The sequence below is a fragment of the Sunxiuqinia sp. A32 genome (assembly GCF_052690465.1).
Map to the genome: position 1 here is coordinate 57,672 of NZ_JBQYLI010000003.1, position 57,671 is coordinate 115,342.

The following is a 57,671-nucleotide window of genomic DNA, read 5'->3' on the forward strand; positions in this document are numbered from 1 at the left end:
TCACAGCTTTATTATAATCCTCAACGGTCATGTGTTTTAATAGAATTCCTCTAATAAGACGACCGAAAGACTATTTTGTTACAGCTAAAAGTTGAGCAAGTGTATTTTTTGAGTGAGAAATTTTAATTGCCTGAAGTAAGGTTTTGTCAATTTCTTTAATAATTGGAAAGAAGCCTTCTTCCCCGATAATATTTCTGGCGATATATGCCTTAATCTGAGTCTCGATAATTTTTCCGGAAACATCAAGGCCTTTCTGATCTGCTGCAATGCCTTTTGTTGCAGCATACTTGGTAAACTCCTGAAGGATATTTTTGCTTTCCAGATAGCTACTAAATTCTGCTGCAGTCTTAAGTTTATTCAGCGCTTTCCGATTTTTATCAGTGTAATCAAAAGCGAAATGATATACCAGTGCTTTTTGAACTATTTTAGAATAATAGTCTGAATATCCGGTTGTATCTGCTGGCACAAAATAATCAGGCATAATACCTCCGCCACCAAATACGGTTCTTCCTGATTTAGTCACATATTTTAATGAATCGGCAAATTGAATACTGTCAGCTGCCTGAAATTCACCCTGGATAGCACGATTCATAATATCATGATAGTACTGATCAACACCTTCATCGTACGGTTTTTGAATGCATCGACCACTTGGAGTATAATAGCGCGCAACAGTCAATCGAAGTGCAGAACCATCAGTAAATGGAATTTGTTCCTGAACCAATCCTTTCCCGAAAGAACGTCGTCCAACTACAATGCCGCGATCATTGTCCTGAATAGCACCTGCAAATATCTCACTCGCCGAAGCTGAATATTCATCAATTAGTACAATCACCGATTTATCTAAACAACTGCCCTTTTCATTAGCGGTATAAGTTTTTCGAGCTTGTGAATGACCTTCCGTGTAAACTATCAATTCTCCTTCACCTAAAAATTCATTCACCATTCGAATCACTTGCATCAGGTACCCTCCAGGATTTCCACGCAAATCAATGATAATCTTTTGTGCACCTTTGCCATTCAGTTTATTTAGAGCCTGTAAAAACTCATCATAAGTGTGTTCTGCAAATCGTCCGATCTTCACAAAACCAGTTTCCTGATCAATCATATAACTTACATCTACACTGTATATTGGAATATCGCCCCTCACGATTTCATAATCAAGGAACTCCTTCATCCCATTTCTTTTAATTCCAACATTAACTTTCGTTCCTTTTTCTCCTCTAAGTAAGCTAAGTACTGTTTCGTTTTTAACTCCAATTCCTGCAATTACAGAATCATTGACGGAAACAATGCGATCACCAGGTAAAATTCCCAATTTCTGAGAAGGACCGCCCGAGATCACATCAATCACCTGAACAGTATCATTATGTATAGAAAACTGAACTCCAATTCCTCCAAAGTTACCTTGCATTTCTTCCGTAACTTCCTGCATATCGGTAGCAGCAATATATGTGGTATGAGGATCCAGATTTTTCAATAATTCAGGAATAGCTTCTTCAACCAACACGCTGGATGAGATCGAGTCAACATAAGCATTTGCAACCAGATCAACGATCGTCGATAATTTATTGGTCTGATTTGAACTGAAATTCTGGAATGCAGGCCGTTGTTCGTTGCTCAGATTATTCCCCAATAAAATGCCAATTACCACTGAAATGGCAATTAATATCGGTAAGTAAATGTTTATTTTTTTATTCATGACTAGTCCTCTGTTTCTACTTGAATTACTTCAATATTTGCTCGTTTTAACAATTCAATACCATCTTCGAGTCGATAATTGTCAGTAAATACCACTCGTTTTATTCCAGCTTGAATAATTAATTTAGCACATTCTAAACAAGGTGATGAAGTTACGTACATGGTACCGCCATCACTGCTGTTATTCGACTTGGCAACCTTGGAGATTGCATTTGCTTCGGCATGTAAAACGTACGGTTTTGTTTTATTGTTTTCGTCTTCACATATATTTTCAAATCCAGATGGAGTTCCATTATAACCATCCGATATAATCATCTGATCCTTGACCAAAATAGCGCCAACCTGCCTTCTCTTACAATATGAATTCTGCGCCCAAATCATGGCCATTTTCAAATATCGTTGATCCAATAATCGTTGTTTTTTTTCCATCCTATTTGTTTTGAAAAACCAAAAGTAATAAATGATCAGTCTTAAACGGCAAAATGCATTACAAAAAAACGTTCATCCCTTTTAGAAATGAACGCAGTACATATGTTTTATACAATTCCTCTAAACGAAAATATACTTACCGACGATGGTCAATAAATCTTTAGACTTGATTGGTTTTGCAAGATAATCATCGCATCCGGCTTCCAGTGCTTTCTCTCGATCATCAGACATCGCAAATGCAGTTTGAGCAATGATTGGTAATTCAGGTTTTATATCTTTAATAATCTTTGTTGCTTCGTAACCATTCATTTCTGGCATCTGCAAATCCATCAGAATTAAATCGATACCATCTTCATTTAAAAATATATCGACAGCTTCCTTTCCATTCTTCGCCCAAAATATTTTTGCACGAACCTTACTTAACACAGCACTCAAGTATAAATAATTGGATTCAACGTCTTCAGCAATTAATATTTTTGATCCCGTATTTTCTGACATTTTCTTAATTATTGTAACTAATGAACATACCAAATATATTGAAAGTTTGATATATAAACTATTTTTCGACTTTCTTTTTGAATTATTATTTTGTTCGATAGAACCTGATTTAGAATGAGATATTTACGTAAAAAAGCCTGGCAAATATCCCAGGCTGCGCGAACAGAAGTATTCTTATTCGAATTAATTGATTGATGCAAATGTAAATAATATTCGAATCAACTGTTCTATCTTTCTATTAAAATCTATGAACTACCCCATATTTTGCTAAAATCTGCAGTAAACTCACATGAACATATAAAATATGACGGTTAAAACTTTTTTAACCCAACTGTAAAGTGGCGCATAATTGGTGCTTCATATTCAATTGTATATCCATGCTTAACCTGATCTCGTCGATCAAAAATATTCTTTAAGCCTGCAGCCACTACATCCATATGATTGTTTGTGTAGGTTCGTCGAGGGATAGCCAAACGCAGAAATTCCAAAGTCGGATACCTATTTAAATGGGTGGCAGGATCTCTGTCTGCCAGTAATGTGCCAATCTCAACCCCGCGAATGCCAGCTTCCAGATATAACTCAATTGCCAGCGTTTGTGCCACGAACTCCTCAACCGGAACATGCGGAAAAAACCGCTTTGCATCAACAAATATCGCATGTCCCCCAATTGGCTTTTGAATTGGAATTCCATAGTCGATCAATTGCTCACCTAAATAATGAACCTGCTTAATGCGGGTTTCCAAATATTCCGACTCAGTCACCTCATCCAACCCAACCGACATAGCATTCATATCGCGTCCGGCCATGCCACCGTAGGTAACAAAGCCTTCATACATGATATTAAAAACGGTTGCCTTTTCATACCATTCGGCTCGGTTCATTGCCAAAATACCACCCATGTTTACAATACCATCCTTCTTACTGCTCATCGTCATTCCATCGGCACAACTATACATCTCACGAACAATCTCTTTAATTGTCTTTTCCTGATAACCTTTCTCACGCTGTTGAATAAACCAGGCATTTTCAGCAAATCGAGCCGAATCAAAAACCAACGGAACATCATATATATCAGCAAGTTCTTTGACCTTTCGAATATTCTCCATTGACACAGGCTGACCACCTGAACTATTGCATGTGATTGTCAAAACAATTAGCGGCACCTGTTCCCTTGGATAGGTTTCAAGAACTAACTTCAACTGATTGATATCGACATTCCCTTTAAACGGGAAATCATTCTCTGTATCAAAAGCCTGACTTACGGTACAGTCCAGAGCTTTGGCTTTTCTAAATTCAATGTGCCCTTTTGTGGTGTCGAAATGCGAATTGCCAGGCACCACATCACCTTCTTTTACCAACACGGAGAACAACACATTTTCTGCTGCTCTTCCTTGGTGAACAGGTAACATGTACTCAAAGCCAAACAAGTCTTTTACTTTTTCTTTCAAGTTAAAGAAAGATGATGATCCGGCATAACTTTCATCTCCGGTCATCATGGCTCCCCACTGCCGATCACTCATTGCTCCAGTTCCACTATCTGTAAGCAAATCAATATATACTTGAGAACTTTTTAGGTTGAATAGATTGTAACGGGCTTCTCGAATCCATTTTTCACGTTCTTCACGTGTACTTCTATAGATGGGCTCAACCATCTTAATTTTATAATTTTCTGCAAAAGGAATTTTCATCTCCAATCATTTTACGATTAATAAATCTGTTTACTAAAAATGTAAATGATTAGAAACGAAAAGAGTCGCGGTTTTTGATATTGATATATCGGTTATAAAAGGAAGGTTGTATGTAAAAGTAAAGCCACATAAGCTTGCATTTTATGCAACAAAGCTAGTGCCTTTTACGCATAAAAAATCTAAAATATATCAGGTTTTAAATAACCCTACAAATCCAGAAACCACTGAATCGATGCAAATCCAAAAGGCACTATGGATTCTGAATGCCCTTTGCCTGTAATAGGAACCATGACAACCGCGTCAGTACCTTCTTGTAAAAAAGCTTCATACATCTGGCTCGTGATATTAAAAGGAACAGTCATATCTGCGGTTCCATGCATCAATATGGTAGGAGTTTCAACATTCCAACTCTCAACGCTATTCTCAGCAAAAGCAGCCCGTACCGATTCATATGCCGGATCAGTCAACGATCCAGATCGATAACCTGAAGTTATTAAATCAGGAATACTGGTTGTTAATGATGAATTGATCTCCTGTGGAGTATGTTCGCCATCAAATAAATCGGGAATATCCAATGCATATGGTTCATTGAAAATATCATTGATATTTATGCCCGAACCAAACTGATCATATTCATTATAAGAATTGACGATATAGGCCAGAAAGTAAGGCTGTTCATACGTTTCACCGGAAACTATTTGTGTGCTGATACTACCTATATCGTATGGACCAGCCCCACAAGAACTTCCAACCAAATTAAATAATCCAAGACCATTCATCTCAATTTCACGCTGGAGTTGAAGCGTCGCCCAACCTCCTTGTGAATACCCAATCAGATACAAATCATTATTCAACGTAATATCGAAAATATTTTCCTGGGCAAATTCGACTGTTGCATTTAACACATCCTTCAATGCCCTCACTGTTAAATCTTTAATTAGGTATGGGTGTACTTCATTCTCTGAGGCACCAAAACCCGGATAATCCGGAACTACCACAATATACCCCATAGAGGCAATGCTTTCCAATAGCAGGAACAACTGATCCCCCAAATTTTTCGTCGGAGCTTTATCATACAGTACATTGGTTCCATTCTGAAAACAAAGCACCGGATAGGAACCGGCTTTTTCAGGAAAACAAACCAATGCTGATGCCTGAATTTTTTTAGTATCCAATTTGGTCTGATAGGTCATCTTATTAACTTCCACACTATACTTCAAATTCGCTCCCAATTCTTCGGCTTCCGGATAAAGAAGGGCCGCCTGACTATACATCGTTTGCAAAATTGGCAATTGAAGAGAGGTAAGTTTCGAACTATTTACATAGTAATCGTACACCGGCTCTTCCAAGCCAACAATCCCGTCATCTTTTGAACAGGAAAAGATTGCCAATAACAATAAAACCAGTAATGAGTATTTTTGGATTGAGAATTTCATCATGTATAAATTAAAGTAGACTACAAAGATAACTGGAACATTTAACTTTTAGTATGAATTAAAACCGAGTTCTTTAGCTGAATCCCTTAAAAAATCTCGGGTATAATAATCCTCATCAACAATCTGGTCATTAAAAATCAAAATATCCAGATCAATACAACGAGGACCAAATTTCGGTGCAGAACGATCTCTTCCCAATTTGTCCTCCAAATCTTTAAGGTATCTATTCAACTCTTCTTTTCCCAGCTTAGTTTTTATTTTAACCGCTCCATTGGTAAATTCCGCTTGATTCTCAATTCCAATAGGTTTGGTTTTTTTCATTTCAGACAATTGAATCAACTCAACATCGTTTCCAAGCAACTCGATTGTACGGGAAATGTTTTTTTCAGATTCGATATTTGAGCCGATGGCTACAATGGCAGTATTCATCTTCTTGCTTCCATTTCAAATGAAACCGACTCAGCAAAACGAAGGGCATGCGGTTTATCAACTTCCACTTTGGCCCAACTTACCCGCTCATCTTCCATGACCATGTCCAATAAATTTTTTGTAAGCACTTCGAGCAATTTAAAGCGACCATCCTGCACAAAAGCAATGACCTTTTTGGTAATCAATTTATAATCATAAATGTCTTTAGGCTCATCTTCCTCCAATGCATCCGTTGGAATATCTGCTTCAATTTTAAGGTTAATAATTACATCTTGCTTATTGACCAACTCTTCGGGGTTAAAGCCAATATATGTCCGTAACAATAGATTCTTAACGCGAATTCGTGCCATGTTCGTTTATTATTGATTTTTACCTAAATTTTCTCCACCGTCAGCAAATAATAACTGACCAGTCATATATTCATTATCCAGTATGTAATCCAAATTTCGCAGGATTGGTTCCACTCCACCCGGCCTTTTCATCGGTATTTGTTCGGCTAAATCCCACAGGTAATTTTCATCCTTATCCTCCGGAGGCAATATAGCACCAGGAGCAATTGCATTGATGCGAATATCAGGAGCAAATTCCAAAGCCGCCATTTTAGTTAATTCCCAAAGAACTTTTTTTGACAATGAATACGCAGCATAATTGGATTTATTACTTGTGATACGAGTATCAACTAAATTCACCACTACTCCTTCTTGTACCATCTTCGCAAAATCCCGAATTAGCAGAAACGGAGCTTGAAAATTAACTGCCATTTGTTCATTTAACAAATTAAAGTCCGTGTTTTTCAAATATGCAGATTCAAATACAGATGCATTATTAATCAACAAGTCAAGATGCCCCATTTTATCAAGCACTTCCTTTACCAAGTTCTCAACCTCCAACCTATTGGCAAGGTTTGCCTGAAAAAGCTGAAAATCACCATCAGGAAAACATTTCATCAATTCCTCCCTGAGCATGTTAGCTGGCTCTGCCGATGAATTGTAATGGATCGCAACATCCCATCCTTTTTGAGCTAAATGTTTAGCCATTTCCTTTCCCAATCGTTTTGCCGCACCTGTTATTAAAACCGTTTTTTTCATCTCAAAAAGTTACCATTTTATGTCAGAAATGACAACAGCACAGTACCTAATTTGTTTGTTGCTATTGAATTATTCAGTTTGTCCAACTAGAAACTATGTTAAAAAATAGTTTTAAGAAGATACCTGTTCAAATTTGAAACTAAATTGCCAGAATCCCGAAAAAACTAATAGAAACAATGTTCATTAATATATTAAGCTATGGAAGAGAAAATCATAACAATCGCATTGTTGCCTTATTCCAAAGCTGAAGTCTTGCGGTCGATGTTAGAGGCAAAAGGGATAAGTTGTTCACTTGAACATGTCAATCTGATTCAGGGAGCAGTTGCAACAGGCGTTAAAGTTCAGATTAACGCCAAAGATGTCCAAAAAGCTTTTCCTATTCTGGATAAGCTGCTCGGCAAACTTGAGAAAAATCCAATTAAAACAGAAAACATCATTCTAATTCCTGTTGATTTTTCTTCTTATTCACTCAAGGCAGCTGAAGTTGCTATTGAGATTTGCCAAAAACTGGAAGCCAGCCTGGTTTTTTACCATGTCATTTCACAACCAGATTATTTCACCATTCCATATTCTGATGTTATCCCGTTTGATGCCGGTTTATACAATCATTTAAAAGAACGAGAGGGAATTGTTCAGGAAGAATTTAAGATGTTTTTGAGAAAATTATCTGAAAAAACCGGTGAGAAAATCTGGAAAAGTTTGAAAATTGATCAGATTGTGAAAATGGGTTATCCCGAAGAAGATATTCTAAATTACACCGATGCCCACCCGCCGCGGTTAATAGTTATGGGAATTAGAGGCTTCGGGCAAGACGCGATTATGGGAAGTACAACTGCAGGAGTAATTTACAAAGCCAATGTTCCTGTATTAGTTCTTCCAGAGGACACTCCCGATATAAAGTTAAGCTCTGTAAAGAGTATAGTTTACGCCACTAACTTCGATGACAATGATTTCTTATCTATCAACAAATTACTTGGCTTGCTAAAGCCATTTGACACAGAAGTAACCTGCCTGCATATCGGCGTACAAAATGACAAAGAGTGGGATAAAGCAAAACTTAAAAGCATGAGTAACGCTTTAAAGAAAAACTATAAAGAGGCCAAGTTGAATTTTAAGATTGTAGAAGGAGAAGATGTATTATCAGCATTGGAAACTTACATTGAGAAAAACAAGGTTGATATTTTAGCTTTAACCACCCATAAACGAAACATGATCACTCGAATTTTCAATCCGAGTATTGCAAAAAAAATGGTGTTCCATTTAAAAACACCGCTATTTGTTTTCCATGCCTAACTCATGAAAAAGAGCAAAAAAACCGGGACTTGATCCCGGTTTTCTGTTATTTGAATGTCATTAATTTGCTCAGATATTTACCAATAATATCAAACTCCAAATTAATCACTGTTCCCACTTCAAAGGTGTGAAAATTGGTTTCATTATAGGTATAAGGAATAATGGCAACCTGAAATGAGTTATCTTTTGAATTCACCACCGTCAGGCTAACACCATTTACTGTAACCGATCCCTTTTCAACAGTCATGTAACCCTGCTGTGCTTTTTCTTTATCAAAGTTATATTCGAAGGTAAAATACCAACTACCATCAGCTTCCTCCACCTTAGTGCAAGTTGCAGTTTGATCCACGTGCCCTTGCACAATGTGACCATCCAAACGGCCATTCATCATCATGCTACGCTCCAGATTAACTTTTGAACCTACTTCCCAGTATCCTAAGTTGGTTTTCGAAAGCGTTTCCTTGATAGCAGTTACCACGTAAGTCTTAGCTTCTTTATCAACTTTAACGACAGTCAGGCAAACCCCATTATGGGACAGACTTTGATCCACTTTCAGTTCATCTACAAACGAACAAGTCAGGGTGAAATGATAATTCTCCTGCTCTTTTTCAATGGCTTTTACCACGCCAAATTCTTCAACTATTCCTGAAAACATGATGCTTAATTTTTAATTTGCTGCGAATTTACCTATTTCCACGGAAATGGGGAAATGATCACCATATCTAAATATTATTCGTAAACAATTCTATAGCGCCGTTCACTCTCTTTAAAAATCTGACAATTACGAGAATAAAGCTGGAGGCTACTATTTTTCATCCAAACATGGCTAACTGAAATACGATTAGGAAATGATAAAAATGACATCATTTGATCTTGTAAAATTTGTTTTTCATTTGAGCCATCAATGATATATAAGATTTCATTATCTGAAATTTGATATGCGTTTTCCTTATCAAAAAATCTTAAGCCTAATATTACCTCCTTAATTGCACTTGGATGGAACTTCTTTACCCTTTCCTCAGGGTATGCATCTCCAGACAAAATATCGGCTTTTAAACTAAAGATATAACGCCATTCACTCTCATGTTTCCAGATTTTCTTTTTTTGAGTCGACCATCTTAGAAACCTGACATATAAATCTTTTGTTTCTTTTATATCATCCAAGGAGAAAAAATCTAAATCCTCTTCTTCTAGATATTCTATTTCAAATGGATCTCCCAAATTATTTCTTAAACTTTGACAATCAAATTTAAGTGCGTATCCTTCTTGATTTGAGTAATATCCCCAAAGAGTATCAAGGATAACGTCTTTTGGGTTATTTAAACAAACAATCCCTAAAAAGCTTGGTAAGTAATATGACATAAATAAATCCCAATTATGCTTTTTATCAACAAAATGGTGAAAAATTTGACGAAAATCAGGATTAACAATCGATTCGATATTCTCTTTGGCAAACGAATCAATATTCCATAACTGTGGCGGACAATCGAAAGGATCATTAAATTTATCAAATCTTGAAGCCCAAAGATACGAGTTCAATAAAGCGTCTACGTTATAAGTAGAAATTTGATAAAACTTAACAAGTTCGTCTGGCATTTTTACACCTTCTGAATATTTAATCCTAAATGAAATATCCCTTTCCTCCTCATTCACTTCACACAAATGAATTCTTTGATTAGGACGTCCTTTCTGAGATATATACGGCAATGAATTTGATTGGTACATTATCTTATTTTTTATTTTCTTCTCTTAATCTTTTAGCTTTTGCATAAATCTCTCCAAATAAGTTTTCATTTTCATCTAGCATTACCGTCAAAAAATCATCAAGATGTTCATTCCCTGCATATTGCTGATCAGGAACAAGTTCTTTCATACAGACGTCAACTTTACGATTAATATGTTCTAAAAAATGAGCAATCTTTGCCTGATTTCTTATAATTTGAACTAACAAATCCCTGTTTTCGTTAAAGATTTCAAATTGGTTCATGACTTTTAAATTAATTGATTTATAGAACTAAATTTACTAACAAAAAATAACTTTGCTTCCTGCCCCTGCAAATCACAAATACCACATAATCAACACATAAAAACCACCTAAAAATCAAAAAAGGGTACAAGTCAAAGCCTATACCCTTCCATTCTTCTTATTCTGTAAAGCTATTTGCTAAACTTCGCTTTTTTAATCTCCTCCTTGATGAGTTTTCCCGGTGTGAAGATTACTTTAAGGTTTTTGATTTTGTTGGTGTGAAAATCCTTTTCATCTTCAACTCCATCACTACTAAAACCAATACGAAGAGTTCCCAGTTCGCCCAGGCTAACCGAGTTCCCTTCCAACAAATCCTTTGGAATCCGTTCAACCAAGTTCGTAATGACATTGCTAATATCTCCCCTGCTTAAAGAGGAAATGTCTGCGATATCTGTACTTAGTGAACTAATGGTTTTAGTCCCTTTTTTCACTGGTGAAGCATAAAGCTTTTTAGGCGCGGTTGGATCGCTTGGATTCCCGCGCTCAACTAATTTGTATGTTAACATTTTTAGGGTGAAATTAACTGTTAATAATATGATAATTAAGGGCAATTTAAAACATTACTTTCAATAAGACAATTTTAATTTATGAGGAAATCGACGGAATAAGAGTTTATTATAAACTTGCATCTAGACACAAAATTATTTTCTTCTATATGAAAATATTTTTTCTCCTAGTAGAAAATTTATTTGTAACTAAAATGAAACAATATATGGATATGATCAGAAACTAAGTTGATCATAATAACCAGGCAATCCAGATTTTTTCAACGTGCCTGCGATGTAGGCATGCAAGCTTTCTTTTATACTTGATTGGATAAATGGGTATCGGTTTTTGGTTCCAAATGTTAGATGCACATACATCTGGGAAAATGATTGTCCCATGGTGCTATATTTATTTTGTTTCAGGCTTTCAGCCTGTTCATATGATATTTGATCCAATCTTTGGGGCGTTGCCCCAAGTTTTGTTATTGAAGTCTTACAGGCTTATCCAGAATTCGACCTCTATCTGATTATACAAATAGATTATGAATAGTATATTACATTGCCTGCAAACAATCAAATCCTGATGTAAGCCTTAATTTACTTTAAGAAACTGCTTGCGATACCCTTTCTTATCCGTCTCCAATTGAAGGAAATAAGTACCACTGGCCAACTGACTTACATTTATTTTATTGGAAGGTAATTCTTTAAATTGTTCAATGATCTTCCCGTTTACATCACTGATAGCAACCGATTGTATTTTCTCTGATTGATCAAGTGAAATGTAAAGCTCGTTCGTTACCGGATTTGGATAGATCGTAATTTCAGCATCTTCATAAACCGGAGCTCCCGAAATTACAGTGCTATTCTTACTGATCAGCCAACGATCGGGATCAAATTCAATTGAATCAGGCTCTTCTTCTAACTCAAATTCCTGTTCGCTACTGATGTTATGCAAACGCAAATCTTTACTCGCTCCATCTTTCCATACACGAAGTGGCACGTGCATTTCGAAAAAATCAACAGAAGGATCAGAAGTATCCTGATTAATTTTCAAAAAGTATTTACCATTTGATGCATAAGACCGGTAATGCACAATATGGTATTCCGGATAACCTTCACCGTAATACCAGTCATTAAAAAACTCAGTTAAAGTGGTATCTCCGGCAGTTTCCATTTGATTGACAAACGATTGCTGTGATGCAAATCCATATTTTACGCCAGGATCATTAAAATATTCCTGCAGACCTTGAAAGAATACCTCATCTCCCAACTCCCACCTTAGCATGTGTAACAGATATCCACCTTTAGAATAAGACAATCGGCTATCAAAAATCCGACGAACACTGGTTGTATCATCCACATAAACCGATCCGTCGGGCCTTCCTGTAATTTGATTGATTCGATAATTCTTCCAGCCAAGCCATTCGCCCTCGCTTAAAAGGTTTTCAAATGTTAAACCCGTCATATATGTTGCAAATCCCTCATTCAGCCAGATGTCGTGCCAACTGTTTAGTGTTAGGCAATCGCCAAACCATTGATGAGCCATTTCATGAGCAACAAGAGCAAAACCAAGATTCACCATAAAACTCATAGTTTGATGCTCCATTCCACCACCCCATCCGAACTGGGCATGTCCATATTTTTCGTCAGCAAATGGATATTCACCAATAATTTCATTGAATAGCTCCATAATGTCCAGAACATAAGATGAAGTCGCACGCCAATTTTCCAAGTCTGCCGGATACACATAATTCAGTATTTCTATTTGACGACCGTCCTGTAACTCCAGGATATCGGTGTATTCCTCGTAATTGGAAACACCAATAGCAACCAAATAAGTTGCAATTGGATGATTGTGTTTCCAATGAACTGTGGTTTTCCCAACTGATGCGACCTGCGAAACAAGTTTCCCGTTGCTTGCCACTTTATTTCCGGCAGGACAAGTGACAATCACGTCGATTGAATCAATTTTATCCACCAAACTCTGTTTACATGGCCACCATTGCATAGCACCATACGGCTCCGAAAGCGTCCACAAAACGGGATCTCCCTCATCTGTTGTCGCAGTTACAAAAGAACCATCAGTATTATTAGGAACACCCTGATACCAAACTATCAATGAATCAGTTATACCAATAGGAGTTTCATTGGCGAAAGAGATGTTAATCCGATCATTTGTATGCTGAAAATCGACTTTCTTATTCCAATGATAGACCGAGTCAACCTGCATATTATCCGCGAGATCAAACGAAATAGTATTAAATCCATCAATTGTTGGTTTGTAGTAGGAAACAACTTCACCTTTTATAAAATGAACCGCTGGATCAACCTCCCATTCCATCCGCTGGTAAAATAAATCGTAATCCCCATAATTCTCACTTTCTTTAAATGTGGCCAACTTCAACCACGTTTCAGCTTCCCGTGCAGCTTTTTGTTCCTCAAAATCGAAGTTCTCTTGCTGAGCCTGTACAAAAACAGGAACCAATAAAAAAAAGGAGATTATATAGAAATAACGACTTCCCATTTTAACTGATTGTCTTTAGAAAATCAGGTGCTTTTCTATGTCTGGATGCTTGTTCGTATGCGTATGCAATTTTTAGCAAAACAGGTTCACTCCATGCCCTTCCAAAAAATGAAACACCAATAGGCAGCCCGTGTACATATCCTGCCGGCACAGTAATATTTGGATATCCGGAGATTGCCGCAGCATCACTACTACCTCCAATAAAATGATCACCATTAACAAGGTCAATTGGCCAGGCAGGCCCATTCGTCGGTGCAATCAAAGCATCCAACTGGTATTCATCCATAATTTTATCAATCCCCTCTTCCCTGGTTTTTAGTTTAGAAATTCGCAAAGCCTCCAAATATTCAGGATCATCTATGCCCATTGTTTTATCGGCTTCTTCAAATATTTCCTGCCCAAACCAAGGCATTTCACTATCTGCATTCCTATTGTTGAATTCAATAATATCTCCTAAAGTTTTAACCGAAACATCCTTTCGACTTGCCAAATAAGTTTCCATATCAGCCTTTAACTCATGAATCAACACTTTCCATTCAGCACCACCCCATTCACCTCTTCCTTGTAACATCAAACCATCAACTAGTTCAGCCCCGGCATCTTTCATCAATTGAATAGTTTGCATCATTAACTTATCAACCTCTTTATGAAACCCAAAAAAGTTTGTCACTATTCCGATACGGGCGCTATTCAAACCATCTTCAGTTAAAAACGGAGTATAATCTGAATAAATACGGCCTTCCCTCAAACCAGTAGGCGCATCATTGTGATCAAATTCAGCAAGCGCCCCCAGCAAAATGGCAGCATCTCTCACATTACGTGCCATAGGCCCTGCTGTATCCTGACTATGAGAAATAGGGACAATTCCATCCCGACTCCACATTCCCAGAGTGGGTTTAATTCCTACTATTCCATTTATTCCGGATGGGCAAACAATGGAACCATCCGTTTCCGTTCCAATTCCAATTGCGCATAAATTTGCAGAAACCGCAGCCCCTGTTCCTGAGCTAGAGCCGCACGGACTTCGATCCAAACAAAAGGGATTATGCACCTGACCACCACGTCCACTCCACCCACTGGAGCTTCGGGTTGATCGAATATTGGCCCACTCACTGAGATTAGCTTTTCCGAGTAAAACTGCCCCGGCATCACGAAGCTTTTTAACAACGAAGGCGTCATCCGGTGCCGACGTACCCGCTAAAGCAAGCGAACCAGCTGTGGTCATCATTTGATCGCCTGTATCAATATTGTCTTTGATTAAAACCGGAATCCCATGCATGAACCCACGAACTTTACCATCCTTACGCTCCTGATCCAATTTAGCAGCGATCGCCATTCCATCGGGGTTGAGTTCAATGACTGAATTCAAGAGAGAATCTACAGACTCAATTCTTTCAATATATTTTTTGCAAATAGCAACGGAAGTAAGTTCTCCATTTGCCATTTTCTGCTGAAGCTGATCAATGGTAATTTCATTGAGTTCAAAGGTTGAAGGATTAATTTCTGTTCCTTCTGATTCGGAAGTTTTACAGGCAGATATCCCAACCATTGATACGACAGAGCCACCAGCTAAAGCCGATTTCATAAAATGACGACGCTTCATAATTACCCTTTTCAAATTTCCACACAAGTTAAGGAAAGCATTTGATCAGGACAAAAACAAAGGGTTGGAGCAACTAGCGTTTCTGATATTGACCGTCGTAGTATTTTTGATATTCTCCGCTGGTAACGTTTTCCAACCATTCATCATTCTCAAGGTACCAATCTATGGTTTTTTCCAGTCCTTCTTCAAATTGAAGGCTTGGCACCCATCCCAATTCCTTTTGCAATTTTGTAGAGTCAATTGCATACCGTAAATCGTGTCCGGCACGATCTTTAACAAACGATATCAGTTTTTCTGAATTCCCAGATTCCCTGTCCAGTTTGCGATCCATTATTTGACACATCAACCGGATCAAATCAATATTTTTCCATTCATTATGACCACCAATATTATACGTTTCACCAGCTTTCCCCTGATGAAAAATTACATCAATTGCCCGCGCATGATCTTCCACCCACAACCAATCCCGAATATTTTCTCCCTTCCCATAAACCGGAAGTGGTTTGTTGTTCTTGATATTATTAATAAAAAGAGGAATCAACTTCTCTGGAAATTGAAAAGAGCCGTAATTATTAGAGCAATTAGAAACTAAAGCAGGTAATCCAAAGGTATCGTGATACGCTCGCACAAAATGGTCGGAACTGGCCTTTGAAGCCGAATAAGGACTATGAGGATCATATCCAGTTGTCTCGGTAAACATTCCTTCGTCTCCTAAGGAACCATAAACCTCATCAGTGGAAATATGATAAAACAGTTTGTCGGCTGGCTGATCTTTCCAAATGCTTCGGGCAGCATTCAACAAATTCACCGTACCAATAACGTTGGTAAATACAAACTCGGTAGGATTGGAAATGGATCGATCAACATGTGATTCAGCAGCCAGATGGATAACAGCATCAAACTTTCGTTCCTCAAATAACCTTAACATTTCCTCTCCGTCAACGATATCTGCCTTTATAAATTCATAGTTTGATTTGCCTTCAACATCCTTGAGATTAGCTAGATTTCCAGCATAAGTCAGTTTATCGAGGTTTACAATCTTGTATTCAGGATATTTGTTGACAAACAATCGAACAACATGAGAGCCAATAAAACCGGCACCACCGGTGATCAGTATTGTTTTCATTTTCGCTTCTTTATAATTGGGAATAAAAGTAGCGTATTATACGAAATTCTAAAAACCCAAGTGCATCTTAAGTAAAAGTAGTATTCCAGTTCAAACATATTTTAAAGCAGACTCTATTTGAGAAAAAAGCTTTAATAACTATCTTACCACGAAAAACCAACTGAACTTATGACAATTAAATGGGGACATTCAAAACCTAGTCTTCTACTGGGTTTTGTTTTAGGGATGATTATTCTTCTCGGACTATCTATTTTACAGCTTACTTTTATAAATGCAAATCCTTTTGAACTAAAAGCCATCATTGGTCCAATAATTATTGGTGGAATTTCAGGGATTGCCATTGCTTATTTACTTCAAAAAAATCATCGTCAAAACAATAAACTAAAAGAAAATGAATTAAAGTTCGAAGCCTTAATTAATCTTTCTCTTGACGGAATTTTTTTAGAAAATGATCGGGGAGATATCCTGGATTGCAATACGATGGGACATAAAATGTTTGGATATACCAAAGAGGAAATGTTGAATTTAAACCTCAGGGATCTGGTTCCTAATGAATTTGCTAGTTTACTTCCCGATATAATTACAGAGGAAATGGCCACCGGAGATGTTTACCTGGAAAGGGAAAATAAACACAGAAATGGTACCATTTTCCCAACTGAAATAAATACCAAATTTGTGTACCTCAATGGAAAGAAGCGTTTGATAGCTTATGTTAGAGATATCTCGGAGCGAAAAAGAGTAGAAGCTGAACTTAAAGAACTAATTGCTACAAAAGACAAGTTATTTTCGATTATTGGCCATGACCTGAGAGGAGCTTTTAATAATATTTTAGGCTTTAGTGGCTTGCTACTATCCAACATGAAAACACAAGATGATATTCCCCTAAATAAGGAATATTTACAGCTTATTCAAGATTCTGCCATTAATGCAAATCAACTACTTCAGAATTTACTTGATTGGGCCCTGGTTCAAACCAATAAATTGGAATTTGAAGCCATGCATCATGAACTGAATTCACTCGTTAACGATGTATTCGATCAAGTAAAGGAACGAGCTAAATTCAAATCCATTGAACTCGTCAATCAAACCAATCCTGATATCCAAGTTTGGACCGATAAAAAATTGCTCAGAACTATTATTCGAAACTTATTGGCCAATGCAGTCAAATATTCTTTCAATGAGGGAAAAATTACTGTTGATTCTCAATTTGGCAGCAACAAGGAACTGATCATTTCTGTCAAAGATGAAGGAATTGGCATGTCTTCTCACACGTTGGAAGGACTCTTTGATGTCAGTCAAACCAAAATAAAACCAGGCACAAACAAAGAAATTGGAACTGGTCTTGGACTAATTATTTGCAAAGATTTTATCGAAAAACTAAACGGTAAGATTTATGCCGATTCAATAAATGGCGAAGGAAGTACTTTCTACATTGAGCTACATTCAGCACCAAAATAAATTACCATCTAAAATAATTTCAAGAAGCTCCCGGGAATCGATGTCTCGAATCGTATCTTTTTCCCAGTAATCGGATGATTAAATGCCAATACTCTTGCATGCAATCCCAATCGACCAATCGGATTCGCTGTCGAACCATATTTTTTATCTCCAATAATTGGATGACCCAAATCCTGCATGTGAACCCGAATCTGGTTTTTTCGCCCAGTTTCCAGGTTTACTTTTAACATGGAGTAATTCTCATTACTCTTCACAGTTTTATAATGAGTGATTGCCAATTGTCCTTTTTCCGGATCTTGTCTGGAGTAAACGATAAACGCTGAGCTTTCAAATAAATAGGATGATATTTTTCCTTGTGGCTCTGGAAGCTGACCTTCAATTACCGCCAGGTAACTTCTTTCGAAAATGGTCTTTTCCCATGATTCCTGCAAAAGTCCCTGCATTTCCTCACTTTTTGCAAACATCATTAAACCAGAGGTTTCCCTATCCAAACGATGAACGATGAAGATTTTGTTGTTTTTATTCTTATCCTTCACATAGCTGCTCAAGATACTATAAACAGTTTCACGTTTTTCTTTGGCTGTTGCCATCGATAATAAACCGGCTTTTTTATTAACAATGATCAAATCTTTGTCTTCGTAAACAATCGAGATCCCGCGCATCTGTTTGGCTTCTGGTGCAGGAGCAGTTGCTAACTCAACCTTTTGACCCGGTTTGAGCAGATAATTATATTGAGTAACAGCTTTACCATCCACAACAATCTGCCGTTTCTTAAGCATCGTCTTGATGTTATTTCTGTTCTTATGCGGCAGTTGTTCAATTAGAAATACCATCAATTCTTCCTGCTTTTTCACTTTAAAGCTAAGAGTTTTAGGTTGTGAAGGACGTCTTGATCCAGTTTTCAAATTCTTATTTTTCATCGTTTTTCGTATCATTATGGAAGGAAGATGCTTTATATCCAGCCACTGCAAAGATAGTTGGAATCTTTATTCTTTTATCAAACTGAAAGCAATTCGTATTTCAAACAAAAAAAGCTTTATCCAGTGGACAAAGCTTTTCATATTTTATCAATTCAGAATTTACAGTTTTAACAGCCAACGATGGCTGATCATCGCAAACTACTCAATCCCTCTCACTTTCTTTTCCCAATTCCAGGCAGAAAGTAGAGTTTCCTCCAAACCAACTTCAGCCTTCCATCCAAGTTCTTCATTGGCGTATGTTGTGTCGGCCCAAATCTTCTCAATATCTCCGGCACGACGAGGAACAATTTTGTAATTTAATTTGACACCTGTTGCCTTTTCAAAGCCATTGACGATTTCCAACACTGAGAACCCGTTTCCTGTTCCGAGATTGAACACCTCATAGCCAGCCTTATTTTTATTTTCCAACAAGCGCTCAATGGCAATTACGTGTGCTTTTGCTAAATCAACCACATTGATGTAATCGCGAACAGCCGATCCATCAATGGTGTTATAATCATCTCCGAATACACTTAACTGCTCACGCAATCCGGCAGCAGTTTGGGTAATAAATGGAACCAGGTTTTGAGGAACTCCCAATGGTAATTCACCAATCAATGCCGATGGGTGCGCCCCAATTGGATTGAAATAACGGAGTGCGATCCCCTTAATCTCAGGATAAGCCTTCACGCTATCCTGTAAAATATCTTCATTCACCCGTTTAGTGTTTCCGTAGGGAGACTCTGCATCTTTACGAGGGGTACCCTCTGTTACTGGCAACTTATCAGGTTGTCCATAAACAGTACAAGACGATGAGAATACAATATTCGCGATCTTGTATTTACGTTGACACTCCAAAATATTCATCAAGGAAACCAAATTATTCCGGTAATAGTGAAGTGGAATATTTACCGACTCTCCAACTGCCTTTGAAGCAGCAAAATGAATAATCGCCGCAATATCCTGATTACGACTAAAGAATTCATCTGTCTTCTCGGCATCTGCCAAACTGAACTGCTCGAATGCCGGCATTTTGCCAGATATCTTCTCAATATTCTCTAGTACATCCGCACTGGAATTTGAAAGATCATCAACGACAACAACATCATAACCTGCACTTTGCAACTCAACTACGGTATGTGAACCAATATAACCGGTTCCTCCGGTAACTAATATTTTTGCTTTCATTATTGAACTATTTCTTCGGTAACTTGATAAATTTCTCTTTCAAAAAGATGCTCAAAGCTACAAATTTATCTGAAGTGGTTGACTGAATTATTTCGTTTCCTTGTTCATTGATTATCAGCAAATGCCCTAAATTGTTGAAAACTTTAGGTTGGCTCGCTGTTAATTTTTCCTTAATTTTGGTTGTTAAATCAAACAAACTACGTGGAATTACTTGCGCACATAAAAGACTTGCTATTATTGAATGATTGTGTGATCATTCCTGATTTTGGAGGTTTTATCACCAATTATCAATCTGCAAAAATCAGAACTTCAACTTTTTACCCTCCGAACAAAGCTGTTGGATTTAATCAAAAGCTAAAATTTAATGACGGACTTTTTGTCAACCATGTGGCTGAGAAAGAAGGTCTGAATTATATTGCAGCCAAACAAAAAGTTGACTTATTGGTAAAAGAGTTAAACTATCGATTAACCGATGGTGAACGAATTGGAATTGATGGAGTTGGTAAATTATATTACAACGAAAATGACCAATTGACTTTTGAATCAATTGCCGATGTAAATTATAATTTGGAGTCATACGGATTAAGTTCATTCCGTTTTGAAACGCTTTATGCCAAAAAGCTTGCACAAAAAAGCCTCAGTGCAGAAGAGCGGGAAGCCGTTAAAGTAATTTTCCAGAAACGTACCTTAAAGAAAGTAATGATAGGATTACCATTGGTTTTTGCCTTGGCTTTCTTCCCAATAAAAAATAACAAAGAGAATATCCTGAAGTCAGATTTGAGTGTATTGACTGAAATGACTCAAACGGCTGAACCTGCTAAAAAAATAGAAGTTGAGACTGTTGCTGTTATCGAAAAAGCAAACGTTGAAAACAAATATTTCTTAATTGGCGGTAGTTTTAGAAGCGATGCCAATGCTGCAAGGTTTCTGAAACAAAAACAGGATGAAGGATTTGAAGCACAAAATCTGGGTGTTATTAAAGGGCTGAACTACATTGCAATTGCAGGATTTCCAGACATTGAAAGTGCGAAAGCTAAAAAAATAGAACTCAAAGCTAAATCCCCCGAATCGGGAGTTTGGATTTACGCCATAAAATAATTGAGCCCCTCATCGAGGGGTTTTCTTTTTTATACCCAATACGCCTTGCTATTCACTCTATGCCTTCAACAACTTAAAGGCATGATTCCAGTCATTCTTTAACAATCCGGGGATACACCACAACATGCACAAAGGCTCAATCGCACGTGCTGCCTCAACAGCTCCCATATCTTCCCATTCCCATCCAAACATCGATAACACTTCGGTAACTTTCTTTTTAGACTCCTCGTCATCGCCACAAATAAACATGGTAGGTTTTCCTTCATCAAATTTAGGATCAACCATCAGGGCATTCCCAACGCAACTAAAAGCCTTTACAAAATGAATTTTGGAATACTTCTCCTGCAACCGCTCCATTAATGAATGATTGGGCTTCGTGAAGAATTTCAAAACGCCATTCACAGGCTCTTCCTCCTCAATAGGATTACAGGTGTCAATCACTGTTTTCCCATGAAGATTGGCCGCACCAGCTAAATCCAAGACAAATTCAGCTGCACTTCCTTTCACTGCTAAAACTACAAAATGACCAAAATTAGCAGCATCCTCAAAACTTCCCACCGAGGCATTCTCTCCTGCATTTTCATACCAATCAGCGAGCTGATTTTTATCGCGTGTTCCAATCATGACTTCGTAGCCATTTTTCAGGAATCCATTTGCCAATACCTGACCAACGACTCCAGAACCTAAAACTCCAACTCTTTTTACCATAACAGTATGTTTTAAATGAACGAATTAGCTTCAATACTAAAAGGATCAAACAGGCTTTTTTGTTCTGACTAACAGGCAGTTTAAAGAAAGATTTGTATCTTCAATTTAAATTATGAACGCATGACAACTCCACCATATTTACAAAAAGGCGATCGCATTCGGGTGGTTTCACCTGCTGGAAAAGTAAATCGAAACAAAGTTCTCCCCGGATTGGAATTAATTAGAAACGAAGGATTTGAGCTTATTTTAGGCGCGCACACCTTAGATTCGCATTTCCAATTTGCTGGTAATGACGAAGAACGCCTTGAAGATTTGCAACAAGCATTGGACGATCCGGAATGTAAAGCTATCATATGTTCTCGTGGAGGTTATGGAGTTATTCGTTTTGCTGATAAACTGGATTTCACAAATTTCAAAAAGCACCCAAAATGGCTGGTTGGCTTTAGCGACATTACCGTACTGCATTGCCTTCTCCAGAAACAAGGAATTTCAAGTATTCATGGTGCCATGCCAGCGTTTTATACGAAAGAAGACAATCCAACTGAAAGCTATACTGAACTCATTCGAGTACTAACAGGGGAGAAAACAAGTACAGAGGTTCCAGCCAATCCGAATAACAAAAAAGGAAATGCAACTGCACCAATCATCGGTGGAAACCTTTCGATTTTGTACAGTTTATTGGGAACTCCTTACGAACCAGACACGGTTGGAAAAATTCTTTTCATCGAAGATTTAAATGAATACCTGTACCACCTTGACAGAATCATGCACAGCCTTAAACTAGCAGGCAAGTTGAAAAATCTGGCAGGGCTGGTTGTTGGTGGTTTTTCAGATATGAAAGACAATGATTCCCCTTTTGGACAAAGCGTTGAAGAAATCATTCTAAACACCGTTAAAGATTACAATTTCCCGGTTTGTTTTGATTTTCCTGCCGGACATATCGACCGTAATTTGCCAATAGTTTTAGGAGAAAACTATCTGCTGAAAGTAAAAGAGAAAACAAGGCTAGTCAGAATCTAATCATGCTTTCTTCCTCCTCTTTTCCACCCATAAATAGATGGTTGGAAGAACCATTAGAGTTAAAAAAGTAGAAGTAATTAGTCCACCAATAACTACTGTTGCCAATGGTCGTTGAACCTCTGAACCGGGTCCGGTATTGAAAGCCATTGGGATAAAACCTAAGCTGGCAACCAAAGCAGTCATTAACACCGGACGAAGCCGGTCAACCGAACCTTCAACCACCATCCTTTTCAAGGATTTTTTATTGTCTTTTCGAAGTTCGTTAATGTGATCCAATAGGACAATTCCATTGAGCACGGCCACCCCAAACAAAGCAACAAAACCAATACTGGCTGAAACAGAAAGGTACATACCGCGAATCCAAAGCAGGAACACACCACCAGACAAGGCAAATGGTAAATTCAGCAATATGATCATGGCATAACGCATGCTTCCAAAGTTGAGATAAAGCAAACCAATAATGATAAAAAGAGACAATGGGACAACCAACAACAAATGGTTCATGGCTCGCTTTTGATTCTCAAATGCTCCACCATATTCAATGAAATAGCCCGGTGTAACATTCGCCTGCTCATCAATCGCTTGCTGGAGGCTGGCCACATAAGTACCAATATCTGTGTTTTTAATATTGATCCCCACAATCAATCGTCTCCATCCATTTTCACGCTGAATTTCACGAGGACCTTCCTGTGCAACAATATTGCTCACCCGTTTCAATGGGATAAACTGCCCGTTTGACAAATGAACGGGAATTTCCTGAATCTGCTCCAGTCGCGAACGAATATCTTCCGGATAGCGCACTTGAATATCGAAACGACGCTGTCCTTCGTAAACCTGACCGGCAATTTGCCCACCAATTCCAGCTTCAATTACTTGCTGAACATCGTCTACATTCAATCCAAAAGATGCAACAGCTTCCCGATCAATGGAAATAGTGAGGTAAGGCTGTCCAATAGGTTGTTCTACAAAATAATTATCAGTTCCCGGCAGCGTACTTGTAACCCTTGAAATTGATTCTCCAATTCTATTTAATTCATCCAAATCTTCACCATAAATTTTAACTGCCAAATCGGACTTCACGCCGCTGGTCAGTTCGTCTACCCTCATCGCTATTGGTTGCGTGAAATTATACGCCAAACCCGGTTCGGTTTGGAGGTAAGGTTCGATAGCCTCTGCAATCTTTTCCTTGGTCATACCATCACGCCACTCGCCGGGATCTTTCAATACGACCCAAACATCCGTTTGATGAACTCCCATCCAATCATTTGCCAAATCGGAACGCCCTGTTTTAGGAACAACCGTTTTTATTTCCGGAATATTCTTCATCAACTGTCCCCCCAGCCAATTGGCATTTTCAATAGATTCTTCCAAAGTTACCGATGGCATACGGACCTGTTCTACTAAAATAGAACCTTCATCCAGCTCTGGGAGAAACTCTGATCCGAGCCTCATCATAACCAATAAGGATAGAGCAAAAAGAAGCAATGCCACACTCAACACCATCGCTCTTCGCTCAATATGCCACTCTAAAAATCTTTTATAAATAGGTTGAAGCCAGGTAACCAACCAATTTTTACGGGGCTTGACACCACTTTTGAAAATCAAGGCAGACATGGCTGGAATAAAAACCAAAGCCAATACCAATGAACCTAATACTGCAGCAGCAACCGTTATTGCCATCGGCCGGAATAAAATGCCTTCCATGCCGCTAAACGTCATGATTGGCACATAAACCATCAGAATTATAAAAACCCCAAAGAAGATAGGACGCACCACTTGCTTGGCCGCAACAATGATTTCCTGTTCTGATTCTTCCTTTTTACTATCTCTCAGGCGATGAATGATATTCTCAACCATCACCACAGAACCATCTACCACCATTCCAAAGTCAATTGCCCCCAAACTCATGAGGTTTGCTGCCAGGCCAAATTCCCGCATCCCAATAAATGCAAAAAGCATGGATAACGGAATTACTAATGCTACTATAATTGCACCGGAAATTTCACCAAGCAACAACAATAAAACAACAATCACCAAAAAACCACCTTCCATTAAGTTGGTTGAGATGGTCCCGGTAGTTCGCTTTATTAAGTCTGATTGATCGTAAAATTTTTCAATATGGACTCCTTCCGGTAAATTTTTATTGACTGTCTCAATTTTATCCTCCACAGCTGAAATCACTTCCCGACCATTTCCTCCTCTAAGCATCATTACAATTCCGGTTACCACTTCCCCTTTTCCGTCACGAGTAACTCCTCCTTGGCGAATTTGTGTGCCCAGCTCAACATCAGCCAAATCTTTAATAAAGACAGGTTTGTTGTCCAGATTTGTAACTACTATATTTAAAATGTCTTCCTTTTTACTAATCTGTCCAAAACCACGAATGATGTATTGTTCCCGGTTGTGCTCCAAATAATTTCCTCCCGAAACTGAATTATTACTGGCAATGGCATCAATCACTTCTTTTACTCCAACCTCAAAAGTTCTCAGTTTTCCGGGTTGAAGAATCACTTCGTATTGCTTGACAAATCCCCCAAATGAATTGATCTCGGTAACACCTTTCACAATCTTCAATTGTGGAGCAATTAGCCAGTCCTGAATTTCACGCAACTCGGTTAATGAATAATTTTCGCCTTTTACTTCATATTGATAAATTTCACCTAAAGCAGTTGAGATTGGCCCCAATTGAGGAGACGAAACATCCATTGGCAATTCATCGGTAATAGACTGCAACCGCTGACTAACCATCTGGCGGGCAAAATAGATATCCGTATTCTCTTGAAATTCGACGGTTACAGCAGACAATCCAAATTGTGAAATAGAACGAACCTCTTTCACATCGGGCAAGCCATTCATGGCTGTTTCAATGGGGTAACTCACTAATTTCTCCACATCGTATGGAGAATACCTGCCTGCTTTTGTAATAACCAGAACCTGTATTGGCGTAACATCAGGCAGAGAATTGATGGGGATTTGAAGCAAGGAAAAAACTCCTCCAACTGCCATTAGCAACACCAATGAAAGAGCAACATATTTTTGACGAACGGAAAATTCAACGATTTTATGGAGCATGATGATTGATTTAGCGGGTTATTCTTCGGCGATCATTTCGTATCGGGAAAGTGCTTTCAAACTAAAAACCTGTGAAATAGCCAACTCTTCTCCAACTTTCAATCCACTTTCCACAATGGCCATTTGATCGCGAATTTCGGAAACTACCAACTTTCTTTTTTCATACGTTGAAATGTCTTTTTTGATAAAAACAACAGGAATATTTCCATCATACGTCAAAGCCTTTATCGGAATGGCATAAACCTCTCCGGAAGTATTGGTACTTATCTCAAGTCGAACATTTTCACCTGGTTTTGGCCAGCTATTTTGGGTTTCTACCTCTATATTAACGACCACCGAACGACTGGTTTCATCCAATCCCGGATTTACCGAACTGACTTTCCCTGAAATGGAAACCCCCTGCTCCTGTCGCCTGGTCACCAGCACTTCATCTCCACTTGCCACAAATCGGGCATCCTCCGGACTAAGATATCCCTTAATTAAAACTCTATTGATATCTATGATTCTTCCCAATTTCTGCAAAGCATCAACCGACTGCCCCAACTCAACATCCCGCTGGTCAAAACTTCCGCTAATGGGAGAATGTATTTTTAAACTTGGATCGATTTGCTCAGCATTTTTCAGCATTTCAATTTCATGATCGGGAACACCAATAGCTTTCAATTTTGATACTGCTGCAACAGAAGCAGCTGTTGCCCTTTGAAAATCGGACTGGGCTCGCTCCAGTTCTGATCGCGAGCTAATTGTTTTTTCCACCAATTGTTTCAGCCTTTCCAGACGGGTGGTTTGAAATCTTTCTTCTGCCAACGCCTGTAAATATTCAGCCAGCAAATTCCCAAACGCAAGGCTTTCAATCTTAAACAGCTCCTGCCCTTTTTGAATGACTTGTCCATCTTTTGCCAAAACAGCGCTTATTCTCCCATCAAGGGGCGTGCTGATTATACTAACATATCCAGGTGCCGGAAATACAACACCGGGAACCACCAATGTGTAATTTTGAATTTCACTTTTAACAACAAATGTTTCAATTTTTAATTCCTGCTGTTCTTTCTTCGATAGCTGAACAAGCAAGACACTTTCTTGAGAAGCTGTTACAGATGGAGGCGATTGATCTATTTCAGCATCGGACTTTTGAGTTTCTTGTTTACTATTGCAAGCCGAAATAAGAACTGAAATAATCAGAAACAGAAGAAATGAGATTTGTTTTGAAGGTATCATGGTGAATCAATTTTTCGTTAGTAAATAAGCTCCTTATTGAGAAACTTCTCTAAAAATGCCAGTTGCAGATAATAATCGCGCAGAGCTATAAGATAACTTTTCTGGTTTTTCAAGTAGGTTTGCTGTGCATTCAGTAGATTGAGCAAATCAAGCTCGCCCAATCGATAGGCTTCCAAGCTTAGCGATTGCAAGATTTGTGATTTTTCCTGGATTGTTTCATGATAGCGATCGATCGTTTGCTTGCTGGTTTGGTAATTATGCCATGCATGCTCAATTTGCCGCTTCATATCCAGCTCTATGGATTTTTGTTTCCATTGAATTTCACCCTGACGCGCTTCAGCAATTCTTATTCTTCCCTTCTGCTCAAACGGCAGCCAAATTGGAATACTCAATCCAACCTCGAATCCATTGTAGTCAAATCCGTCACCATAATTTTGCCGATACAGACTGAAGCTAATATCTGGCAGAATATTGCTTTTAGCCTCTTTCACTTGGTTGATAGCCGCTTGTTGCTCATATAAAGCCGCCAAATAGGTAGGCTGTTCTTCCAACACGGCCAAAGTCTCAATTTGTCGAATACCTATATCATTTGTTTGCAACGAATCGGAAAACTGTATTTGATAACTAATTTCAGATTTTTCCAAGCCCATCAAATAAAAGAGGCTGTATCTTGCTTGATGTAACAAGCGCTCAGCATCACTCAAATCATTTTTTGCCTGAGCGACCAATAACTCAGCATTTGCCAGATCCATGCCATTTCCCACTCCCGTTTCAAAACGGGTGTAAACCGCATTGTACAGATCTTCAGCTAATTTCTGCTGCTGCTTGCCCAGTTCTTGCAAATACAAGGCGTAAAGAACCTCAATATAGCGAGACTTTACCATTACTTTAATCTCGTTTTCCATTGCAACCACTTGATACTGGAATGATTCAAATGCTTGTTTTGAGGCTTTCACCCGATAATGGCTTGTTAAAGGAAAATCTACAGATTGAGAAATTGTCCATCGCCGTTCTTCAAAAGGCTTGGCTGCTTTGTTATTTACTCCTTCCTCGAAATAACTCACTTCAGGAGCTTCAATTCCAATGAGAGTTCTCCATTCATTCTCCTTTTGTTTTAGAATGGCTCGAGCCTGGTTAATTTCGGTATTACTTAATAATGATTTTTCAACTGCGTCCTTTAGAGTTAAAGGTTGAGCCCTTAATATTGCGGGAATTATTAATAACAAGATTAGTATCCGGTACATATTTTAGTTTTTTTTAGATGAACTAATGTTCACATGTAGAATACAATTATTGGAGAAAAATGTTTACTTATTCAAATTACGAAATTGTTATGGAAAATGCTTAATGCAAATGAACACATGTTTGTGTTTCGATAAGGGGATTTCTTCCACTCCTCAAAAAATTGAATCATCGTATCCTGAAACAGATTTAAAATTCCGCATAAAAAATGTTAGTAAAACACTTCCAACAAACTTACACACCACTTCCTTAGCACTTTTCACACAGCTATTTACCCTCAGCTTTTTTTATATCTTTGCCAACATTATAAAAGCTGTTGAAAGTGAAGATTGGATCGATTGAATTAGGAAAATTACCTCTTTTTTTAGCACCAATGGAAGATGTTACCTACAAGTCGTTTAGGTACATGTGTAAGAAATATGGTGCTGATGTGATGTACACAGAATTTGTTTCATCGGAAGCATTAATTCGCGACATTCAAAAGACGAAACAAAAGATGGAGCTTTTCGACTTTGACCGACCAGTAGCGATCCAAATTTATGGTTATGATATTGATTCAATGGTGAATGCTGCAAAAGTGGTCGAAGAAGCTCAACCAGATTTCATCGACATCAACTATGGTTGCCCAATGAAAAAGATTGTAAAAAAAGGAGCGGGCGCAGCCATGTTACAAGATTTGGTTAAAATGCAGGAAATGACAGCTGCTGTAGTAAAAGCAGTTTCTGTTCCGGTTACTGCAAAAACAAGATTGGGTTGGGACGAAGACTCGAAAGTAATCATAGAAGCAGCAGAACGACTTCAGGATACCGGTATTGCCGCATTGGCAATACATGGACGAACCCGGAAACAATTATATACCGGTGAAGCCGACTGGACGTTAATTGGAGAGGTGAAAAATAATCCGAAAATTCAAATTCCCATTATCGGGAATGGCGATATCAATGGTGCTGAGAAAGCAGCTGATTTTTTAAACAAAACAGGAGTAGATGCACTCATGATTGGACGCGGAGCTATTGGTCGTCCATGGATTTTCAAGGAAGTAAAACACTATTTTGAAACAGGTGAAATCCTTCCACCACCAACGGTATCAGAAATCGTGCAGAACGTGCGTGACCAACTGCAAATGTCAATCGAGTGGCGAGATAATGTGCGAACCGGCATTTTGCTAATGCGTCGTCATTTTGCAAAATACTTCCCTGGACTGGCAAACTTTCGAAATCATCGTATTAAACTACTCCGGGCAACAGAACTGGAAGAAGTGCATCAACTACTTGACGAAATTGTTGAACACTATGGCGATGAAAGGGTTGACTATACAAACATCAGCTTAAAATGAATGATCAATATCAGAAATATTACTCAGACGATTCGTTTAGAGAGAAACTTAAAAAATTTGCTAAAACCGCTGGATTGCAAGTTGTATACGCTGCATTGCTTTTGTATTTCCTAATAAAAGAACCGAAAGTTCCACTGAAAGCAAAAATTACTATCGGAGCTGCTCTGGGTTATTTCATATTACCAACTGATGCCATTCCTGACTTGGCTCCCTTCATTGGATTCAGTGATGATTTGGGAGTTTTGATCTTCGCACTCTCACAAATTAGTGACCACATTACTCCCGAAGTACAAACAAATGCGAAGCAACAACTGATAAACTGGTTTAAGCAAATTGACCAGGAAGAAATCGACAAACTGCACGATAAAATATTTTAGCCTCATTTGCCTGATGTGTAAAAACTTACACGCAAATTATATTATATAACAGGTTTTCCATCCATCCATTCTTTTATGTTCTGGCATTGTTTTTGGTTGAACATTCAGCAACCGATATGCTCAAGCCATGAGACGATTATTATTAATTATTATCGTAAGTTTTATTGTCACTGTTTTGAATGGTAATATTTCACTGGCTCAAGTTATTGTTGAAGTAAAACCTGTTCCGCCCAAGGTTAAGATGGTGATTTCGGATAAACCTGGAGAAGCGTATATTTTAATTCCGGGACATTGGATTTGGCATCGACCTACAAAGAATTATGTATGGGTTGGTCCAAACTGGACGCTTCAACGAGAAAATAAAAAATGGATTCCGGGACGTTGGCGTAAAATGTCAAAAGGCTGGAAATGGAACCCAGGACATTGGGAGAAAATTTATAAAAAAAGATATTTTTTCATATAAAAAGAAGCTGCTGCATCGCAAGATGCTTGTTTGTTTTTGTTTTAAGTGTTTAGTGTTTCAATAAGAAAGGAGCCCCAAAAGGCTCCTTTACTTTGTCAAATATGTTGGTAATTCAATTATCGTTTCATAATTCCGTAACACACAATTTTCAGAATATTGTCGACACTTTTCTCGAGGTTCGCAGAACCATAGTTACCAGCACTTAAAGGCATTTCCAAACCTTTAATCGCAGTAGTAATTCCAATCGCTGCCAAGGTGAAATCATAAATTTCAAATTCGTTTTTACGAACCCCTTCAATCAAAATTCGCTTGATCATTCGAATTTCTTCCTGATCATACTTATTCTTTACATTCTCAATGAATTCAATTGCAGTTACATCATTTTCCAAGGCATGGTAAAAATTAGCCAACCCTCGGTAAGTTGTTAATTTGGTAAGAATATACTCGCGAAGTTTCCCAACTGGCTCTGTATTACGCATCACCACTTTTTCCAATTCCTTGCGCAACACATCAACCTCTCTCATGATCACTGCCTGAAAAAGATCTTCCTTGCTTTCAAAATAATAATATAATGAACTTTTACCTTTACGCACAGCATTGGCAATATCATCCAGAGTAGTCTTTTTATATCCATACTTACTGAAAATTTCCTGGGCTATTTTCAGAATACTTTCGCGGTTAGCATCCTTTTTATTGGTCCCATTCTCCAGATTCATCACCATGATTAGTTCGTTTTAATTAAAGCTGGGTAAATATAAATTAATTTTTCGAATAAATTTATAAAAAATTAAAAACACAGCTGACCTTACTCCACAACCAGCTTAAAATCAAGCTGCTTCCGCTCCAGATTGGCTCTAATTATTTCGACTTTCACCTCTTCTCCAAGCTGATATGTCCGTTTGCTATGTTTCCCAACCAGGCAATAGTTCTTCTCGTCAAATATGTAAAAGTCATCATCAAGTTCGCGAATTGGAACCATTCCCTCACATTTATTTTCAAGCTCAACATAGATCCCCCAATCAGTTACACCAGATATCACCCCAGGCAAAATTTCACCAATCTTGTCTTTCATAAACTCTACCTGCTTATATTTAATAGAAGATCGTTCTGCACTGGCTGCCCTTCCTTCCATTTCAGAAGAATGCTTACACATATCTTCATATTTTTGCGCGTTTGCAGATCTTCCACCTTCCAGGTAACGATCGAGCAACCGATGTACCATTACATCCGGATAGCGGCGAATTGGTGACGTAAAATGAGAATAGAACTCAAAGCCTAAACCATAATGCCCAATGTTTCGGGTAGAATATTCGGCTTTAGCCATGGAGCGAATTGCTAATGTTTCAATCACATTTTGTTCGCTTTTTCCTTTCACTTCATTCATCAAATTATTCATCGTTTTCGAAATCAGCTTGGAGCTGGTTGTCTGGATTCCGTATCCAAACTTTTTAATGAAGTGATTAAAATTCTCCAGTTTTTCCGGATCCGGCTTATCATGAATACGATAAACAAAAGTTTTTTCCTGTCGGCTATCTTTAACCTTTCCAATATATTCAGCTACTTTCTTATTTGCCAGCAACATGAATTCTTCAATCATCTTATTGCTATCCTTAGATTCTTTAAAATAGATTGAAAGTGGTTTCCCGGTCTCATCTATTTCAAACTTCACCTCGATGCGATCAAAAGCCAGTGAACCATATTTAAATCGCTGATCGCGTAATTTCTTTGCCAATGAATCCAACATTAAAACATCATCCTTTAGGTCGCCTTCTCCGGTTTCAATAATTTCTTGTGCTTCTTCATAGGTAAACCGTCGATTTGAATGAATAACCGTACGTCCAAACCACTGCTTTAACACATCAGCCTCACTGTTTAAATGAAACACTGCGGAATAGCAAAGCTTGTCTTCATTTGGACGAAGTGAACAAACCCCATTGGACAGCTTCTCTGGCAACATGGGAACAACCCGGTCGACCAAATAAACAGAGGTTGCCCGATTATAGGCTTCGTCATCTAGAATCGTATTTGGCCGGACATAGTAACTAACGTCTGCAATATGGATACCGACCTCCCATACATCCTCACTTACTTTTTTTAGTGACAAAGCATCATCAAAGTCCTTTGCATCATGTGGATCAACTGTGAAAGTTGTCACATCCCGCATATCGCGTCGATTTCTAATTTCTTCTTCCGGTATTTCAAGTGGTATCTTCTCAGCGGCTTTCAAAACATTCTCTGGAAAATGCAAGGGCAAATCAAACTCTGCAAGGATAGCATGCATTTCAGTTTCATTCTCACCAGCATTTCCAAGTACCTCGATGATTTCACCAAACGGACTTTTTGCTTTTGAGGGCCACTCTGTAATTTTTGCTATAGCCTTTTGCCCGTCTTTCGCTCCATTCAATTTTTCGGTTGGAATAAAAATGTCAAACCCAACTTTCCCAACCGGAATTAAAAAAGCAAAGTTTCGTGATCTCTCAATTGTTCCAACAAAAACAGATTTTGCCCTTTCAAGAATCTCTGAAACCTCACCCTCCAACTGATGTTTTTTGCGCCTGGCATAAAGGTAAACTCTTACTTTATCGCCCTCCATCGCATGATTCAGATTTCGCTGGGAAACAAGCACTGGCTGATTCACTTCCTCCGAAATAATATTGGCGAATCCCTGTCGCTGAAGTTCAACCTTGCCACAAATATATCCTCCCCTTGATTTGAGCTTAAACTTACCTCGTTGAACCTGTTCCAGGTTTTCATTTTCGGTAAGTTCCTCCAGTGCAACATTGATTAATTTGCGGGTTGCAGGATCTTTCACTCCAAGAAAGGCTGCTAATTGTTTATAGTTAAATGTCTTTTGCGGATCTTCATAAAATACGTTCAGAATGGCCTTTTTCAAACGCTTCTTATTAAACGATTGAAATATTTTCTTTTTACGTGGTTTTTTCTTTTTTGCCATTTGTTAAATTATTTTTTTTGAAGTTACTTCTTTCTGAAGAAAACAAAAAGGAGGAAAGCAATTGTTTACTCTCCTCCTGATCCAAATTATTTGATTGTTGTATAATTTATTCTACTCATAAATTGATTTCATTGGATAAACTTCCAATTGTTCGATATAAAGTTCACCGCCGGTGTTATATAAAACAACATTCTGCATATCCGGTTCAGCAGTAAATCCAGAAGTCATAACAACTTTACCATCATTGCCGAAAATTTCAATCGATGTCCGGTCCAGTAAAATTTCCAACTTTATTTTCCCATCTTCTGGTTGAAGAGGAGCAACCTGACCAAGACAGCTTAAAGCATTTTTAGTGGCATCATACCTAATTTCAGTTCCGGTACTCTTTTTTGAATGTCGAACCATGATGCCAAAACTATTAACCGTTTTCAGATCAAAAGTTCCAATAAAATGAAGGCAATCACCTTTAATTCCTCTCAGCAAGTTCTTATTTTCCAATCCGGGAATGAGGTTCTTTTCTTTAAAATGTTCTCCTTTCTCATGCAACAGCTCAATTTCCTTGATTGGATTACGAACCAATCGAATTCCTTCTTTATATTTTCGCAAGCTTAATTCACATGGAAAATTCATTTGACCGTTAAATGGCATCCCGGGAAACTCACATCCACGCATCCACGCAATTTGGATGGTACGTCCATCTTCCTCAGGTATGTTATTCCAGGTTTGGGTTGCATAGTAGTTTTTCCCATAATCACCTCTCATTTTCGAAGATTCAGGAGTAAATTCCTTTCCATCAAACTGTCCTATCATGTACGAACCATCTCCATCAATCAAAACCCAACGTTTATCATCTGGTCTCCGATTCACAGGCAATTCAATTAAATCAGGACATTCAAAATATCCCGGCACATGACTTTGATAAGTCCAATCAATTAGATTTTCAGAAGTATAAAAAGAAATCCCCTTAAATGCATCTTCCCCATCAGGCATTCTGTACAAAGCCATTACATAATTTTGGGTTGGTTCGTACCAGAAAACTTTTGGATCTCTTGCATCATCTTTTTCATCAAATGGAATAACCGGATTTTTATCTAGTTTCTCCCAGGTACGCCCCTTATCCGTGCTATAAGCGATACGCTGACCGCATTGATAGCTGGTATAAATAGCAACTAATGTTTTTATAGCTCCCTCTTGAAAACCTAAAATATTATTCTCGTCAACAATTGCACAACCAGAAAATTCAGTGCAAAATTTTTCATCAGTTGAGTTCTCATCCGGATACAAAGCAATTGGAAAGTGTTCCCAGTGAACCAGGTCTTTGCTGATAGCATGCCCCCAATGCATATAGCCCCATTCATTTCCAATTGGATTATGCTGGTAAAACAAATGATACTCACCATCATAATAAATCAATCCATTGGGATCATTATGCCAATTTTTTTCAGGGGTAAAATGAAATTGTGGACGATAGTCTTCGTTGAATGGTTTCTTTTCTGGCTTAGCTGCAATTAATAACAGTATGATACCAAATAAAATTAGACTTTTAACTGAACTTTGCATGCTTAAATTGTTTATTTCTGTTAGCTATACAAATAAAATAAAAAGAAAGCTATATTTATAGCGATTTTACAGAATAATATTCACTTATAGAATGCAACAATTATTAACGATACTCTTCTCTGTTTTAATTTCAATCTCAAGTTTTGGTCAAAGTGATTGGCAAAAGAAGGGCATCAAAATACCACCTCCCGTTTGTTACGGGTCCGGGCATTCTCATCAACATTATACTCCACCTCCTGAGGAATTCTTAAAACGACTGAAATCTACAGCAGGACTAAAATCAAATATCGAGGTAGAATATATCGGTTTTTCAGAGGAAGCACAAACTGCGTTTCAAAAAGCAGTGGAGATTTGGGAAAGCCTGATTTACTCACCAGTTACCATACACATGGTAGCTTATTGGAGTAGCCTGGACGAAGGAGTTTTAGGAAGTTGTGGCCCCTCAATTTATTACGAAAATTTTGATGCTGCTCAATATAAAGATTGCTACTACCCGGTTGCTCTTGTAGAAAAAATGCAGGGTGAAGAAATCACAGGGCCTGAAATCCCCGACATGATCGCTCAATTTAATAAAGACAATCAAGATTGGTATTTTGGAGTTGATGGAAACACACCTGCTGACAAATATGATTTTGTTTCCATCGTGTTGCATGAGATAGCACATGGTCTGGGATTTACCGGAATGTTTTATGCTCAAAGCAGACAGGGAGCTTATGGAGCAGAATTAGACTTCCCTGGAGTATTTGATGAACTTGTTGCTGATGCTAATAAAAATTTACTGCTTGATACCGTTTTATACAAAAATCCCTCTTCAGATTTATACGATGCATTCAGAGGCGACAGTCTTTTTCACCTGAGTGCAACAGCAAAAAACAAAGACGAGAATAATCGTTTTGCCAGACTATGGTCTCCAAATTTATTCGATGAAGGTTCAAGTATTTATCATCTGGATGAGTTTTATTACAGCGTTGAAGATACAAATGCCCTAATGACGCCCTATGCAGATGAGGGAGAAGCAATTCATAATCCAGGGCCCCTAACCTTAGGCATCTTTGCTGATATGGGGTGGAAATTTATTTCAATCAAACATGACGAAATACTGGATAGAGAAAATACCATTGACCCTATTTCAATACAAGCTACTGTTTTTAGCGATGAAGAACTGGACTCAACTTCTATTAGGATGATATACACCCGCACCGAATTTGAAGATGACAGTACCGTTTTAGATTTAGTTTATGATGAGGCAATTGAAAAATTTACAGTGGATTTTACTGATCTTGTGGATGGGCAAGTAAAATATTATCTGGAAGCAAAAGACATTAACGGCATAACATATCGGTTGCCGGGAGTAGCACCTGAAGAATTTCTTGATTTCAATTTAGGACCGGACACCGTAAAACCAACCATTGTCCATAGCCCAATTAAATCAATGCTTGAAAGCAATCTGAGTACAGAAGTAGTTGCTGATGTAAAAGATAATATTGGAGTTGAAACCGTTGAAGTTGAGTACTCAATAAATGATGGAAACACACAAGTTCTTGAATTAACTCTGGACAGTCTAAGTATTTATAGTACTGTGTTTAATTTTTCAGGATTGACGGATGGAGACTCTATTTCCTACAGAATTAAAGCCACAGACAATACTTCAAATTCCAACATAGCTTATCTCCCACAAGATGGATATTTCACCATCTATATCGATGGTACTTTTGAGCCAGTTGTATCGTATTTCAATAACTTCAATAGCTTTACTAGAGATTTTATTATTTCTGATTTCTTTATTGGCACCGAGCCCGGTTTTGACGATGGAGCGTTGCATAGTCCGCACCCATATCCAAGTCCCGATCAGGAAGAAACTACCTATGAATTTACAGCAATTCTCAAGTATCCTATAACAATCAGAAATAAGGGAGTTATTACTTTTAAAGAAGTTGTTTTGGTTGAGCCAGGCGAACCCAATACTGTTTATGGCGATGAAGAATTTTGGGACTATGTTGTCATAGAAGGCTCCAAAAATGGTATTGATGAATGGCATCCTTTAATAGATGGTTACGATTCGAGAGCAAATAGCTCCTGGCTACAATTATATAACCAAACTGTAAATGGTAATAACTCTGTTGCAATTGGAAATAAAAACCTTTACGTGCAAAGGAAATTCTATTTAAATGACAATGAATTCTTTGATGTTGGTGAATCCATATTCATACGCTTTAGATTGTTCTCTGATCCATTTGCACATGGCTGGGGATGGGCTATTGACGATCTCTCTATTCAAGACCCGTTGACTTCAACATTGAGTTTTGACTATTCGCCAAGGGAAATTACAATGTTTCCTAATCCATTTGATACAGAACTAAATATACAAGCGAATTTCAGAAAAAAGGTTGGGCAGCTAACTATAAAAGTGATGAATAGCTCAGGATTTGAAATGCGAAATAAAAACATTTCTGTAAACGAGAATATCCTGAATGAAAAGATGGATGTCCATTCTCTTTCTCCGGGATTATATTTGGTGATTTTAAGCTTTGATAATGGTCAGACCATCACACAGAAACTCATTAAGAAATAATTTAACACTAGAGCGCACAATCATAAACATCTGAATACTTGAATATTGACCAATCTGAAACGGTATTCAACCCTCAACCAATTAGTTTAAAATTTAAAATTTAAAAGAATTGTCTATCTTTGTTTCCAAATTATACGTGAAAAACTATGATTTTTAGCAATACATTTTATTACTGGTATTATTATTTCGGTTCTCATATCGGGTCCGCACAGTAGTGTATTGCAAAAATTTAAAGATATATTACAAGAAGGTCCCGAGTTAATCGGGACTTTTTTTTTGTCAAAAAAAATAGAAACTCAAACGAATTCACAGATAAAAAATGAGAATTACTGTCATCGGATTAGGTTTAATAGGAGGATCAATAGCCAAAGACCTTCGGAAAAGCAAATTTGCCAATCACATTATCGGGGTAGACAATAATATTGAACATGCAAATCAAGCATTGAAAATTAAATTGGTAGATGAAATCGAATCACTGGAAGCCGCTGTAAAAAAAGCAGACCTCGTGATTCTGACGATTCCTGTTAACAAGATTAAAGAACTTCTACCTACCGTTTTAGACAATATTAATGAAGGAACCACGGTAACTGATATGGGCTCGACCAAAAAGGATATCGTTGACTCCATCAAAGATCATCCGAAAAGAAGAAATTACATTGCTGCTCACCCGATGTCGGGAACAGAGAACTCCGGCCCGGATGCGGCCTTAGAAGGCTTATTTCGGGAAAAGATTGCCATTATCTGCGATCACGAGGACAGCGGGCCTCAACATCTTGCTTTAATTGAAAAAATGTTTCAGGTTCTGGGGATGGATATTGCGTACATGTCAGCTGATGAACAGGACCATAGCACAGCATTTATTTCTCATTTACCACATGCTGCTGCATATGCGTTAGCCAATGCCGTTCAAGACAAAGAAGATCGCTCAATTATATTTGATTTGGCAAGTGGAGGTTTTCGATCAACAGTTCGACTGGCCAAAAGTACACCAACCATGTGGGGTCCTATTTTTCAACAAAACAAAGACTACATCGTTGAATCACTGGAAGTTTACATTAAACATCTGAATGAGTTGAAAGAGAGTATTGAGCATGACGAAGAAAAAATGTACGCTTTAATGAACAATGCAAGTAAAATCAGGTCAATATTGGGTGGAGAAAATCCTTCGCTTATAAAAAATGAAGAAAAGATTGTTAAATTTTATACAAAATAGAAATGGGAATTGAACTAGACATCAGACCAATTAAGGATTGGTTACCACAGTTAAACAATCCTCTGTTAATCTCGGGACCATGTAGCCTTGAAACAGAAGAGCAAACCCTTGAAACTGCCAAGCAACTTGCAAAAGATCCTCGGGTTTTCATTTACCGTGGTGGAGTTTGGAAACCACGCACCCGACCAGGAAGTTTTGAAGGAGTTGGCTCTGTTGGTTTAAAATGGCTTCAGACAGTTAAAAAAGAAACTGGCCTTCCAGTTGGTACTGAAGTAGCAAATGCTCAGCATACAGAAGAAGCGTTAAAGGCTGGATTAGATGTTCTTTGGATTGGAGCGCGTTCGACAGCAAGTCCTTTTGTTGTGCAAGAAATTGCAGATGTAGTTAAAGGAACTGATGCCGTTGTAATGGTTAAAAATCCAGTGAATCCAGATGTTCAACTATGGATGGGAGCATTGGAACGATTGAATCAGGCTGGTATTAAAAATCTGGTAGGTATCCATCGTGGGTTTACACCTTTCAGAGAGACCAAATACCGCAACTACCCAAACTGGAAAACATTTATTGAATTAAGAAGATTGATGCCAAACTTACCTGTTATTTGTGATCCAAGTCATATTGCAGGTAAAAGAGAATATCTATACGAAGTGTCTCAAAAAGCTTTTGACATGGGTATGGAAGGCTTGATGCTTGAATCACATCGTGATCCTTCATGCGCTCTTAGTGATAAAGACCAGCAAGTGACTCCTGCAGAACTATTTGCCATACTGGACAAATTGGTAATTCGGTATTCATCATCTCCCAACAAGCAATTTGAGAACCAATTGGAATTATTACGTAGCAGAATTGATGCACTTGATGCCGAACTAATGGAAGTTCTTGCTTCCCGGGTTGAGATCGTTAAGCAAATTGGTCAATACAAAAAGGAAAATAACGTAACTGCATTACAGATCAATCGGTGGACTGAATTAATGAATAAGCGGATTGATACAGGCGAAAAAATGAATCTGAACAAGACTTTTGTACAGATTTTATTTCAGCTAATTCACGAAGATTCTGTTCGGATGCAAACCGAAATTATGGATCAGGAATAAAAATATCATTCACTCTCAGTGGAAGGTCTTTTGTCTGGTGACGAAAGACCTTTTTTAGTGACTCGTTGCGAAAGTTTTTTCAAACTTTTTATCATTCCAGTCTCTAATTGTTGATATTCTTCAATACTCTTTCCAGAATAAATAAACATGACAGCCATTTGAGAATCTGCGAGTGCCTTATAAATTATCGACTTATTCAATCGATAAACTTCTTTCATCCTTCGCTTTAGATAATTTCGATGGACTGCCTTTTTGAAATTTTTCTTGGACACAGTAAATGCGGCCTGAACGGGTGTTGATGTGAGCAAATCCGTTTCAAGAAATACGACCTTAAAGGGATATACAAAAAATGATTTCCCTTCGGCAAAAAGCTTATCAATTACTTTTTTACTCGATAATCGCTCTTTCTTTTTTAAACTGAATTCTTTCATACTCTTCACTAAAATACAATAAAAAAAGGGGAACTAATCCCCCCTTTAAAGCTCTTATTTCAAACTATCCGTTTACTTGGATTTGTTGTATTTTTTAATGAATTGTTCCAATGCCATAGTCATGGAAGGAGCCTGAACGGTAGGCGCTTCAATGTCTAATCTTAATCCGGCATCTTTAACGGCTTTTGCTGTTGTTGGACCAAATGAAGCAATCTTTGTATTATTTTGCTCAAAATCTGGGAAATTCTGCACCAACGACTTAATTCCTGATGGGCTGAAAAATACCAAGATATCGTAATTCACTTCTTTAAGGTCAGAAAGGTCACTACTTACCGTGCGATACAAAATAGCTTTTGTGTATTTGAAACCACCATCATCCAGTAGTTGAGGAATGTCCTGCTTATGAATATGTGAAAGCGGAACAAGATATTTCTCATCCTTGTGCTTTTTCATAATCTCAGTCAAGTCAGCAAACTTTCCATTTCCATAGAAAATTTTGCGTTTCCTGTACACAATGTATTTCTGCAGATAAAATGCCGCAGCTTCAGAAATACAGAAGTATTTCATCGAATCCGGCACAGTTATTCTCATTTCCTGACAAATTCGGAAATAGTGATCAATAGCAGTACGGCTTGTGAAAATTACCGCCGAGTGATCCAGAATCTGAATTCTGGTTTGTCTAAACTCTTTAGATGACACGCCTTCTACCTGAATAAAAGGTCGGAAGTCAACTTGTACATTCGTTTTTTCAGCTAAATCAAAATATGGTGATTTAACTGATTCAGGCTTTGGTTGCGAAACCAATATTTTCTTGATCTTCAAGATATAAATCTTTTAAAATTATTTGACCCCTTCTTAAACCAATAATAGTCTGTAGATAAATACTAATGGTAAAATTTCAAGGGTACAAAGGTATAAAATCAAATAAAAAATAGAAAAATGTTTCCTTAATAATATTTTTGAGCCCCTAAATAGTGCCATTATGTACATGACCAAAATTACAACTACTCCTGAAATGTAGAATACCCGCGGGTTTTCAAATGATGCGAAAGCAATTAATAAACTGACAGGTAATAGGATTAATCCCAACACTCGATTGTATAAATCAACATTATACACGTATTCTTGTGTCTCATTAACACTTTCGGCAGCGATTCCAATAATCAGATACGCAAGTCTTTTTGCGAGAAAATAGCCAATCACCGATGCCAGCAAAATTAAATAGCTGAGAAATGACAAATGATTGAATGAAACATTAAGTTCAGAGCCAAGTTGAAATAAAAACAAGCTAAAAACGATCATAAAAAGGATATCCAAACGAAATGCAGCATGCGTAAGGTTCAGGGTCTTCTCCCGAAAAAGCCGGGAAGCAGTACTGTAATTAATGGTCGCATAAAATAGTTGATTCAGATACTTGTTAAAGAATATCCTGACCGAGGCAAAAATGATAAAGACTAAAATGAAAATCCCAACTGCCCAATCTGGCCGACTCCGTTCAATCTTTTTTTCAGGTAAAATTATTTCCTCTTTGGCGATAATCTCAGTAACCATTTTGTCCAATGCCTGTGGCTCAATCCGCGCCACTGAATCCATACTGAAAGTATCTGTTGATTGATTGACGTCTCCCATTGTCACCTTCTTTCTATCGACAGCTTGCTTCACAACATTCTCTTTCAAAGAATCTCTCCTGCTGATTGAATCTACCATTCTTATTTTTGAAGGCTCCAAAAGTTTCCTGCCAACCTGAAGTTCATTAACCCCCTTCAAATCAACAGCTTGATCCAGTTGTTTTAGGATAGTGTCGTTTTGAATGGTCGTCTCTCTCATTTAGCAGGTTTTTCTCCGAACAAAAGTAAGTATTTCCCATCGTTAAAATAAGTTGAATGCTAACTTTGTATGCACATTTTTTGCACATATCATTTGAATTATGTCTAAAAAGGAAATCATCCATCTGGCACCTTTGCAGGGCTTCACCGATTATAGCTATCGAAGTTGTTTTCATCAGTTCTGGAATTCTATTGATTACTACTACATCCCATACTTATCGATTGGACCTGGCAGGAAGGTCAGAAATTCACAATTAAAAGATACATCCAAAATCAACAACCAGAATATTCCTGTTATTCCGCAGGTTTTGGTAGCCAACACGGATGAACTCGGGCAACTAATGACCATCATCAAATCAAATGAATACAAAGAGATTAATCTAAATCTGGGGTGTCCCTACTCCATGGCAACAAAAAAAGGCAGAGGCACAGGTTTGCTGGAAAATACAAAAGAATTGGAAGCTGTTTTGGATATGCTTTTTAGCGACAGTTCATTCAAAATTTCCATCAAACTGAGATCTGGACTAAACGAGCCTACAACTTGTTTTGACCGCATAGATCTAATCAACAGTTTTCCATTTGAGAAAGTTATTTTTCATCCCAGAACGGCCAAGCAAATGTACAAAGGGAAAGCTGATATGAACGTCTTTGAGGAATTTAAGGCAGCCTGCAATCATCCAATAGTTTATAATGGTGACATTTTTGAGCTGGATGATTTTAAACGGCTAAAACAGAAATTTCCTGAACAAAATGAATGGATGCTTGGTAGAGGTATTCTCATGAATCCATTTCTACCTGAGCAAATTAACAATGTCAATGTAAACGAGTCAGAAAAATATGATCGTCTTTTAAAATTTCACAATCTTTTATTTAAGCATTACTCCGATAGTTTAGATACCGGTGGTCATGTACTAAATAAAATGCAACAGTTTTGGATCTATTTCTCTGAAAGTTTTTCACAGCCCAGAAAGGCCTTAAAAATCATCAAGAAAACAAAAAACATCAACCAGTATTCAATTAATGTTCAACAAATATTTCAATCTGAATCCTAGTGCGCCTCCAACCAATTTGAAGCTGTATTTAATTCAACAGTCAACGGAATACCAATATCCAACGCATTTTCCATCTGCTCTTTAACAATCTTCTCGACCTTTGATATCTCATTCTTCGGTACATCAAAGTTCAATTCATCATGCACCTGGAGCGTCATTTTGGCCTGCAGTTTTTCTTTTTTCAGTTCTTTCCAAATGTTAATCATCGCCAGTTTAATAATGTCTGCAGCACTCCCCTGAATAGGTGCGTTAATAGCGTTTCGTTCAGCTACACCTCTCACCACCCCATTGGCCGAATTAATATCCCCTAAATACCTTCGCCTCCCTTTGATTGTTTCCACAAAACCTTTGTCCCGAGCAACTTTAATGCTTTCATCCATGTATGCTTTCACTTGCGGAAAGTTTTCAAAATAGCCATCAATTAATTGCTTCGCTTCGGTGCGTGAAATATTCAATCGTTCAGACAAACCAAAAGCTGAAATACCATAAATAATTCCGAAGTTGGCTGTTTTGGCTTTTCTCCTCATATCTGAACTCACTTCAGAAAGTGGAATCTTATAAATCTTTGACGCTGTTATTGAGTGGATATCCTCATTATTTTGAAAAGCCTGAATCATCGACTCATCTTTACTAAGTGCTGCCATAATCCGCAATTCTATTTGAGAATAGTCAGCAGAAACAAACATATGATTTTCATCCGAAGCAGTAAATGCCTTTCTAATCTCGCGACCATTTTCATCACGGATTGGAATATTTTGCAAGTTTGGATTCGTTGAACTCAATCGTCCGGTTGCAGCAATCGCCTGATTGTAACTGGTATGTATTTTATTGGTTTTACTATTAATCAGTTTTGGAAGAGCCTCAACATAGGTTGAAAGCAATTTTTTCAAACCACGAAATTCCAAGATCTTACCAACAATCGGATGCTTATCAACCAACTTTATTAAGACATCTTCGGAAGTTGAATATTGCTTGGTTTTTGTTTTCTTGGCTTTGGTGTCAATTTTCAATTTTTCAAATAAAATTGGCCCCATTTGTTTTGGAGATGAAATATTGAAATCCTCACCTGCCAGATCTTTTATTTCTTGTTCAAGATCAATCAACTGATGCCGTAATTTCTCTGCATAATCATCGAGATCTCTGGTATTTAAACTTACACCAGCCATTTCCATATCTGCCAATACAGGAATCAATGGCATCTCAATTTCTTCAAAAACTTTGCGAACTCCACTCTTATCCAATTCCGGGTCAATGGCTTCTTTTAATTGCAAGGTAAGATCTGCATCTTCGCAGGCATACTCATTCAGCTTTTCAACCGGAACCTGCCGCATTGTAATTTGACTCCTGCCTTTCTTGCCAATCAACGTGGTGGTTTCCACCTTTTGATAGCCCAAATAAGTCTCGCACAAATAATCCAGGTTGTGTCGCAATTCTGGCTGAATGAGATAATGAGCAATCATTGTATCGTACACAGGACCTCTAACTTCCACCCCATACTGCATCAGCATCAGCATATCATATTTGATGTTTTGACCAATTTTTTGAATCTTTTCATCTTCAAAAATCAATCGGAATTCCTCGATTACCTTTTTTGCTGCATCCCATTCTTTAGGCACAAGAACACAGTAGGCCTCATGCTTTTTAAATGAAAAAGACATGCAAACAATCTCTGAACTATGTGGATCAAGACCGGTGGTTTCCGTATCAAAACAAAACTCTGGCTGGATAGACAACTCAGCACGTAAACTTGCCCGCTGCATAGCATTCTCCACCAAAAAATATTGGTGAGGTGTATTTTCAATATTTATCAGATCTTTTCTTATCTGCTGCTCTTCTACGGCTCCGCCAAAAAGTGTTCCCTGCTCAAAACTTGCATCAGAAGGTGCTGCTGATTTGCTGGAAGCGGCACCTAACTTTTGCACCATGGAACGAAACTCCAACTCAATGAAGATTTCTTTGAGTTTTTCAGTATCTGCATCATCCTTGGTTAATGACTTCTCATCAAATTCAACTGGAACATCCTGTATAATCTCCACCAACTTTCGTGAAAGTCGAACTTGTTCTTCATGAGCCACGAGATTCTCCTTCTGTTTCCCTTTTAACTCATCAATATGCTGATAAAGCCCCTCAACAGTCTTGTATTTTGAAATCAACTTCATGGCTGTTTTAGGACCAATCCCCGGACAACCGGGTATATTATCTGCAGTATCTCCCATTAATCCCAACACATCAATAACCTGGTCCGGATCATCAACCATGAAATTTTCCTTTACTTCATCGATCCCCCAAATTTGCGCCTCATCCGATCCTCTTCCCGGTTTATACATGAATATATTTTCTGAAACCAACTGGGCATAATCTTTATCCGGGGTCATCATGAATACTTGGTATCCTTCTTTTTCGCCTTTCTTCGCCAAGGTCCCAATCACATCATCAGCTTCAAAACCTTCCTTCTCTATGATAGGGATGTTATATGCTTCAATAATTTTTCGAACCCATGGAATTGCCGTTCTTAAATCTTCCGGCATTTCTTCCCGATGAGCTTTGTATTCTTTATACATTTCATGCCTGAAAGTTGGCGCATGCACATCAAAAACAACTGCTATATGTGTAGGATTCTCTTTATTTAACAGCTGCTCCAATGTATTTGTAAAGCCCAGCATTGCCGAAGTATTTAACCCCTTCGAGTTAAATCTGGGATTACGGATAAATGCAAAGTATGATCGATAAATCAATGCATATGCATCTAATAAAAAAAGACGGTTGTTATTTTTGTTTTGTTCAGGCATGATGTTTTTTTAAGTATTATCTGATGCAAACCATTCTGCAAAAGAATTACTGGTTTCATATAAACGAACACTACAAAGATCGAGGTGTTCAGGCAAAATATCTTTTAACTTTTGCGCAATATAAATAACCAGGTTTTCGGAAGTTGGTTGAAAATTTACAATATGATGCCGATCATATAGTTCTCCGAGTTCAACCAATTTTTCATGTGCCGATAAATTATTTATCATCAACGAATGATCCAATGGCTCAATCAGCTTATCTTTTATCACTTTCTTCAGAATACTAAAATCAATTACCATCCCGTCTTTTGGATTTCCCGACTGCAACATGGGTTCTCCAATAACAGTTACCTGCAATTTATATGAATGTCCGTGAATATTCCGGCATAAACCATCATAATTCATCAGGGCATGAGACATTTCAAAACTGAACTGTTTTGTTACTCTAATTTTCGTCATTTGATTGTATTAAGAAACCGAAATTATAAAAACTTGAGGTCAATAAATGAAAAAAGCCGGTAAAAATTTACCGGCTTAAAATATTTGATCGAATATATTATTCACAAGTACAACGATGAAGACACTCAACAATCTGACTTAACATATCGTGCTTCATATAATAAAAAGTATTCTTCCCTTCACGTCGGGAACAAAGTACTCCCTTGTCTTTCAAAATTCCAAGGTGATGAGAAGTGGTAGATTGCTCAATGCCAAGAAGTTCGTGAATTTCAGTTACGGTTAATTTCTTACCTCCTTCTAAATGTTTCAAAATTGCAATCCTCATTGGATGTGCAATAGCTTTCAACATATTGGCTGCCATTTCAAGCCGATCGGCATCAAGTTCCTGTATTTGTATCATTTTTTCGAATCTTTTACAAATGCAAATATATAACTATTTACTTTTTTCTAAAAGTATTTAATTGAAGTTTAATTCATTTGAACATTATTTCAAATCGTTCAAAATAAAGCCAAAAATAATGTATTCTATTTGAATCCTTATCTAATAGTCGAGATAAAACTCAGATAAATTATTAATTTTGAGCCGTTCAAAAAAAGGACAAATGACTTCAACGGATATCATCAAAGCACCAATTAAGGATGAATTGAAAGAGTTTGAGAATTATTTCAAGAAAACTATTCAAAGTGATATCCCGTTGCTATCCCTGATAATCAACTACATTTTAAGAAAAAAAGGCAAGCAGATGCGCCCCATGTTTGTGTTTTTAACAGCCAAAATGTGTGGCGAATTTAACGAAACCAGTTACATGGCAGCATCCTCCATTGAACTATTGCATACTGCAACCTTGGTTCATGACGATGTAGTGGATGAATCGTATGAAAGACGAGGTAGTTTTTCAATCAATGCACTATGGAAAAATAAGCTGGCTGTTTTAGTTGGTGACTACATCTTGGCAAAAGGTTTATTGCTTAACCTAGATAATAATAAATACAGCTTTCTGCAGCTAATCAGCCGATCGGTGAAAGACATGAGTGAAGGTGAAATTCTTCAAATGCGCAAGAGCCGGAAGTTGGATATTGATTTTGACACCTATTTTGAAATTATCCAAAAGAAAACAGCCTCATTGATCGCCACCAGCATGGCAATTGGAGCTGCATCAGTCACCGAGGACCAGGAAATGGTGGAGCAAATGTTTCAAATTGGCTTGGATGTTGGCATCGCTTTCCAAATTAAAGATGATATTTTTGATTACCAGGCAAAAGGATTACTTGGTAAACCTACCGGAAACGACATCAAGGAAAAGAAAATTACACTCCCATTATTATACGTTCTCAGCAAATCTGATGAAAAAGAAAAGCGCAGAATTTTGAGGCAGGTTAAGCGGAAAAATAAAAATACCGCCAAAGTACAGGAATTGGTGAATTTGGTTGTTGATCGTGGTGGCCTTGACTATGCCAAAGAACAAATGAATTTTTATAAAGACAGGGCGTTAACCAAAATCATGCAACTTCCTGAATCTGATTCAAGAAATTCACTGGTGGAACTGGTTAATTATGTAACCACCCGAAAGAAGTAATCATCTGTCAATTTCTAAAAATATTTTAACTCTTCCCCCACTAAATCACTCAATAAACTGTTTGCTAATCGGCTGGCACCAATGCGAAATAATTCAGGATTCATCCAATCATTTCCCAAAATATCTTCAACAATCATTAAATAAAGTAAAGCATCATCGGTGGTTGAAATTCCCCCTGCTGGTTTAAATCCTATCTGCTTACCGGTTTTTATCCAATAATCTTTTATAGCCATACACATCACGATGGCAGCTTCAGGAGTTGCAGCGGGATTCATTTTCCCGGTAGATGTCTTTATAAAATCTGCACCAGATTCCATTGCTAACATTGATGCATTGTAAATTTTCTCGTTAGTAGCTAACGCACCGGTTTCCAAAATAACTTTCAAATGTGTTTCCCCAATTGCATCTTTTATACTCGATATTTCTTCCCGACAAGTCATGTCATCTCCATCCAAAAAAGCCCAAAGTGGCAATACAATATCAATTTCATTGGCTCCCTGATCAACCGCCATCCTTGCTTCCTTCACTTTCATTTCTATGAAACTCATTGAAGTTGGGAAACAGCCCGAAACAGCAGTGATATTCACCCGATCATCTAGTAAATTCTCCTTCACTGATCTTGACATATTAGGATATACACAAATAGAAGCGACATTGGGCAAATTGGGATAATCGTTTGAAAAATCATTGACCCTTTCGGTAAACGCTTTCACATGAGACTTTGTATCAGTTACATTTAGCGTAGTCAAATCAATACAGGAAAAAGCCAATTGTTTCATTTCCCGATTATTATTTTCACTTAATTTTTCCTGTATTCCCGAAATTTTATCCTGAATATCCATGACTGATTATTTTAGTTTTGGATTATTTTGATGACGGTTTTGGTCCCGTCTGGTTTTCTTTTCCATATTACGGAGGAAAGCTTCATTTAAATCAACTCCTGTTTGATTGGCAAGGCAAATTAACACCCAAAGTACATCTGCCATTTCATCAGCCAGATTATATTTCTCATCTGATTTTTTAAATGACTGATCACCATAGGTTCTCGCCATTATCCGGGCCAATTCGCCAACCTCTTCCGTTAAAATAGTCATATTGGTTAACTCACTAAAATAGCGTACTCCAATTGTTTGAACCCACTCATCAACCATTCGCTGCGCTTCCGAAATTCGTATTTCAGTCATACTAAAAGTCCTTATTTTTTGAATCGATGATAATAGTCACCGGTCCATCATTAATTAATTCAACATCCATCATTGCTCCAAACTCTCCAGTACCAACTTCTTTTCCTAAAACGGAAGATAAACTCACGACAAATTGTTCATACATTGGAATGGCAAAATCGGGTTTCGATGCCCGAATATATGATGGCCTGTTTCCTTTTTTAGTGCTTGCATGCAAGGTAAACTGGCTTACCACTAGCACATTTCCATCAACATCCAGTACCGACCGATTCATCACTCCATCCTCATCATCAAAAATCCGAAGCTGACTGATTTTTTTCACCAACCAGTCAATATCATCTTTTTCGTCAGCATCCTCAATTCCCAACAGAATTAATAAACCTTGTTCGATTGCAGATTTAATTTTCCCTTCAATTGACACAGATGCTTTGCGAACACGCTGAAGAACGACTCTCATATGTTTTACTCTTTTTTTCTAAAAATAGTTTAGAACAACTGCCCTTATTTTTTGTTTAAGGATAATGCCTGCATAGCTAAACAATCAGAAGTTAAATAATAAATTTACGCAAAAATAGCAGGAGAATTGATAATATCAGCCCATTGAATATGAAACACTCTATAAAACTCATTCTCATTATTTCATTCTGCTTTCTGAATAACATTGCTTTCAGTCAAAAAGCGGTGGTGAAAGGAAAAGTAATCGACGAACTGAACAATAGCGGATTACCTTTTGTAAATGTGGTTGTATCCGGAACAACGATTGGGACGATCACTGGAGACAATGGTGAGTTTCAACTTTCAGGCTTGAATCCTGGATTCATCCGATTGGAAGTTTCTTTTATCGGTTATAAATCGACGATCAGCCCCGAAATGGAGATTAATAACTACAAACCAACCTATATCGATATTAAACTGGAAAAAACCAACCAGCAATTGGAAGAAGTACAAGTCATAGCCTCTCCATTTCGAAAAACTGTTGAAAGTCCGCTTTCCTTAAAAAATATTGGAATATCAGAAATTGAAAATAGTCCTGGTGCAAACCGTGATATTTCCAAGGTGATCCAGTCCTTCCCCGGTGTACAAAGTTCCCCATCTTTTAGAAATGATATCATCATTCGTGGAGGTGGTCCATCTGAAAGTCGTTTCTTTTTAGATGGCGTTGAAGTTCCAAACATCAATCATTTTGCGACTCAAGGAGCATCCGGAGGGGCAGTTGGAATTATCAATGCAGACTTACTTCGGGAAGTAAATTATTATTCAGGTGCTTTCCCTACCAATCGGGGAAATGCCTTAAGTGGGATATTCGAATTTTCGCAAGTTGATGGGAATAGTGATAAACTGAGATTTCGAACTTCCGTAGGTGCGTCTGAAATTACCGGAACATTTGATGGCCCAATTGGAGAGAATACAACCTTCATTCTTTCTGCCAGACGCTCATACTTGCAATTCTTATTCAGCCTTTTTGAACTTCCGTTTCTTCCAACGTTTAACGATCTTCAGTTTAAACTCCGCACCAAACTGGATGCAAGAAACGAACTGTCTTTTGTTGGACTTGGAGCCATTGATGACTTTGCCCTCAACCTCGATATTAAAGATCCGGATGACCAACAAAAGAGTATTTTAGCATCCATTCCACACAATGAACAATGGACCTACACAGTCGGAATGGTTTATAAACACTACAGAGATAATGGCTATCAAACTCTTGTGATTAGTCGAAATCATTTAAACAATTCGGCTTTCAAGTATTTGGATAACGACGATAGCACGGAAGCCAACAAGACCCTTGATTACCGTTCGGAAGAAATTGAAAATAAAATCCGTTTTGAAAGTACCACAAGACTTTCTGATTTTAAATTAAACTTTGGAGCAAATGCAGACTTTGTGAGATATACGAATTTCACACAGCAAAGACGGTATTACGAACAAGGAGTTCTGGATATCAATTACAATACCGAATTAAACCTGTTTAAATGGGGACTATTCGGTCAGTTCAGCCATGATTTTTTTGAGGACCGCCTAAGCCTTTCGTTAGGGATTCGATTAGATGCCAACAATTATTCTTCGAGCATGAAAAACATTTTTGAACAAGCGTCTCCCCGGTTTTCTGCCTCCTACCTGTTAACTGATAAGTGGAGCTTAAATTTCAATTCAGGCCGCTATTTTCAACTACCACCATACACTGCTCTGGGATTTAAAAAAGATGGAAAACTGATTAATAAATCAAACGGATTGAAATATATTCAGGCTGATCATTTGATTGCTGGAATCGAATTTCAACCGGTAAATAATGTGGAATTTACACTAGAAGGATTTCTGAAGAAATACAACCACTATCCTTATTCTGTCGAAGACTCAATTAGTCTGGCTAATCTGGGTGCTGATTTTGGTGTTGTAGGCAACGAAGAAGTTAGCTCAATTTCAAAAGGACATGCCTATGGGATGGAGTTTCAAACACGAATAAACGCATCCAATAAATTCAATTTCAACCTTTCATACACATTGGTCAGAAGCGAATTTGAAGACAATAACGGAAATCTAAAGGCATCAAGCTGGGACAGCAAACATTTATTGGTTCTGACGACGACTAAGAAATTGAAAAAAGATTGGCGTATTGGTGCCCGATGGCGATTTGTTGGCGGACTTCCATACACACCTTACGATTTGGAACGATCATCAATCGTTGAAGCCTGGAACCTGAACAACGGCCCTTTTCATGATCCAAAACAACTAAATTCAAAACGTTTTGACGCCTTCCATCAATTAGATGTAAGGATTGATAAAGCCTACTACTTGAATAAGATTACAGCAAAATTCTATATTGACATTCAAAACCTTTACAACTTCCTGAATCAGGATCAGGATATTTTGGTAAGAGAAGAAGATGCAAATGGAAATTTCATCACGATTGATGATGGAACCAGATATTCACTTAAACGGGTTGAAAACACATCTGGAAATGTATTGCCCACTATCGGAATCATTCTTGAGTTTTAACTATTTTTGTTGAATGAGCGTTATTTGCATCCATCACAAGGGTATGAATCCCTATTTCAATCTGGCAGCAGAAGAATATCTTTTAAAGAACTTCAATGAAGATATCTTTATGATTTGGCAAAGTGAGTCGTCCATTGTAGTTGGCAAACATCAAAATGCCTTAGCAGAAATAAACCACTCATTTGTGAAGAATAGTCAAATAAATGTTGCCCGTCGAATTTCAGGAGGTGGCACCGTTTTTCACGATTCCGGTAATCTCAACTTTACATTTATAAAAACAGTGGATCAAATTGATCAGGTGAACTTCAAATCGTTTACTCAGCCAATAGTTACAGTGCTCAAAGAACTTGGAATTGATGCTTACACTTCAGGACGAAATGACCTTTTGATAGATGGAAAAAAAATCTCCGGTAATGCGGAACATGTTTTCAAAAAACGAGTCTTGCACCACGGCACACTTTTGTTTGACAGCAAATTGGAGCATTTAAAAAAAGCTTTAAAAGTTGATTTATCCAGATTCACAGACAAGTCTGTTCAATCAAACAGAAGCGAGGTTACTAATATCTCAGAATATTTATCTGATGAGATGACTATTGATGAATTCGCAAGCTTCATCTTTCAAGGAATAAAATCTCAGTACAAAGACGCAAAAGAATATAATTTCTCAGAATCCGATCAAACAGAAATAAAAAAACTGGAGAAGGAAAAATATTCAACCTGGGAATGGATTTATGGCTATTCTCCAAAATATTCTTATTCCAACTTTATTGAAACAAAAACTGGCTCTATTGAATTTTCTTTTGAGGTTAGAAAAGGAATGATTACAACAACCTCTTGGGAAGGTATTATTTCAGAGAATCTTTGTGACGCACTAGATCAATTGCTTGTTGGCTGTAAGCATGATATTGACACAATCTCGACTCAGATTTTCAGGCTAAACCAGTCATTGAAAAATGAAGGAATATCAATGGAAAAGTTGCTTGAAAAAATAGTTTAATCCCAATGACAATCATCGGGATCAAACGCTAGTTTATCATTCTCTTAGTTGGTTACCCGAATTGTTTTAGTAGCCTTTCCTATTCTGCCTTGTTCGTCAATTGCCTCTACTTCAATCACAAAATCACCAATCACCTCACCTGTAGGAATTTCAATACTCATTTCTTCAGCAGACTTTATTGTTGTTGTCGGACTCCAATAAAGCGATGTAAGTTTTTGATTTTCTGCCCCTGCCCGTATCATCATAAAATCATTTGGCACACGTAACCCATTTTCATATTTATGTGGATTTGGCTCAGAACTTTCAACATTCAAATTTTCTCCCCGCTTCGTTTTAATTTCAATTACGCCCACAGAGTTTAACCCGGTGAATCGCTGAATATCGACAGGATTAGTTGATATCTCAATACTTTCAACATCTACTGGAGATATGGTATTCAAAGCTGCTATTGAAGTTCCCATTTGCTGCCCATCAATGACAATTAACGCTGCCCCTTGTGCGTTAATTGAATTTCTTGAGCCGGCAAAAAGAATTCCACCTGCTCCAACATCACAGGGTTTAATCATTTTTATTACATCAACAATTGAAGTTGCTGTTTGCAGGTAGGCCTTATACCTGGGTTCATTGTTTTTTCCAGCAACAGCCTTATTATACTTGGTAAACAAATCAGCATTATTTTCAAAAAATGCCTTATCAAATTTAGGTTGCTCCCTGAATGAAACTTGCACTGCAAACTGCTCAACCAACAACGATAACTTCTCATCAAAACTCTTTTCCAGTTCAATATCCAAATCTTCTCGTCCATTCTCATCTATTGCCTTAATCACATAATCGTTTGCATCTTTGGGTTCAAGACCTGAAAAGAAGAATACCCCCTTATCGTTAGTCGATTGGGTCAGCATTTGCATATTTGTACTATTGACCAAGCTCACTTTTGCATTAGAAACCGGATTATTATTGGTATCAAAAACATATCCTTTTATACCGTTTTTGTATTTCCCTAAATCTTCAGGAGTAAAATTCAATATATCATCCCAACAAAAGTTTTTAAAACTATTCGCGATCAATAAATAATTGAACGAACTTTCAAAAATTGATTCTTTATCCATTAATTCAGCAATTGGCATATTATGCTCCAATTCTGAGTTTATTATGAAACAGGAAGTAAAGTCGTCAAATTCAGGAAGTAAATCATCTTTAATGCTAATCGCAGTGTTTACTTTCCCATTTAGTTTCTCTCCATTTTGATCCTTTAATTCAACTTTTAGCATGAATGGGTTTCCTGCTGTAACTTCTTCATCAGAAACTTTAATTCCGACATTTATTGCTGTGTCTACATCAGCAAATACCAAGCGTCTCCCTAAAAGATCACCTTTTTCATCAAAAGCAGAAAGCATTGCCAATCCCTGCTGAAAGTTTTCCTTGGGAATTTTTGCCACTATTCCTTCTTTGATGAGCATATCAGACATCCACATTACCTCACTACCCTTGCTCAACATCACATAGACATGATGCTCATCTTGATCATTAAAATTCAGGCCTAGTTGAACAAAGTCGCTTCCAATTTTTTGCAAAGACATTAATAATCCACTTTCACTAAATGATGGCAAATCAAACAACTGACCATGTCCCAATTCACTAGTGATTTTGAATTTATATTTTTCAGAACTTTTTGTCTTGATAGGAATGATTCCATAACCCGGAATCAATGTATGTACCTGTGTAATAGCTATTCCAGCCTCATCCACAATTTCACCCTTAATCTCAATAAGATTACCAGATTCATCCGTAACCTTATATCCAATCATAGAAGAACCGGCCACAAAATTTCCACTTTCCGCAAAAAAATTAAGAAGAAGCTTTTGAGTATTTACGTGAAATGATTTTCGATAATTTAAATGACCTGCCTTATCAAACAACTTTAGGGCAATTGGCTGATCAAACGATTTATCGGGAACATTTACCTCAAGCAATAAACTTCCATCACTTTCGGTTTTCACTTTCCCTTCATCTATGACTTCCTTGCCTTCACGAAACTCAAAATTAACCCGATTGGATTTATATGGACTTCCGGATATCTCACTGAGCTGATATTTCAATACATTTATTCTTCCTGCCACCAAATTTTTGGGTATAGAAATGGTATCGACCTGAACCGCCTCGCTATCCATGTGATCGATATATATCATTTTTAGATTCGCATCATTTTCGTCTCTCACAATATTGGTAAATGCAGCCAGAAAGTACTTTCCTGACTCAATTTTAGCAGGTAAGGTAAAATCACCGGCTGCTCTCCCCTGATCAATCTTAAATTTATCAGATAAGATAAGTATCCCACTTTCATCGTATAGCCGAACCGTCAGCGTATTGGATAGATTATTTCTAACAGAACTTGTATAAAGTTTTACTACTGCACTAAACCAAACTGATTCGCCTGGCTTAAAAATATCCTTATTTGTTTTTAAATAGACTTTCTCCCCGGGATAATACTTATAATAAGTATTAAGCTGGGAAATCGTCTTTTCAAATTTTTCTTCCTGAGACATTGCAGCTAGAACTGCCACCAATAAAATAAAAGAAACAACTATTGTTTTCATGGTTTTAGGGGTTTTTGGTTATATAATCTTTAGAATTATGTAGTTGATTAGATTCAGATTCTTTACCCGATTTATTGGAGCTTATTGCATTTCGCAGGTTCTCATTTGGTTTTATCGTATTAAATTGTCCCCAAAATTCTTCATCATAATCAATTATCATCTCCGTAAAAATATCTGTTGAATTAATTGTTTCATCATGATTAAATCGTCTTAATTCAGTCACTTCATTCTGAGTAATTAATAAATCGGATACACTGTGAAAAATGGAATTGATTTTATCTTTTTTACTTCTGACTTTAAATTTAACAGAAGTTTGTGCTGTATTAAGTTGCCATTTACCGTCACTCATTTTGTAAGTAACCTGGTATTTCAAGTCAATAGGACGAACCTTAAAATCCTTCGGCTTTTTACGGATTAAGGATCTTCTGGCAGATTTCAATCCATCATTGCCTAACTCAAATTCCGCATGAACCAATGCATAAGACTCTCTATCAATAAACAGCTTTCCTTCGTAGCTAAGGAAATCCATTTTACCATGTGGCTTAAAACTAATAACATAAGTAGGCCTTCCAAGGTATTCAATCAATTCGTCGGTTCGATAATCGTACATATTACGGTACGCTTCGTCTAAAAAGGTGTCCATCGTTTTAATTACATCGAGCTTGGTAATGTAATAGGGCCCTCCTTGCATTTTAAATTCTACGTACTTAAAAGGGGAAACATCCGGACTCTTTCTGCCTTTTAAAAATTTGATCCTATCTTCACGAAACGAATTAAGATACGATGCCTTTAAAATCTTCATAACAGCTTCGGAAACATTCATATACTCACCATCCTGCAGTAGAACTTCGCGATAAAAAGCGGTCATTAAATACGGATCTCCAGGATAGTTATTTTTCCTGTTATCCAACAATTTATCAATTAAATCCAATGCCTTTACAGCTGTTACTTTTATCTCACTCAACCGAATATCAATAGGCTTCAAATCAATTTCAAGAATATTGGTTGTTAAAGTATCAATCTTTAAATACTCCTGTGCATATCCCATGCACGAAATGCACAACGTGTCATTTTTTAGAGAGCTGGGAATTTTAATTTCAAAATCACCATCAATATTTGTAATCGTCCCAAACGATCGACCCAAAATTGAAACACTTGCATATGGAATACTTTGTTTTTCAAGCTCATCACGCACATGACCTGATAGCTTCACGAACTGCTCAACTTTAACAGTATCAACAGAACTTACAGAGACAGTACCTGCTCGCAAACGGGTAATGATAACCTGATTTTGGAGTACCTGAAAATCATATTTCCCTCGAAAAAGATCAATCAAAATCGCATTCACAGTCCAATTTTCATAATGAACACTAACTAGTTCTTTCACATTTATAGCGACTGGATCATACGAGAAATAAAGGCGGGTTTCTGAAGATATTTTGTCCAGAATTTTAACTAATGGTTGATCATTTGTTGTAATACTTAATTCTTTATCCAATATAGATGTTGGCTCGTTTTGTGCTGTACAATAAATTGGAAAACACAGAACCAACATCCTAATAAGATAGAGAAATTTTGGCATCAGAAAACTTTTTTAAGTTGGAAACTGGTTTTTATTTCCTCACCATTCCTTAACACCTTCATATTAATTTTTCGATCTTCCTTACTTTGAAATATCAAATTAATATCATTCAAAGACAGCGACTTATGATGAGCATTATTCACAGAAAGAATTTGATCATTTTCCATTAACCCAGCCATATATCCCGGAGAATTTTTCCGAACCTTGTCGATCGTAAATATTGGTAATCCCGGCATCGGATTGCTTACATCCAAACCACTCATATTATAGTTAAAATCCTCTTTAACTTTACTAGTCGGGCGAAGCTTCATTTGCTTATTCGG

52 protein-coding genes (2 of these 52 cut by a window edge) are annotated in these 57,671 nt (G+C 37.5%); 14 read left to right on the forward strand and 38 right to left on the reverse strand.

Annotation, left to right across the window (positions count from 1 at the left end):
- From ACUNWD_RS03545 to ACUNWD_RS03585, 9 genes are all read right to left on the reverse strand, one after another.
- On the reverse strand, window positions 1–31 hold the 5' portion of the coding sequence (locus ACUNWD_RS03545) for an RNA polymerase sigma factor (protein ID WP_445586392.1). The gene continues 455 nt to the left of window position 1, outside the view; only the first 31 of its 486 coding nucleotides appear in the window; its start codon is at window positions 29–31; its stop codon lies beyond the left edge, outside the window.
- Window positions 32–70: 39 nt separating this feature from the next.
- A complete protein-coding gene (locus ACUNWD_RS03550) occupies window positions 71–1,702 on the reverse strand; it encodes a S41 family peptidase (protein ID WP_445586393.1) in 1,632 nt (543 codons plus the stop codon).
- Window positions 1,703–1,704: 2 nt separating this feature from the next.
- A complete protein-coding gene (locus tag ACUNWD_RS03555; RefSeq protein WP_445586394.1) occupies window positions 1,705–2,130 on the reverse strand; it encodes a deoxycytidylate deaminase in 426 nt (141 codons plus the stop codon).
- A 120-nt stretch (window positions 2,131–2,250) separates the two neighbouring features.
- The gene (locus ACUNWD_RS03560; protein ID WP_445586395.1) at window positions 2,251–2,628 is read right to left on the reverse strand and encodes a response regulator; all 378 of its coding nucleotides are present in this window, start codon (window positions 2,626–2,628) and stop codon (window positions 2,251–2,253) included.
- Between the two features lie 311 nt (window positions 2,629–2,939).
- Window positions 2,940–4,316: a tryptophanase gene (locus ACUNWD_RS03565; RefSeq protein WP_445586396.1), complete on the reverse strand. Its 1,377-nt coding sequence runs from the start codon at window positions 4,314–4,316 to the stop codon at window positions 2,940–2,942.
- Window positions 4,317–4,522: 206 nt separating this feature from the next.
- Window positions 4,523–5,752: an alpha/beta hydrolase family protein gene (locus tag ACUNWD_RS03570; protein ID WP_445586397.1), complete on the reverse strand. Its 1,230-nt coding sequence runs from the start codon at window positions 5,750–5,752 to the stop codon at window positions 4,523–4,525.
- A gap of 48 nt (window positions 5,753–5,800) precedes the next feature.
- On the reverse strand, window positions 5,801–6,181 hold the full coding sequence (gene folK / locus ACUNWD_RS03575) for a 2-amino-4-hydroxy-6-hydroxymethyldihydropteridine diphosphokinase (RefSeq protein ID WP_445586398.1): 381 nt from the start codon (window positions 6,179–6,181) through the stop codon (window positions 5,801–5,803).
- Window positions 6,178–6,531 carry a dihydroneopterin aldolase gene (locus ACUNWD_RS03580; RefSeq protein ID WP_445586399.1) on the reverse strand — a complete coding sequence of 118 codons (354 nt, stop codon included), beginning with the start codon at window positions 6,529–6,531 and terminating at the stop codon, window positions 6,178–6,180. Before ACUNWD_RS03580 ends, folK begins: the two co-directional genes overlap by 4 nt.
- Before the next feature lie 9 nt (window positions 6,532–6,540).
- Window positions 6,541–7,269: an SDR family NAD(P)-dependent oxidoreductase gene (locus tag ACUNWD_RS03585; protein ID WP_445586400.1), complete on the reverse strand. Its 729-nt coding sequence runs from the start codon at window positions 7,267–7,269 to the stop codon at window positions 6,541–6,543.
- 198 nt (window positions 7,270–7,467) lie between these two features.
- Between ACUNWD_RS03585 and ACUNWD_RS03590 the strand changes: the two genes are divergently transcribed.
- On the forward strand, window positions 7,468–8,562 hold the full coding sequence (locus tag ACUNWD_RS03590; protein WP_445586401.1) for a universal stress protein: 1,095 nt from the start codon (window positions 7,468–7,470) through the stop codon (window positions 8,560–8,562).
- A 46-nt stretch (window positions 8,563–8,608) separates the two neighbouring features.
- Here ACUNWD_RS03590 and ACUNWD_RS03595 read toward each other — a convergent pair whose 3' ends face one another.
- The 8 genes from ACUNWD_RS03595 to rfbB all read right to left on the reverse strand — a co-directional run bounded on the left by ACUNWD_RS03595 (window position 8,609) and on the right by rfbB (window position 16,326).
- The gene (locus ACUNWD_RS03595) at window positions 8,609–9,217 is read right to left on the reverse strand and encodes a riboflavin synthase (protein ID WP_445586402.1); all 609 of its coding nucleotides are present in this window, start codon (window positions 9,215–9,217) and stop codon (window positions 8,609–8,611) included.
- A gap of 74 nt (window positions 9,218–9,291) precedes the next feature.
- Window positions 9,292–10,287 carry a hypothetical protein gene (locus ACUNWD_RS03600; RefSeq protein WP_445586403.1) on the reverse strand — a complete coding sequence of 332 codons (996 nt, stop codon included), beginning with the start codon at window positions 10,285–10,287 and terminating at the stop codon, window positions 9,292–9,294.
- A gap of 4 nt (window positions 10,288–10,291) precedes the next feature.
- Window positions 10,292–10,549, reverse strand: a complete 258-nt coding sequence (locus ACUNWD_RS03605) for a hypothetical protein (RefSeq protein ID WP_445586404.1) — start codon at window positions 10,547–10,549, stop codon at window positions 10,292–10,294.
- A gap of 170 nt (window positions 10,550–10,719) precedes the next feature.
- Window positions 10,720–11,094 (reverse strand): HU family DNA-binding protein, encoded by a 375-nt coding sequence (locus ACUNWD_RS03610; RefSeq protein WP_445586405.1) that lies wholly within the window; start codon window positions 11,092–11,094, stop codon window positions 10,720–10,722.
- A 216-nt stretch (window positions 11,095–11,310) separates the two neighbouring features.
- On the reverse strand, window positions 11,311–11,472 hold the full coding sequence (locus ACUNWD_RS03615; RefSeq protein WP_445586406.1) for a hypothetical protein: 162 nt from the start codon (window positions 11,470–11,472) through the stop codon (window positions 11,311–11,313).
- 193 nt (window positions 11,473–11,665) lie between these two features.
- Window positions 11,666–13,597 (reverse strand): M1 family aminopeptidase, encoded by a 1,932-nt coding sequence (locus ACUNWD_RS03620; protein ID WP_445586407.1) that lies wholly within the window; start codon window positions 13,595–13,597, stop codon window positions 11,666–11,668.
- 1 nt (window position 13,598) lies between these two features.
- The gene (locus ACUNWD_RS03625; RefSeq protein ID WP_445586408.1) at window positions 13,599–15,200 is read right to left on the reverse strand and encodes an amidase; all 1,602 of its coding nucleotides are present in this window, start codon (window positions 15,198–15,200) and stop codon (window positions 13,599–13,601) included.
- Between the two features lie 73 nt (window positions 15,201–15,273).
- Entirely contained in the window at window positions 15,274–16,326 is a 1,053-nt protein-coding gene (gene rfbB, locus ACUNWD_RS03630; RefSeq protein WP_445586409.1) for a dTDP-glucose 4,6-dehydratase, read from the reverse strand.
- Between the two features lie 168 nt (window positions 16,327–16,494).
- Between rfbB and ACUNWD_RS03635 the strand changes: the two genes are divergently transcribed.
- Window positions 16,495–17,784 (forward strand): PAS domain-containing sensor histidine kinase, encoded by a 1,290-nt coding sequence (locus ACUNWD_RS03635; RefSeq protein ID WP_445586410.1) that lies wholly within the window; start codon window positions 16,495–16,497, stop codon window positions 17,782–17,784.
- A gap of 8 nt (window positions 17,785–17,792) precedes the next feature.
- On the opposite strand, the gene ACUNWD_RS03640 is transcribed toward ACUNWD_RS03635, so the two are convergent.
- The gene (locus tag ACUNWD_RS03640) at window positions 17,793–18,704 is read right to left on the reverse strand and encodes an RluA family pseudouridine synthase (protein ID WP_445586411.1); all 912 of its coding nucleotides are present in this window, start codon (window positions 18,702–18,704) and stop codon (window positions 17,793–17,795) included.
- Window positions 18,705–18,902: 198 nt separating this feature from the next.
- On the reverse strand, window positions 18,903–19,931 hold the full coding sequence (gene galE / locus ACUNWD_RS03645) for a UDP-glucose 4-epimerase GalE (protein ID WP_445586412.1): 1,029 nt from the start codon (window positions 19,929–19,931) through the stop codon (window positions 18,903–18,905).
- Between the two features lie 201 nt (window positions 19,932–20,132).
- Between galE and ACUNWD_RS03650 the strand changes: the two genes are divergently transcribed.
- Window positions 20,133–21,029: an HU domain-containing protein gene (locus tag ACUNWD_RS03650; RefSeq protein WP_445586413.1), complete on the forward strand. Its 897-nt coding sequence runs from the start codon at window positions 20,133–20,135 to the stop codon at window positions 21,027–21,029.
- 57 nt (window positions 21,030–21,086) lie between these two features.
- On the opposite strand, the gene ACUNWD_RS03655 is transcribed toward ACUNWD_RS03650, so the two are convergent.
- The gene (locus tag ACUNWD_RS03655) at window positions 21,087–21,737 is read right to left on the reverse strand and encodes an NADPH-dependent F420 reductase (RefSeq protein WP_445586414.1); all 651 of its coding nucleotides are present in this window, start codon (window positions 21,735–21,737) and stop codon (window positions 21,087–21,089) included.
- A gap of 120 nt (window positions 21,738–21,857) precedes the next feature.
- Here ACUNWD_RS03655 and ACUNWD_RS03660 point away from each other — a divergent pair, with 120 nt between their 5' ends.
- A complete protein-coding gene (locus ACUNWD_RS03660) occupies window positions 21,858–22,757 on the forward strand; it encodes a S66 peptidase family protein (protein ID WP_445586415.1) in 900 nt (299 codons plus the stop codon).
- Here ACUNWD_RS03660 and ACUNWD_RS03665 read toward each other — a convergent pair whose 3' ends face one another.
- The 3 genes from ACUNWD_RS03665 to ACUNWD_RS03675 are packed head-to-tail and all read right to left on the reverse strand — an operon-like array spanning window position 22,758 to window position 28,291.
- Entirely contained in the window at window positions 22,758–25,829 is a 3,072-nt protein-coding gene (locus ACUNWD_RS03665) for an efflux RND transporter permease subunit (RefSeq protein WP_445586416.1), read from the reverse strand.
- Between the two features lie 18 nt (window positions 25,830–25,847).
- Window positions 25,848–27,047, reverse strand: coding sequence for an efflux RND transporter periplasmic adaptor subunit (locus tag ACUNWD_RS03670; RefSeq protein ID WP_445586417.1), 1,200 nt, complete (start codon window positions 27,045–27,047; stop codon window positions 25,848–25,850).
- 17 nt (window positions 27,048–27,064) lie between these two features.
- Window positions 27,065–28,291 (reverse strand): TolC family protein, encoded by a 1,227-nt coding sequence (locus ACUNWD_RS03675; protein WP_445586418.1) that lies wholly within the window; start codon window positions 28,289–28,291, stop codon window positions 27,065–27,067.
- A 320-nt stretch (window positions 28,292–28,611) separates the two neighbouring features.
- On the opposite strand from ACUNWD_RS03675, the gene dusB reads away from it, so the two are divergent.
- From dusB to ACUNWD_RS03690, 3 genes are all read left to right on the forward strand, one after another.
- Window positions 28,612–29,625 carry a tRNA dihydrouridine synthase DusB gene (gene dusB / locus ACUNWD_RS03680; protein WP_445586419.1) on the forward strand — a complete coding sequence of 338 codons (1,014 nt, stop codon included), beginning with the start codon at window positions 28,612–28,614 and terminating at the stop codon, window positions 29,623–29,625.
- Entirely contained in the window at window positions 29,622–30,002 is a 381-nt protein-coding gene (locus ACUNWD_RS03685; protein ID WP_445586420.1) for a YkvA family protein, read from the forward strand. Before dusB ends, ACUNWD_RS03685 begins: the two co-directional genes overlap by 4 nt.
- A 127-nt stretch (window positions 30,003–30,129) precedes the next feature.
- Window positions 30,130–30,465 (forward strand): hypothetical protein, encoded by a 336-nt coding sequence (locus ACUNWD_RS03690; protein WP_445586421.1) that lies wholly within the window; start codon window positions 30,130–30,132, stop codon window positions 30,463–30,465.
- A 116-nt stretch (window positions 30,466–30,581) separates the two neighbouring features.
- Here ACUNWD_RS03690 and ACUNWD_RS03695 read toward each other — a convergent pair whose 3' ends face one another.
- From ACUNWD_RS03695 to ACUNWD_RS03705, 3 genes are all read right to left on the reverse strand, one after another.
- On the reverse strand, window positions 30,582–31,187 hold the full coding sequence (locus ACUNWD_RS03695) for a TetR/AcrR family transcriptional regulator (protein ID WP_445586422.1): 606 nt from the start codon (window positions 31,185–31,187) through the stop codon (window positions 30,582–30,584).
- 83 nt (window positions 31,188–31,270) lie between these two features.
- Window positions 31,271–33,418 (reverse strand): ribonuclease R, encoded by a 2,148-nt coding sequence (gene rnr / locus ACUNWD_RS03700; RefSeq protein ID WP_445586423.1) that lies wholly within the window; start codon window positions 33,416–33,418, stop codon window positions 31,271–31,273.
- Between the two features lie 111 nt (window positions 33,419–33,529).
- Window positions 33,530–34,978, reverse strand: coding sequence for a glycoside hydrolase family 32 protein (locus ACUNWD_RS03705; RefSeq protein WP_445586424.1), 1,449 nt, complete (start codon window positions 34,976–34,978; stop codon window positions 33,530–33,532).
- Between the two features lie 91 nt (window positions 34,979–35,069).
- Between ACUNWD_RS03705 and ACUNWD_RS03710 the strand changes: the two genes are divergently transcribed.
- From ACUNWD_RS03710 to ACUNWD_RS03720, 3 genes are all read left to right on the forward strand, one after another.
- Window positions 35,070–37,550, forward strand: coding sequence for a T9SS type A sorting domain-containing protein (locus tag ACUNWD_RS03710; protein ID WP_445586425.1), 2,481 nt, complete (start codon window positions 35,070–35,072; stop codon window positions 37,548–37,550).
- 319 nt (window positions 37,551–37,869) lie between these two features.
- Window positions 37,870–38,763 carry a prephenate dehydrogenase gene (locus ACUNWD_RS03715; protein ID WP_445586426.1) on the forward strand — a complete coding sequence of 298 codons (894 nt, stop codon included), beginning with the start codon at window positions 37,870–37,872 and terminating at the stop codon, window positions 38,761–38,763.
- A gap of 2 nt (window positions 38,764–38,765) precedes the next feature.
- Window positions 38,766–39,857, forward strand: a complete 1,092-nt coding sequence (locus ACUNWD_RS03720) for a chorismate mutase (RefSeq protein WP_445586427.1) — start codon at window positions 38,766–38,768, stop codon at window positions 39,855–39,857.
- Window positions 39,858–39,862: 5 nt separating this feature from the next.
- Here ACUNWD_RS03720 and rnpA read toward each other — a convergent pair whose 3' ends face one another.
- From rnpA to ACUNWD_RS03735, 3 genes are all read right to left on the reverse strand, one after another.
- Window positions 39,863–40,288, reverse strand: a complete 426-nt coding sequence (gene rnpA, locus ACUNWD_RS03725) for a ribonuclease P protein component (RefSeq protein ID WP_445586428.1) — start codon at window positions 40,286–40,288, stop codon at window positions 39,863–39,865.
- 72 nt (window positions 40,289–40,360) lie between these two features.
- Entirely contained in the window at window positions 40,361–41,110 is a 750-nt protein-coding gene (locus ACUNWD_RS03730) for a uroporphyrinogen-III synthase (RefSeq protein WP_445586429.1), read from the reverse strand.
- 33 nt (window positions 41,111–41,143) lie between these two features.
- Entirely contained in the window at window positions 41,144–42,115 is a 972-nt protein-coding gene (locus tag ACUNWD_RS03735) for a DUF4271 domain-containing protein (RefSeq protein WP_445586430.1), read from the reverse strand.
- 100 nt (window positions 42,116–42,215) lie between these two features.
- Between ACUNWD_RS03735 and ACUNWD_RS03740 the strand changes: the two genes are divergently transcribed.
- The gene (locus ACUNWD_RS03740; protein WP_445586431.1) at window positions 42,216–43,166 is read left to right on the forward strand and encodes a tRNA-dihydrouridine synthase; all 951 of its coding nucleotides are present in this window, start codon (window positions 42,216–42,218) and stop codon (window positions 43,164–43,166) included.
- Here ACUNWD_RS03740 and polA read toward each other — a convergent pair.
- The 3 genes from polA to ACUNWD_RS03755 form a co-directional block, all read right to left on the reverse strand.
- Window positions 43,163–45,955, reverse strand: a complete 2,793-nt coding sequence (gene polA, locus ACUNWD_RS03745; RefSeq protein WP_445586432.1) for a DNA polymerase I — start codon at window positions 45,953–45,955, stop codon at window positions 43,163–43,165. The genes ACUNWD_RS03740 and polA overlap by 4 nt on opposite strands.
- A 9-nt stretch (window positions 45,956–45,964) precedes the next feature.
- Window positions 45,965–46,414, reverse strand: a complete 450-nt coding sequence (locus tag ACUNWD_RS03750) for a 6-pyruvoyl trahydropterin synthase family protein (RefSeq protein WP_445586433.1) — start codon at window positions 46,412–46,414, stop codon at window positions 45,965–45,967.
- A gap of 97 nt (window positions 46,415–46,511) precedes the next feature.
- Entirely contained in the window at window positions 46,512–46,814 is a 303-nt protein-coding gene (locus ACUNWD_RS03755) for an ArsR/SmtB family transcription factor (RefSeq protein WP_445586434.1), read from the reverse strand.
- Window positions 46,815–47,016: 202 nt separating this feature from the next.
- Here ACUNWD_RS03755 and ACUNWD_RS03760 point away from each other — a divergent pair, with 202 nt between their 5' ends.
- Window positions 47,017–47,991: a polyprenyl synthetase family protein gene (locus ACUNWD_RS03760; RefSeq protein WP_445586435.1), complete on the forward strand. Its 975-nt coding sequence runs from the start codon at window positions 47,017–47,019 to the stop codon at window positions 47,989–47,991.
- Window positions 47,992–48,005: 14 nt separating this feature from the next.
- Here the strand turns inward: ACUNWD_RS03760 and deoC are convergent, their stop codons facing one another.
- From deoC to dtd, 3 genes are read right to left on the reverse strand one after another with little or no spacing between them, the layout of a single operon-like run.
- Window positions 48,006–48,833: a deoxyribose-phosphate aldolase gene (gene deoC / locus ACUNWD_RS03765; RefSeq protein ID WP_445586436.1), complete on the reverse strand. Its 828-nt coding sequence runs from the start codon at window positions 48,831–48,833 to the stop codon at window positions 48,006–48,008.
- A gap of 6 nt (window positions 48,834–48,839) precedes the next feature.
- Window positions 48,840–49,175: a nucleotide pyrophosphohydrolase gene (locus ACUNWD_RS03770; protein ID WP_445586437.1), complete on the reverse strand. Its 336-nt coding sequence runs from the start codon at window positions 49,173–49,175 to the stop codon at window positions 48,840–48,842.
- A 1-nt stretch (window position 49,176) separates the two neighbouring features.
- Window positions 49,177–49,632, reverse strand: coding sequence for a D-aminoacyl-tRNA deacylase (dtd, locus tag ACUNWD_RS03775; protein ID WP_445586438.1), 456 nt, complete (start codon window positions 49,630–49,632; stop codon window positions 49,177–49,179).
- A 227-nt stretch (window positions 49,633–49,859) separates the two neighbouring features.
- On the opposite strand from dtd, the gene ACUNWD_RS03780 reads away from it, so the two are divergent.
- Together ACUNWD_RS03780 and ACUNWD_RS03785 are read left to right on the forward strand one after the other, a co-directional pair.
- Window positions 49,860–52,172: a TonB-dependent receptor gene (locus ACUNWD_RS03780; protein WP_445586439.1), complete on the forward strand. Its 2,313-nt coding sequence runs from the start codon at window positions 49,860–49,862 to the stop codon at window positions 52,170–52,172.
- 13 nt (window positions 52,173–52,185) lie between these two features.
- Entirely contained in the window at window positions 52,186–53,169 is a 984-nt protein-coding gene (locus ACUNWD_RS03785; RefSeq protein ID WP_445586440.1) for a lipoate--protein ligase family protein, read from the forward strand.
- Window positions 53,170–53,213: 44 nt separating this feature from the next.
- On the opposite strand, the gene ACUNWD_RS03790 is transcribed toward ACUNWD_RS03785, so the two are convergent.
- The 3 genes in view from ACUNWD_RS03790 to ACUNWD_RS03800 are tightly spaced (at most 4 nt apart) and all read right to left on the reverse strand, a layout consistent with a single transcriptional unit that may run on beyond the window.
- The gene (locus ACUNWD_RS03790; protein ID WP_445586441.1) at window positions 53,214–55,766 is read right to left on the reverse strand and encodes an MG2 domain-containing protein; all 2,553 of its coding nucleotides are present in this window, start codon (window positions 55,764–55,766) and stop codon (window positions 53,214–53,216) included.
- A 4-nt stretch (window positions 55,767–55,770) separates the two neighbouring features.
- Window positions 55,771–57,348, reverse strand: a complete 1,578-nt coding sequence (locus tag ACUNWD_RS03795; RefSeq protein ID WP_445586442.1) for a carboxypeptidase-like regulatory domain-containing protein — start codon at window positions 57,346–57,348, stop codon at window positions 55,771–55,773.
- A protein-coding gene (locus tag ACUNWD_RS03800) for an aspartyl protease family protein (RefSeq protein ID WP_445586443.1) crosses the window boundary here: on the reverse strand, window positions 57,348–57,671 show its 3' end. The gene runs 1,245 nt beyond the window's last position; the window shows 324 of its 1,569 coding nt (coding positions 1,246–1,569); the start codon falls outside the window, past its right edge; it ends in the stop codon at window positions 57,348–57,350. The genes ACUNWD_RS03795 and ACUNWD_RS03800 overlap by 1 nt, the downstream gene beginning before the upstream one ends.

Excerpts from the sequence above, each read along its gene's own strand:
- ACUNWD_RS03550 (WP_445586393.1), bottom strand. The coding sequence starts at position 1,702 with ATGAATAAAAAAATAAACATTTACTTACCGATATTAATTGCCATTTCA.
- ACUNWD_RS03555 (WP_445586394.1), bottom strand. The coding sequence starts at position 2,130 with ATGGAAAAAAAACAACGATTATTGGATCAACGATATTTGAAAATGGCC.
- ACUNWD_RS03560 (WP_445586395.1), bottom strand. The coding sequence starts at position 2,628 with ATGTCAGAAAATACGGGATCAAAAATATTAATTGCTGAAGACGTTGAA.
- ACUNWD_RS03565 (WP_445586396.1), bottom strand. The coding sequence starts at position 4,316 with ATGAAAATTCCTTTTGCAGAAAATTATAAAATTAAGATGGTTGAGCCC.
- ACUNWD_RS03570 (WP_445586397.1), bottom strand. The coding sequence starts at position 5,752 with ATGAAATTCTCAATCCAAAAATACTCATTACTGGTTTTATTGTTATTG.
- folK (WP_445586398.1), bottom strand. The coding sequence starts at position 6,181 with ATGAATACTGCCATTGTAGCCATCGGCTCAAATATCGAATCTGAAAAA.
- ACUNWD_RS03580 (WP_445586399.1), bottom strand. The coding sequence starts at position 6,531 with ATGGCACGAATTCGCGTTAAGAATCTATTGTTACGGACATATATTGGC.
- ACUNWD_RS03585 (WP_445586400.1), bottom strand. The coding sequence starts at position 7,269 with ATGAAAAAAACGGTTTTAATAACAGGTGCGGCAAAACGATTGGGAAAG.
- ACUNWD_RS03590 (WP_445586401.1), top strand. The coding sequence starts at position 7,468 with ATGGAAGAGAAAATCATAACAATCGCATTGTTGCCTTATTCCAAAGCT.
- ACUNWD_RS03595 (WP_445586402.1), bottom strand. The coding sequence starts at position 9,217 with ATGTTTTCAGGAATAGTTGAAGAATTTGGCGTGGTAAAAGCCATTGAA.
- ACUNWD_RS03600 (WP_445586403.1), bottom strand. The coding sequence starts at position 10,287 with ATGTACCAATCAAATTCATTGCCGTATATATCTCAGAAAGGACGTCCT.
- ACUNWD_RS03605 (WP_445586404.1), bottom strand. The coding sequence starts at position 10,549 with ATGAACCAATTTGAAATCTTTAACGAAAACAGGGATTTGTTAGTTCAA.
- ACUNWD_RS03610 (WP_445586405.1), bottom strand. The coding sequence starts at position 11,094 with ATGTTAACATACAAATTAGTTGAGCGCGGGAATCCAAGCGATCCAACC.
- ACUNWD_RS03615 (WP_445586406.1), bottom strand. The coding sequence starts at position 11,472 with ATGGGACAATCATTTTCCCAGATGTATGTGCATCTAACATTTGGAACC.
- ACUNWD_RS03620 (WP_445586407.1), bottom strand. The coding sequence starts at position 13,597 with ATGGGAAGTCGTTATTTCTATATAATCTCCTTTTTTTTATTGGTTCCT.
- ACUNWD_RS03625 (WP_445586408.1), bottom strand. The coding sequence starts at position 15,200 with ATGAAGCGTCGTCATTTTATGAAATCGGCTTTAGCTGGTGGCTCTGTC.
- rfbB (WP_445586409.1), bottom strand. The coding sequence starts at position 16,326 with ATGAAAACAATACTGATCACCGGTGGTGCCGGTTTTATTGGCTCTCAT.
- ACUNWD_RS03635 (WP_445586410.1), top strand. The coding sequence starts at position 16,495 with ATGACAATTAAATGGGGACATTCAAAACCTAGTCTTCTACTGGGTTTT.
- ACUNWD_RS03640 (WP_445586411.1), bottom strand. The coding sequence starts at position 18,704 with ATGAAAAATAAGAATTTGAAAACTGGATCAAGACGTCCTTCACAACCT.
- galE (WP_445586412.1), bottom strand. The coding sequence starts at position 19,931 with ATGAAAGCAAAAATATTAGTTACCGGAGGAACCGGTTATATTGGTTCA.
- ACUNWD_RS03655 (WP_445586414.1), bottom strand. The coding sequence starts at position 21,737 with ATGGTAAAAAGAGTTGGAGTTTTAGGTTCTGGAGTCGTTGGTCAGGTA.
- ACUNWD_RS03660 (WP_445586415.1), top strand. The coding sequence starts at position 21,858 with ATGACAACTCCACCATATTTACAAAAAGGCGATCGCATTCGGGTGGTT.
- ACUNWD_RS03665 (WP_445586416.1), bottom strand. The coding sequence starts at position 25,829 with ATGCTCCATAAAATCGTTGAATTTTCCGTTCGTCAAAAATATGTTGCT.
- ACUNWD_RS03670 (WP_445586417.1), bottom strand. The coding sequence starts at position 27,047 with ATGATACCTTCAAAACAAATCTCATTTCTTCTGTTTCTGATTATTTCA.
- ACUNWD_RS03675 (WP_445586418.1), bottom strand. The coding sequence starts at position 28,291 with ATGTACCGGATACTAATCTTGTTATTAATAATTCCCGCAATATTAAGG.
- ACUNWD_RS03685 (WP_445586420.1), top strand. The coding sequence starts at position 29,622 with ATGAATGATCAATATCAGAAATATTACTCAGACGATTCGTTTAGAGAG.
- ACUNWD_RS03690 (WP_445586421.1), top strand. The coding sequence starts at position 30,130 with ATGAGACGATTATTATTAATTATTATCGTAAGTTTTATTGTCACTGTT.
- ACUNWD_RS03695 (WP_445586422.1), bottom strand. The coding sequence starts at position 31,187 with ATGGTGATGAATCTGGAGAATGGGACCAATAAAAAGGATGCTAACCGC.
- rnr (WP_445586423.1), bottom strand. The coding sequence starts at position 33,418 with ATGGCAAAAAAGAAAAAACCACGTAAAAAGAAAATATTTCAATCGTTT.
- ACUNWD_RS03705 (WP_445586424.1), bottom strand. The coding sequence starts at position 34,978 with ATGCAAAGTTCAGTTAAAAGTCTAATTTTATTTGGTATCATACTGTTA.
- ACUNWD_RS03710 (WP_445586425.1), top strand. The coding sequence starts at position 35,070 with ATGCAACAATTATTAACGATACTCTTCTCTGTTTTAATTTCAATCTCA.
- ACUNWD_RS03715 (WP_445586426.1), top strand. The coding sequence starts at position 37,870 with ATGAGAATTACTGTCATCGGATTAGGTTTAATAGGAGGATCAATAGCC.
- ACUNWD_RS03720 (WP_445586427.1), top strand. The coding sequence starts at position 38,766 with ATGGGAATTGAACTAGACATCAGACCAATTAAGGATTGGTTACCACAG.
- rnpA (WP_445586428.1), bottom strand. The coding sequence starts at position 40,288 with ATGAAAGAATTCAGTTTAAAAAAGAAAGAGCGATTATCGAGTAAAAAA.
- ACUNWD_RS03735 (WP_445586430.1), bottom strand. The coding sequence starts at position 42,115 with ATGAGAGAGACGACCATTCAAAACGACACTATCCTAAAACAACTGGAT.
- ACUNWD_RS03740 (WP_445586431.1), top strand. The coding sequence starts at position 42,216 with ATGTCTAAAAAGGAAATCATCCATCTGGCACCTTTGCAGGGCTTCACC.
- polA (WP_445586432.1), bottom strand. The coding sequence starts at position 45,955 with ATGCCTGAACAAAACAAAAATAACAACCGTCTTTTTTTATTAGATGCA.
- ACUNWD_RS03750 (WP_445586433.1), bottom strand. The coding sequence starts at position 46,414 with ATGACGAAAATTAGAGTAACAAAACAGTTCAGTTTTGAAATGTCTCAT.
- ACUNWD_RS03755 (WP_445586434.1), bottom strand. The coding sequence starts at position 46,814 with ATGATACAAATACAGGAACTTGATGCCGATCGGCTTGAAATGGCAGCC.
- ACUNWD_RS03760 (WP_445586435.1), top strand. The coding sequence starts at position 47,017 with ATGACTTCAACGGATATCATCAAAGCACCAATTAAGGATGAATTGAAA.
- deoC (WP_445586436.1), bottom strand. The coding sequence starts at position 48,833 with ATGGATATTCAGGATAAAATTTCGGGAATACAGGAAAAATTAAGTGAA.
- ACUNWD_RS03770 (WP_445586437.1), bottom strand. The coding sequence starts at position 49,175 with ATGACTGAAATACGAATTTCGGAAGCGCAGCGAATGGTTGATGAGTGG.
- dtd (WP_445586438.1), bottom strand. The coding sequence starts at position 49,632 with ATGAGAGTCGTTCTTCAGCGTGTTCGCAAAGCATCTGTGTCAATTGAA.
- ACUNWD_RS03785 (WP_445586440.1), top strand. The coding sequence starts at position 52,186 with ATGAGCGTTATTTGCATCCATCACAAGGGTATGAATCCCTATTTCAAT.
- ACUNWD_RS03790 (WP_445586441.1), bottom strand. The coding sequence starts at position 55,766 with ATGAAAACAATAGTTGTTTCTTTTATTTTATTGGTGGCAGTTCTAGCT.
- ACUNWD_RS03795 (WP_445586442.1), bottom strand. The coding sequence starts at position 57,348 with ATGCCAAAATTTCTCTATCTTATTAGGATGTTGGTTCTGTGTTTTCCA.